At 36.4% G+C, this 51255-nt stretch carries 38 protein-coding genes, 1 tRNA gene, 1 other RNA gene and 2 pseudogenes; 13 read left to right on the top strand and 29 right to left on the bottom strand.

What is annotated here, in order from left to right; genetic code table 11:
- The 9 genes from CJF42_RS12440 to CJF42_RS12405 all read right to left on the bottom strand — a co-directional run.
- Window positions 1-205 (bottom strand): hypothetical protein (locus CJF42_RS12440; protein WP_141235548.1); only part of this gene is annotated, 205 nt, incomplete at its 3' end.
- 46 nt (window positions 206-251) lie between these two features.
- On the bottom strand, window positions 252-416 hold the full coding sequence (locus tag CJF42_RS27480; protein WP_170940596.1) for a hypothetical protein: 165 nt from the start codon (window positions 414-416) through the stop codon (window positions 252-254).
- 35 nt (window positions 417-451) lie between these two features.
- A complete protein-coding gene (locus tag CJF42_RS12435; RefSeq protein WP_095366992.1) occupies window positions 452-778 on the bottom strand; it encodes an arsenate reductase/protein-tyrosine-phosphatase family protein in 327 nt (108 codons plus the stop codon).
- A 1-nt stretch (window position 779) separates the two neighbouring features.
- The gene (locus CJF42_RS12430) at window positions 780-1283 is read right to left on the bottom strand and encodes an MbcA/ParS/Xre antitoxin family protein (protein WP_095366991.1); all 504 of its coding nucleotides are present in this window, start codon (window positions 1281-1283) and stop codon (window positions 780-782) included.
- On the bottom strand, window positions 1284-2708 hold the full coding sequence (locus tag CJF42_RS12425) for a TnsD family Tn7-like transposition protein (protein WP_095366990.1): 1425 nt from the start codon (window positions 2706-2708) through the stop codon (window positions 1284-1286).
- 4 nt (window positions 2709-2712) lie between these two features.
- Complete coding sequence (locus CJF42_RS12420) at window positions 2713-3609, bottom strand: TniQ family protein (RefSeq protein ID WP_095366989.1); 897 nt, start codon at window positions 3607-3609, stop codon at window positions 2713-2715.
- Window positions 3606-5003, bottom strand: a complete 1398-nt coding sequence (locus CJF42_RS12415) for an ATP-binding protein (protein WP_095366988.1) — start codon at window positions 5001-5003, stop codon at window positions 3606-3608. The genes CJF42_RS12420 and CJF42_RS12415 overlap by 4 nt, the downstream gene beginning before the upstream one ends.
- Window positions 5004-5005: 2 nt before the next feature.
- Window positions 5006-7255 (bottom strand): TnsB C-terminal domain-containing protein, encoded by a 2250-nt coding sequence (locus CJF42_RS12410; RefSeq protein ID WP_095366987.1) that lies wholly within the window; start codon window positions 7253-7255, stop codon window positions 5006-5008.
- Window positions 7252-8082, bottom strand: coding sequence for a TnsA endonuclease N-terminal domain-containing protein (locus tag CJF42_RS12405; protein ID WP_095366986.1), 831 nt, complete (start codon window positions 8080-8082; stop codon window positions 7252-7254). Before CJF42_RS12405 ends, CJF42_RS12410 begins: the two co-directional genes overlap by 4 nt.
- A 272-nt stretch (window positions 8083-8354) precedes the next feature.
- Between CJF42_RS12405 and CJF42_RS12400 the strand changes: the two genes are divergently transcribed.
- The 7 genes from CJF42_RS12400 (at window position 8355) to CJF42_RS12370 (ending at window position 18565) form a co-directional block, all read left to right on the top strand.
- Window positions 8355-8531, top strand: a complete 177-nt coding sequence (locus CJF42_RS12400) for a helix-turn-helix domain-containing protein (RefSeq protein ID WP_077284564.1) — start codon at window positions 8355-8357, stop codon at window positions 8529-8531.
- A complete protein-coding gene (locus CJF42_RS12395) occupies window positions 8528-9445 on the top strand; it encodes a restriction endonuclease (RefSeq protein ID WP_095366985.1) in 918 nt (305 codons plus the stop codon). Before CJF42_RS12400 ends, CJF42_RS12395 begins: the two co-directional genes overlap by 4 nt.
- A 43-nt stretch (window positions 9446-9488) precedes the next feature.
- Window positions 9489-11567, top strand: coding sequence for a type I restriction-modification system subunit M (locus tag CJF42_RS12390; RefSeq protein WP_095366984.1), 2079 nt, complete (start codon window positions 9489-9491; stop codon window positions 11565-11567).
- On the top strand, window positions 11564-12859 hold the full coding sequence (locus CJF42_RS12385; protein WP_095366983.1) for a restriction endonuclease subunit S: 1296 nt from the start codon (window positions 11564-11566) through the stop codon (window positions 12857-12859). The genes CJF42_RS12390 and CJF42_RS12385 overlap by 4 nt, the downstream gene beginning before the upstream one ends.
- A 69-nt stretch (window positions 12860-12928) precedes the next feature.
- On the top strand, window positions 12929-16144 hold the full coding sequence (locus tag CJF42_RS12380; RefSeq protein WP_095366982.1) for a type I restriction endonuclease subunit R: 3216 nt from the start codon (window positions 12929-12931) through the stop codon (window positions 16142-16144).
- Between the two features lie 11 nt (window positions 16145-16155).
- Complete coding sequence (locus CJF42_RS12375; RefSeq protein WP_095366981.1) at window positions 16156-17703, top strand: AAA family ATPase; 1548 nt, start codon at window positions 16156-16158, stop codon at window positions 17701-17703.
- A 1-nt stretch (window position 17704) separates the two neighbouring features.
- Entirely contained in the window at window positions 17705-18565 is an 861-nt protein-coding gene (locus CJF42_RS12370) for an HNH endonuclease (protein WP_095366980.1), read from the top strand.
- 539 nt (window positions 18566-19104) lie between these two features.
- Here CJF42_RS12370 and gcvP read toward each other — a convergent pair.
- The 4 genes from gcvP to CJF42_RS12350 form a co-directional block, all read right to left on the bottom strand.
- A complete protein-coding gene (gcvP, locus tag CJF42_RS12365; protein WP_095366979.1) occupies window positions 19105-21993 on the bottom strand; it encodes an aminomethyl-transferring glycine dehydrogenase in 2889 nt (962 codons plus the stop codon).
- A 242-nt stretch (window positions 21994-22235) separates the two neighbouring features.
- The gene (gene gcvH, locus CJF42_RS12360; protein WP_095366978.1) at window positions 22236-22625 is read right to left on the bottom strand and encodes a glycine cleavage system protein GcvH; all 390 of its coding nucleotides are present in this window, start codon (window positions 22623-22625) and stop codon (window positions 22236-22238) included.
- A gap of 46 nt (window positions 22626-22671) precedes the next feature.
- The gene (gene gcvT, locus CJF42_RS12355; RefSeq protein ID WP_095366977.1) at window positions 22672-23751 is read right to left on the bottom strand and encodes a glycine cleavage system aminomethyltransferase GcvT; all 1080 of its coding nucleotides are present in this window, start codon (window positions 23749-23751) and stop codon (window positions 22672-22674) included.
- 120 nt (window positions 23752-23871) lie between these two features.
- Entirely contained in the window at window positions 23872-24468 is a 597-nt protein-coding gene (locus tag CJF42_RS12350) for an aminomethyltransferase family protein (protein WP_095366976.1), read from the bottom strand.
- A gap of 130 nt (window positions 24469-24598) precedes the next feature.
- Here CJF42_RS12350 and CJF42_RS12345 point away from each other — a divergent pair, with 130 nt between their 5' ends.
- Entirely contained in the window at window positions 24599-25444 is an 846-nt protein-coding gene (locus CJF42_RS12345) for a LysR substrate-binding domain-containing protein (protein WP_095366975.1), read from the top strand.
- A 181-nt stretch (window positions 25445-25625) separates the two neighbouring features.
- Here the strand turns inward: CJF42_RS12345 and CJF42_RS12340 are convergent, their stop codons facing one another.
- From CJF42_RS12340 to CJF42_RS12320, 5 genes are all read right to left on the bottom strand, one after another.
- Complete coding sequence (locus CJF42_RS12340) at window positions 25626-26054, bottom strand: hypothetical protein (protein ID WP_095366974.1); 429 nt, start codon at window positions 26052-26054, stop codon at window positions 25626-25628.
- A gap of 143 nt (window positions 26055-26197) precedes the next feature.
- A complete protein-coding gene (locus CJF42_RS12335) occupies window positions 26198-27397 on the bottom strand; it encodes an FAD-dependent monooxygenase (RefSeq protein ID WP_095366973.1) in 1200 nt (399 codons plus the stop codon).
- Entirely contained in the window at window positions 27394-28617 is a 1224-nt protein-coding gene (ubiH, locus tag CJF42_RS12330; protein ID WP_095366994.1) for a 2-octaprenyl-6-methoxyphenyl hydroxylase, read from the bottom strand. The genes CJF42_RS12335 and ubiH overlap by 4 nt, the downstream gene beginning before the upstream one ends.
- A gap of 32 nt (window positions 28618-28649) precedes the next feature.
- Window positions 28650-29948 (bottom strand): Xaa-Pro aminopeptidase, encoded by a 1299-nt coding sequence (pepP, locus tag CJF42_RS12325; RefSeq protein WP_502694790.1) that lies wholly within the window; start codon window positions 29946-29948, stop codon window positions 28650-28652.
- 104 nt (window positions 29949-30052) lie between these two features.
- Window positions 30053-30619, bottom strand: coding sequence for a UPF0149 family protein (locus tag CJF42_RS12320; protein WP_095366971.1), 567 nt, complete (start codon window positions 30617-30619; stop codon window positions 30053-30055).
- Window positions 30620-30802: 183 nt separating this feature from the next.
- Between CJF42_RS12320 and ssrS the strand changes: the two genes are divergently transcribed.
- A non-coding RNA gene (ssrS, locus tag CJF42_RS12315) (6S RNA) lies at window positions 30803-30985 on the top strand.
- A 121-nt stretch (window positions 30986-31106) separates the two neighbouring features.
- Here ssrS and CJF42_RS12310 read toward each other — a convergent pair.
- The 6 genes from CJF42_RS12310 to CJF42_RS12280 form a co-directional block, all read right to left on the bottom strand.
- The gene (locus CJF42_RS12310) at window positions 31107-31337 is read right to left on the bottom strand and encodes a hypothetical protein (protein ID WP_170940595.1); all 231 of its coding nucleotides are present in this window, start codon (window positions 31335-31337) and stop codon (window positions 31107-31109) included.
- Window positions 31338-31824: 487 nt separating this feature from the next.
- Window positions 31825-32427 carry a pentapeptide repeat-containing protein gene (locus tag CJF42_RS12300; RefSeq protein ID WP_095366969.1) on the bottom strand — a complete coding sequence of 201 codons (603 nt, stop codon included), beginning with the start codon at window positions 32425-32427 and terminating at the stop codon, window positions 31825-31827.
- 197 nt (window positions 32428-32624) lie between these two features.
- Window positions 32625-35369: a TonB-dependent receptor domain-containing protein gene (locus CJF42_RS12295; RefSeq protein ID WP_095366968.1), complete on the bottom strand. Its 2745-nt coding sequence runs from the start codon at window positions 35367-35369 to the stop codon at window positions 32625-32627.
- A 375-nt stretch (window positions 35370-35744) separates the two neighbouring features.
- A complete protein-coding gene (locus CJF42_RS12290) occupies window positions 35745-38864 on the bottom strand; it encodes an efflux RND transporter permease subunit (RefSeq protein ID WP_095366967.1) in 3120 nt (1039 codons plus the stop codon).
- A complete protein-coding gene (locus CJF42_RS12285) occupies window positions 38861-40054 on the bottom strand; it encodes an efflux RND transporter periplasmic adaptor subunit (RefSeq protein WP_095366966.1) in 1194 nt (397 codons plus the stop codon). Before CJF42_RS12285 ends, CJF42_RS12290 begins: the two co-directional genes overlap by 4 nt.
- Window positions 40055-40057: 3 nt before the next feature.
- Window positions 40058-41455 (bottom strand): TolC family protein, encoded by a 1398-nt coding sequence (locus CJF42_RS12280; RefSeq protein ID WP_095366965.1) that lies wholly within the window; start codon window positions 41453-41455, stop codon window positions 40058-40060.
- A 930-nt stretch (window positions 41456-42385) separates the two neighbouring features.
- On the opposite strand from CJF42_RS12280, the gene rbp reads away from it, so the two are divergent.
- From rbp to CJF42_RS12260, 4 genes and pseudogenes are all read left to right on the top strand, one after another.
- On the top strand, window positions 42386-42652 hold the full coding sequence (gene rbp, locus CJF42_RS12275) for an RNA-binding regulator (protein WP_095366964.1): 267 nt from the start codon (window positions 42386-42388) through the stop codon (window positions 42650-42652).
- A gap of 311 nt (window positions 42653-42963) precedes the next feature.
- Entirely contained in the window at window positions 42964-43368 is a 405-nt protein-coding gene (locus CJF42_RS12270; RefSeq protein WP_095366963.1) for an MBL fold metallo-hydrolase, read from the top strand.
- A 42-nt stretch (window positions 43369-43410) separates the two neighbouring features.
- Window positions 43411-44034 carry an MBL fold metallo-hydrolase gene (locus CJF42_RS12265; RefSeq protein WP_212668814.1) on the top strand — a complete coding sequence of 208 codons (624 nt, stop codon included), beginning with the start codon at window positions 43411-43413 and terminating at the stop codon, window positions 44032-44034.
- A gap of 64 nt (window positions 44035-44098) precedes the next feature.
- A pseudogene (locus CJF42_RS12260) lies at window positions 44099-44376 on the top strand (transposase); the annotation flags it as partial.
- Window positions 44377-44951: 575 nt separating this feature from the next.
- Here CJF42_RS12260 and CJF42_RS28620 read toward each other — a convergent pair.
- The 5 genes and pseudogenes from CJF42_RS28620 to CJF42_RS12230 form a co-directional block, all read right to left on the bottom strand.
- Window positions 44952-45166: pseudogene (locus tag CJF42_RS28620) on the bottom strand (hypothetical protein).
- Window positions 45167-45317: 151 nt separating this feature from the next.
- Entirely contained in the window at window positions 45318-49355 is a 4038-nt protein-coding gene (locus CJF42_RS12245) for a M36 family metallopeptidase (protein WP_095366961.1), read from the bottom strand.
- Between the two features lie 219 nt (window positions 49356-49574).
- Window positions 49575-50429 (bottom strand): hypothetical protein, encoded by an 855-nt coding sequence (locus CJF42_RS12240; RefSeq protein ID WP_095366960.1) that lies wholly within the window; start codon window positions 50427-50429, stop codon window positions 49575-49577.
- A 196-nt stretch (window positions 50430-50625) separates the two neighbouring features.
- Entirely contained in the window at window positions 50626-50799 is a 174-nt protein-coding gene (locus CJF42_RS27475) for a hypothetical protein (RefSeq protein ID WP_170940594.1), read from the bottom strand.
- A 346-nt stretch (window positions 50800-51145) separates the two neighbouring features.
- Window positions 51146-51221 (bottom strand) — tRNA-Phe (locus CJF42_RS12230).
- Between the last annotated feature and the right edge of the window lie 34 nt (window positions 51222-51255).

Raw genomic sequence — 51255 nt, 5'->3', positions numbered from 1 at the left:
TCAAAGCTGAGGTTATTATGCACATCTTATAAAAAGGATCTAGCTTTTCGATTGGCGTATTATCAGAGTTACCCATGCCTTGATAATAACCAAGATGAAATGAACCATCATTTTGTGAAATTAGAAGGTTTGGAGTACTAAATTCATCGCTAGACCATTCTCTAACTTTGTTTACAACATATTCTTCTGTAATAGACTTACTCATAATCCCTCCTAAGGTGATAAATGATCGCTGTTTAGTGTGGCCATTTTTATTTATTTCCCTTTACTCTATTTATGAAAGCCTTTTTAAATTGTATTTCGAGCATAGCTTTTCTTTCCTCAGGATCTTTGTAATAAGCATTAGATTTTCTTTTCGATAAATGGCTATCGCCTGAAGCATCTTTGCTTTCAATTTCACTCTTTTCTTTACTCATTTTACCTCTCCAATTTTTTGTATTTAGTTTTGTTGTTAAAATTTACACTTTTCCAATAGGGTTAAAACGAGCTCTCGTTGAAAGTAAGAATACTCATCTGCAATATCTAAGTTCTCTATTTTCGAAATAAAAACATCACCTGTGTGTTGCTGAATACGCTTGATATGCTCCCTCTCGAATACGCAAACCTTATCAGCCCATTGAAGCATTTCCTCGGTACAGATCGTTGAACCGGCTTTCTCAACGTACTTGAGACTTAACCCTGCTGACCGGTACTCATTGCTATTATCAATGGCGCTGAACAGCTCTTCAGCAGTTTTGCTTCGCTGAATGTTAGCTGTACAAAGGAAAAGAATATTCATACTAGGAAAAGTCTCCTGTTCGCATTCGCTCAAGCAAACCTAGAACCTGTTCGATGCCTTCTTCAGTGCTTAGTACTTCAATCGGTGCTTTTCCGCTTAGGGGCGGCTTTGGCTTAGTTAACCATTCAAGTTTGACTCTCTCATCCTTTTTAAAAAAACGCTCTAATTCATCCTCAATTACAGGTGGCAAAAGCTCCATTGATAAGTAATTTTGAAAAAGCTTATTGCTAAAAGCTGTTCGGCTAAACACATCAAATTCAGCTACAGAAAGTTGAACGAATTGACCATTCCCTTTTAAGTTAAATGTCTCACCAGATTTTGTTCGAACAAGCTTATCATTCATGCAAATATCAGTTACACCAGCAGTACAAACCCTCTCACCCACTTCTAATCGTGGGCTGTCAGAACCAATCACAAAACCAGCAATAGCTTGTCCAAAAGACTCTGTTAATTCATCATCACTAAAAACGTCAAAAACAACCCACTTATTAATTACTATTGCCATTTATTTCTCCTTTCTTGAGTAACGTTGCTGCCTAGGGATAGCCTCAGGCAAACTTTCATAAAGCCATTTTTTATCATGTTTATACAGCCACATATAACTGCCTGATAAAGCGGTCTTAATTTCATTTCTAGTCTTAAATTTGTGAAGCAAATTAGTAAGGTTCTGTCGGTGTTGTTGGCGTTTATTGAAATAGCGGATCTTCTTCCTGAGCCTCACAAGCTCAGGGTATCTAGACAAAACTTTTTCAACCGCACCAACAGATAGCGTCATCGTTAATGCTATTTTTTTACAATCAGTACCAATAAACAATTTCCGCCAAATAGTTCGTTGTGTATCCTCAAAAACTTTTGAAGGTCTAGTATCTACAGGTATGCCTTTTTGTTGAGCCTTAATTTTCAATGTTGATACCGTTGTACCAATCGCTGTTGCAGCCTGCCTTAAGCTTTGACCTTCGTTTAAAAGATCAAAACCTGTACCCCATTCTATAGCGTTTTCAATATTGGTAGATGGCTCGACAGGCTTACAAACTTTATTTGAAGACTTAAAGCTACCTTTAAACGCACGCCAGGAACCGAACAAACTAAAGATAAGGAATAAATGCTTCAAAGGCTGGTGATTACAGTGCTCAAGATAAAACAAACATTCGGGGTATCGACCATGCCTGCACTCTGAACTCAATAACCTGTATGATTTAGAAGTAACCGTAAGTTGAGATAAGCGGTCACTTAATAAAGATTTTAATAACTTTTGACGTATTCTCCCGCTGGCAGTCAAAAGCCCTAATAGGTTTAACTGTTGTTCATAACAACTTCTTAATTTATTTAAACAATAGCTAAAACCACTATCATGAAACTCATCAAAAATAAGTTGTGTTAAATCACAGTCAACATCGTTACATTCAACCTGTGAACACTGCGAAGGCAGCATAACTTTTACTGACTTTCTAGGTACGCCATCTAGTTGGCAATGGTGTTCGCTACAAACAGTTGCTCCAACAAGTTGGTGGGTAATTCTCCAATAAGTGATCCCATATTTTTCAATATCTTCTGTTGCACATTGAGGGCAAAACCTTAAGCTTTGTCCCTGCATCATACGGTTTGCAACCATGCCTAACTTACTTTGTAGACTTGAGGTATTCCCATTAGCTAACCCTGACACTAAGGCTTGAAATGAGGTTTTACTAACAAAGGGCTCGTAGTAATGAACACTCGTAAGCTTATGGATTAGTTGATTAATCGATATACCTGAAACCTTTGAAAAAGCCGGCAAAAAGCTTGGAAGCTCATTACTTGGTCTAGATGCATTCATTCCCATCATTTTCAAAGTATTCGCTTTAAAAGAACCTTGAGCTGACAGCAGATGAAATCTACATAGCAAGCTAAAAACTGTTTCATCGGGCATTGGTTTTGGGAAAAGGGGATGCATAGCATTAACTCAAAACATCTAACTGTTTTGATATTTTGAGCCAGTAAGCTACAGCTAACCAATAAATAGGATTACGCACACCACTAGATTTGAAATGATTGATTAATAAGATTGAAAATACATTGGTTTTTCCTCTTAAATTTTCACGACTATAGTCTCTGAACAAGTATTGAAGTAGCTGATTTCCCATAGCTTGCTCATACTCTAAATTTAGTCGTTCACAATATAACTTCTGCTCACGTTGTTTATATTTATCTACATTAAAGTACTTTATGATTTTAGGTTTTATTTGAGCTATGCAGCTGGTATTGGTGTGGCAAAGGTCAATGACTTCTTTCAAATAACATTGCCAACCAATAAGTGATTGTGACGCTTCAGGAGCAACTCTATTCCAAGTAGTCACATTTTGAGGGAGCACCTCAAAATAAATATTTTTAACAGGCTCTTTTGCGAATAATAAAGGCTTTAAGTGCTTGAAACAGGTAAACACACTAGGGTACTGGTGTTCTGCATGCCAATAGCTTATGCCGTAACGGTCCATATCTGCTTTAATACAATGCTCACATGCATGCCAGCTAGTATCATGGCCAAAAAATTGTTGCTCATTCATGTGTTCAAATGAGTCTAAGGAAGACGGCTTACTAGAAACTATCTCTCCTACAGAAACTTGCCACAATAATGCAGTTGTGTGGTTAGGGATTAGTTTCTGTCGGTTATCAAAAATTTGGATAATATCTGCAAAGCCGCTCCCAAATACTTGATTGGCATAAAGCTTTGTTGCATCAATATTTATCTGCTTTTGGAAGCTTAAAAAATTTGCAGCACCAGAAAGCAAATAACTGCGAAGTAACCAAGAAAAAACATGCTCATTTGGCAGAGACTGTAGATTAAGAAACATCATAATGGCAGCCCTTCATAACCATCTTCATCAGTCGGTATATCAGTAGCTTCAGAGGCAATTTGTTTTTCTAGTCTTTTAAGGGTTTTCGCTTCTTTTTGGGTTAATTTGTATTCAGGCAAATAAGGTTCAATTTGCTCATGTATCGCTCTTGCTTCTTCTCCTGTAAATTTATTTTCTTCTGCAATTTTTAATAATTGCTTAATTAACTTTTGAATCTCTTTATCTAGCTCTCTTGATGTAGTCATAATGTCATCGAAAGCGTCGATTTTTCCATGGCGTAAAGCAATCAACGCACTCTTCATTATTGAAAACTTTGTGTCGTATACATGCTTTATTATTTTGAGAGTAAATGCTGAAAAACCATTTCTTAGACAGTATTTATTACACTGTTCTATCAGGAAAAATAAACAGTGAGGTATACCTTGAATCAGTGAATATATTTCATTCTTAAATTCAGCGTTCAGTTCTACAAATTTATCTGTCAGTTGATAGCCCCAAGCATAATTAATCAAAATATCCCAATCAGCACTAGTTTGTTTGTAATTACGCCACTCATGTGGAATCCCTAAACGCCTAGCGTTTGTAAATTCTTGTTCAGATAAGCGATTTGCTTTAGATGTTCCTATTTTTAATGTGGGGATTCGAGCCACTTGAGTTAATTGATCAAACAGCATGAAGATCTTTTTTCTTTCATTTGGTGCTGTAAAACAAATATTATGAATTTCATCAAAAATAATTACCCCTACCAGCAATGATGAGCATAAAGTAACAAGTTTTTTGATACATAGAGAACGTTTCAACTTTTCATATTGTTCCTCATAATTAGTGCCTAATACATTATCAATCTGTGATGCAATCATTAAACAAATCATGTGTGTATTAGCTTCAGCTGGTATATCAATTTTTATATAAACTATTTGCAGGGTCTTAGAACCTAACAACTCATGCTGGGAATGCTTATAAACAGGTTCTATTGTTGTAAGAACACTATCAATAACCGTTGTTTTTCCCATCCCCGAGTAGCCCGTAAATTTAAGGCTAGGGGCTGTCGTTCTATTACGCTTGAATGATGATGTTGCAACTTGGTTTTGCCATCTTTGAACGTCTTCATTTAATGGATTTCGGTCTGCAAGCCCTTCCTTTAAAATATTCAAAAAGTCACAATAAATATCGTAATACTCTGATGTTGGACACACCGATTTCATTATATTCGCAGCTTTTTGCTCTCGTGTTTCAACGGTCAATTCATGTAAATTATAAGGGACATCAACCAAATCATGCACAGCCTCCCAAAAGTCATCACTTGTAAGCCTAAGAGGTAAGCATTCAATAAAAGGATTACCCTGAAAATCGGTGTTATCTGAGGGTATATATTTTGCTATTTCATAAGTCATTATTAATCACCTTTCATACGTTTATTTCTTGCATCCATCTTTTCGGCAAAAAGTGACGCTGTAGATTTGTTTGAAGACTCTGTTGAGGGAACAGTCTCGTTTTCTGTAGGTGTTTTATTACTAGGCTCATGGGGTACAGTAATACCCCTTTCAGCATTTACCCTAGCGAGCTGCTCCCTAGATAGTTCTCGTTCCCGTTCGATGGCAGCTTCTCTGTTAGCATTAAGATCTTGTGTGTTAGCCGCATTAGCAGTAATTGGAGTCTTTTCGGATTTTGCATTTTGAACTATGTTATTTGCAGATAAACGAACACCACTCATCTCATCTTGGTAAACGGCCTTGAGCTTGTCATCTTCAACTTTTTGTTCTTTTTGGTATATATGAACCATTTCAGCTGAAGAGTTTTCATACATCTTATGAACATTATGTAGGTGTGCTGGTTGAAGGCCATCTTGTGTTTCTATATAAATAATGCCTAATGAATAGCGCATAAAACGACATGAATATCTAGGCAGTTTTCCGCCTTCGTGATCTTGAATACCATTCTCTAAAGTCCAATCACATGTATATTTTAATCCCTTTGAAGGCTGGCCTTTCTTTGATGCGAAATACTTACCAGGCAATAGTAAATAACCACGATGCACAGTAACTTGGCCGACCTCTAACAAGCTCAAATACAGCTCATTTTCATTAGCCGCTTTTAAAAAGCCTGGTCTATTTTGTAATCCCCATTTAAACTTATCCATAGGGATTTTTCTTACGCCATCCATCTTCATTTCTTTAGTAATAACCATATCTTCAACAACTGCGAAATTATTGTAGGTTGTGATAAAGTCATAAAGTAATTGGTATAACTCTCTGATATTTAACAGCGCATCTTTACGAAGGTTTCGTTTTAAATATTCGGCAATATGTTTCTTACCCACTCCAGGAACCATCCCGAACAAGAACTCTTCAAGTGTCTTGTGACGCCTTTCAACTCCCCCTTTTTGTTGTGAATTACCTTCCGTGTTATAAATTTGTTCAATATGCGCATCTTTACTAACTGAGCGCTCAAGATCAGATGCGAACTCTAAATTGTCCAACATGATTCGCTTGCACTTACCTTCAATAGAGTGTGGATGACGAGGCTTTATTCCTATTTCTTCAAAAAACTTATCTTTACCTCGAAAAGCTACGAATAGCACTTCACGAGCAGTATGCGCAGAAGCTTTTGCAAAAGTAAGAATGATGGCGACCCAAACCTTTGAAAACATATCGATGACTGAATAACAAGTGGGCCTTCCCATACGTTTTTGCCTTGTAGGATCAAATTCATCTGTTAACTCAATCGCTAATGGGGTTTCATCGATTTGATAAACATCACCCGGACCTGCACCAAAGTAGTCATCAATATTGCCAGTTAAGCCTTTTACATCTTTGTTGAATTCATCTGTTTTTCTTTGGGATTCAAGTAACTTGTCTTTATATTTTTTCTTCATACTAGAAACACAATTACTAAATTGTGTTTCAGATAAACGTAATTCATCGTCCCATCTCTTAAAACTTGTTATTTCACCTGTGCTCATATCTACAACAGGATCACTCTCATATTTATCTAAGTACTTTTGATATGCTTCATGGTTGGATATTGGGTGCGATGTGAAAATGTACTTACGAGTAATTGCAGCAATATTTTTGTTATCTTTATCAGTGCGCATTCGTCCTATAGTTTTATTATCCCTTTTAGGACCTGTTTTACGGGCATAAACTTTATTAATGGTTTTCCCTGTGCCAGGCTTTCTCAAAAATGCATTAGCATTACTACCTGCTTTTAAAAATCGGTAGAGGAAATCATAAATTTGCGTTCGATTTGCTTTAAGACCAACTTCTTTTGCAATCAACAAACATTGCTGTATTAGCCCTTTGCCATAGTTATTAGAACTCAAGAAGTCACCAAGGTAATCAATAATTGGCTTAATTACCTGATATTTAAGATCTCGCTTCTTAATATCCTTCTCTGATATAAACTCATCGCTTAGAGCCATGTAGTCTGGGATATCTAATCCCCCCTTAACTAGCTGCCCCTCTTCTAATTCATCATAAATAGCGTCGAGGCTAAACTTCCTCGGTTTATTAGTGGATGCCATATTCATTGCAAAAACACAATTAGCCTTGGTATCAATAAATACAATAAGGTGGGGAGTGTTGATAAGCGCTGATTCGCCAAGTCTTGGTACGAGTAATTCATTTATAAATAAACCTAAATTCATGGAGGTACTTCTAAACCTAATGACTCAGCTGAATACTCAAAACGTAAACGAATAGTAGATAGGGATGCTTTGATTTCTCGATGCCAAACACAATGTTGAAAGAGCTCAACAGCATCTTCGTAAGTAATATTTAATTGCTGAGCTGTAACTTCCATTAAATAACTTAGGCGTTCGCCATATCCATTATTTAGAACTTCTTTGAATACGTTTAACCAACGCTGTCTTAATACTTTTAGCAACGGTGATAATTTGTGTGAAGCAATGATCTGTCCTAAATTTTGCGAAAAGGTGTTCTTTATTGAATTACTTAAGATTAAAAACCACTTAACACCTTGCGACTCCCAAAATAATTTCTCTATTTTAAGTTTTGCTTCAATATTTCTCTTTTGTCTTTCTGTTGCTTTTGCAAACTGCTTTTCATCTTTAATTGAATAAACATATTGCTGACCAGTAAAGTCCTGACAGTAGAAATCACTTGTCATTACCACTTCAATATTGGAGGTATAAGGGTATGTCGGGTACTTAAGTTTTAATTCTTTTGCTACAGCCATAGCTCGGGCTAGCGGCAACAGAGGATATTGCTCTTTAATCCACACAAAACGCTTTGAAAAGCGCAGACGATAGAAGAATAAACGCTCATTTGTAGATAATAGGTTTCTATCTTGTGAATCATCACAAAAATCAGGAACACGAGCCTTAGAGCCATAAGATTTGATATCTTGAGTTTTAATGAATGAAAAATAGAGTGCGCTTTGACTATTGTCTAATTCCCATCGCTCAATCCAGCCGTCTCTTATCTTTCTCGTTATGCCTTTTCTTTTTTTCATCATCACACCAAATCAATCATATAAAAACGATGTTAGACGAACCAAAGAAAAAGATCAAATAGCTATACATATCAACAACTTACTGCATTAGAAATTAATATAAATGTCAATAAAACGAACTTTATATAAATCAACTAGCTAAATAAAAATAACGTAAAAAGTCAGGCTAAATTAATTGTCTAAAAATAATTTTGCTCAATTAATTTGATTGCCTTTCAAACTCCTCAATTTTCTCATATGATAGGATTAATCTAAGTTAGGGGGCATTGTGAATGGCTGACGATATACTCACTATTCAAGAGTTGGCGATCTATTTAAAACTCAATGAAAAAACGGCTTACCGGTTAGCTAGCGAAGGTAAACTCCCTGGCTTTAAAGTCGGCGGTAGCTGGCGCTTTAAGCGTGTAGATATTGAACAATGGATTGAAGAACAAAAGGAAAATAAATGATCCCTAACTATCAAGCATTTATGCGCCCTTTTCTTGAGATAGCTCAGGCTGCTAATGGCAAAGAAGTAAAACTTCGTGATGTTATCAATCAGCTTGCTGATAGATTTGAATTAACTGAACAAGAGCGAGAAGAAACGCTGCCAAGTGGTAAACAAAGTATTCTTGATAACAGAGTTGGATGGGCTCGAACTTATCTAACAAAAGCAGGCTTGCTAGAAGTTACTAGGCGTGCCCATTTCATTATTACGGAACGAGGGATCACTGCTCTTAAAGATAAGCAGGTCGTTATTGATAACAAATACCTGAAGCAATTTGATGAGTTTATTGCATTTAAAGACCAAAAAAATGTAACGACTAAAAATGATGTTGAAGATAATGACGAAGTTGACGACATAACTCCTGATGAAGCACTTCGCTTGGCTTATAAACAAATCAATGATTCGTTAGCCCTAGACATTCTAGAACGCACTCGCAAAGTCACTCCCGCCTTCTTTGAAGATCTCCTAATCGAACTTCTTGTAGCCATGGGATATGGTGGTACTGGCGAAGGAGCCGCACATGCACTAGGTAAAACAGGTGATAACGGCATTGATGGTGTTATAGATCAAGACCCTTTAGGCGTAGATCAGATATACATACAAGCTAAACGCTATGCCCAAGGCAACAATGTCGGTGCTGGTGATATTCGTGATTTCTTTGGTGCATTAAACCTGAAAAAAGCACAGAAAGGTATTTTCATTACAACATCTGAATTTACATCATCAGCCATCGAGACCGCACAAAACTTAGGTACTCGCATTGTACTTATAAATGGTACTGAATTAGCAAAACTCATGCTGCGATATAACATCGGTAGCAGAGACGAACAGGTATTGCACCTGAAGAAAATAGATGAAGACTTCTTTGAAATATAAGTTGAAATATACATTGATAAATAAGCTAGAGAATTAAATAAACATGAACCAACAAGAAATCAAACAATTAGAAACTGAACTTTGGGATAGTGCTAATTCTCTTCGTGCAAATTCAAAGCTTACTGCCGCAGAATATAAAGATCCTGTTCTTGGCTTAATCCTGCTGCGTTATGCGCAAAACCGTTATGATCAAGCAAAAGGTCAGATTGAAGCGAGTATTCCTGATGGTCCTCGTGGTAAACGTGCGCCTACTAAGGAAGACTTTTTAGCTGCTGGTGCGATGATGTTGCCTGAAGCATCACAGTTTGACTACTTAGCAGACCTGCCAGAGTCCGAATCATTAGATGAAGCCATTAACAATGCGATGAAGCTAATTGAAGATGCTTATCCTGATTTATTAGGCGTATTACCTAAAAACTATCAAGAGTTTGATGCAGACTTACTACGCGAGCTAATTCGTGTTTTTAATAAAGACTCAGTGAAAAAAATAAAAGGCGATATTTTCGGTCGCATTTACGAGTTCTTCCTAATGAAATTCTCAATGGACGGTGCCGGTGCGCAAGAAGGCGGAGAATTCTTCACGCCACCTTCACTAGTTCAACTTATCGTAAATATGATCAAACCCGATCACGGTATAATTCATGATCCAGCTTGTGGTTCAGGCGGTATGTTTGTACAAACAGGTCATTTTATTGAAGAACAAAACAAAGGTGTTTCTATAAACACCAAAGTTAAATGTTATGGCTCTGAGCTTAAGTCTAACAACACCCGTTTAGCAAAAATGAACTTAGCCATTCATGGTATTGAAGGTAAAGTATCTGAGACCAACAGTTTCTACTCAGACCCTCACGCCCTTGTTGGCCAATGTGATTTTGTTATGGCTAACCCGCCATTTAACGTGAAAAAAGTCGATAAGAAAAAAGATTACGTTAAAACCGATGCTCGCCTTTTTAACGATGTCGGTATACCTAAAGCTGATAACGGCAACTATTTGTGGATACAGTATTTTTATCATTACCTAAACGACCAAGGTCGTGCGGGTTTTGTAATGGCAAGCTCAGCAACTGACGCGGGCAATACCGAAAAAGCAATTCGCCAAAAACTGGTAGAAACCGGTGCGGTTGATTGTATTGTGTCGGTAGGTAACAACTTCTTCTACACCCGTTCACTACCCTGTCATGTTTGGTTTTTAGACAAAGGTAAGGCGGATAAAAACAAAGACAAGATCTTAATGATCGACGCCCGTAAAACCTTCCGAGTTGTCACCAACACCATTAATGATTATTCACCTGGGCAGTTAACTAACTTTAACGCCATTATGGAATCGTATCGAGGTGATGAAACCGCGATAACTTCTGCTCAAACCATTCATAACCATGAAGCTATTTCATTAGGTAAAGACATTGCAAATGAAATCAACCAACTACGTAAAGAGTGCAAAACGATTCTAGCAGCACCAAATGCAGAAGATTTCACTGGCGATAAGCCAAACCTTGATTTCAGTTCGATTTCAGGTGAGCTAGATGAGCACCTTAGCGTTGCTGATGACAGCGATTTTGATACTTGTGAAACATGGAACGAGCGCTTCAACCTACCCGTTGAAAAGCTATTTTCTTTAATTGAGCAATACCAAGTACAGTCTGAAAAAGCCTTGGCTAAATATAAAGAAGAAGCGAAAGCGATTAAAGAAGGCCCTTCTATTACGCCTGAAGACAAAGCGACAAAAGAGCAAGCAAATAAAAAGAACAAGCTGCTTAAAAAACAACTCGATGCGAATAGCCGCTTACTTAAATCACTAAACGCTGCATTAAACGCTCATAAAGCACTTCTTAAGCAAGAGCTTGCTGATTACAAGCAACGCATCAAAGACTGGCATTCATTAAGAGAAAACTTCCCTAACGACCAATACCAAGATATTGAAGGCCTGTGTAAAATTGTTAACCGTGATGAAGTCGAAGAAAACGATTACAGCTTAACACCAGGTCGTTATGTTGGGTACAGTGTTCAAGTGGATGACGATTTTGATTATGAAGAGAGAATGAAATCCATCAAATCAGAATTGTTAAACTTACAAAGTTCGTCAAATGAGTTAATGGATCTCATTCAAGGAACACAATTATGACTCAGTTAGTACCTATTGAATTAGGCGAGTTTTGCAAAGTTGATTCTGGATTTGCCTTTAAAAGTGAACAATTCTCTGACGACTGCAATGATGTATTTTTAGTAAAAGGAAGTAACTTAGGTCACAGACAAATAAAGTGGGATGAAGGCCCTTGGTGGAATGTCGATGATTATGAAAAATTTGAAAGATATCAGTTAAGAGAACAAGATGTCTTACTTGCAATGGATCGTCCAATTGTTGGAGGCCAATTAAAATACTCATGGATAAAAGAAGGCGATCCTAAAGCTTTACTTGTTCAGCGAGTTGCAAGGTTGAGAGCCATTAAACCTGAAGACCAAAAATTTCTGAGGTATGTAATAGCAAGCCCTGCTTTTCTTCAGTACATAGACACTATTACAACCGGTGTAAATGTTCCTCATATTAGTGGCCCAGATATAAGAAAGTATAAGTTCAACCTCCCCGAAAAAGGCGCTAGGTTGAAAATAGCTGAGATTATAGATGCCTACGACAACCTAATCGAAAACAACCTAAAACGTATCAAGTTGTTAGAAGAAATGGCGCAAATCACTTATGAAGAATGGTTTGTTCGTATGAATTTTCCCGGCCATGAAACCGTTGCTTTTGATGAAGAAACAGGCCTGCCTGAAGGTTGGAACAATACAAATTTAAGTGAAGCGATACAAATTAATCCAACGACAAAAGCAGCAACAAAAGAATTAGCCCCATATGTTCCCATGGGGTCGTTATCAACAAGCTCTATGATTATCGATGGAATAGAGTCAAGAATACCATCTGGTGGGGCTAAGTTTAAAAATGGAGATACATTAGTCGCTAGAATCACTCCATGCCTTGAAAATGGAAAAACGGGATTTGTAGATTTCTTATTAGATGAACAAGTAGCAACAGGTTCTACGGAATTTATCGTGCTTAGGGAGTCACCAGAAGTGAACCGTTACTTCATTTATTGTTTGGCACGAAGTGATTATTTTAGAGGGTTTAGTATCAATAACATGTTGGGTTCTGATGGAAGACAACGTGTTAACCACAAGGCATATGAAAAGTATCTTATCAATATACCGCCTAAAAATATTATGGAAGACTTTGAACAATTAGCATCTCCAGCGTTTAGTACGATAAAAAGCTTAGTTCGCCAAAAAAATTTACTGAGAGAAGCCAGAGATATACTTCTTCCTCGGTTAATGACTTGCATGATAGATATCGAGCAAGTTGAACTACCAGAAGCTATGCTACAACGTCTTGAACTACAAGAAGCTGAAATGGCTGAAGCATAGCCAGAAATAGAACAAACATTAAAAACACGACTTAAAACAAGAAAAGCGTATTGAATGGAGTATCAATAAATGAGTTATGAGTATTCTGAAGATGGTTTAGTAGAAGCTGCCAGTGAAGAGGTATTACTCGATCTGCAATGGCAGGTTGAAACGGCTTGGCATAACGAATCCCTATCAACCCAAAGCGACCGAAGTGATGGTTTGCTTGGCCGTGCTAATAAATCAGAAGTCATACTCATTCGCTACCTCAAAAAAGCGCTTGTTAAGTTAAACCCTAAACTACCTGATATGGCTTATCAAAATGCCATTGACCAAATCACCCAAGTTGAAGCTGATAAAAGCTTAGGTGCAATTAATAAGGCCAAACACGAGCTATTAACTAAAGGTGTGCAAGTTAGCTATCAGGACGATAAAGGAAAACTGCAAAAGAAACGCCTTAAGGTTTTCAACTTTAACGAGCCAACCAAAAACCACTTTCTCGCGGTTAGACAATTTGAAGTAGTTGGTAAGCTGTATAATCGTCGCCCTGATATTGTCGGTTTTGTTAACGGTATTCCTCTGGTGTTTTTTGAGCTTAAAGCCCACCACACAGATTTACGTAACGCTTATGAAGATAACCTAAGTGATTATAAAGATACTATTGAAGAAGTACTGCATAGTAACGCCTTTATCATTTTAAGTAATGGTATTGACTCTCGCGTAGGTACAGTCACTAGCCCTTATAAGTTCTTTTTGGAATGGAAGCGTATTGAAGAGGATGACAAAGGTGAAGTAAGCCTAGACACCATTTTACGTGGTACTTGTGAAAAGCATCGGTTACTCGATTTATTTGAGAACTTTTTGCTATTCGATGGTGAAGGCGATGATGTTGTAAAAATCATGGCTAAAAACCACCAATTTATTGGTGTAAACAAAGTGGTCAATAAAGCCAAAAACATTAATGACTTAAAAGGTAAGCTAGGCGTTTTTTGGCACACTCAAGGCTCAGGAAAGTCATATTCTATGGTGTTTATTTGCCAAAAAATATTACGCAAATTTGGCAAAAGCTACACCTTCTTAATTGTGGTTGACCGTACTGAATTAGAAAATCAGCTTTATGATACCTTTACTGGCTGTGGTGCTTTGACCGAAGAAAATATGCGAGCTAAATCGCGAGCCCATTTACGTGAATTACTCAGCGAGAATCATCGTTATGTGTTTACGCTCATTCATAAGTTCGCCATTGATAAGAAAAAAGAAACTGAATACCCGTTGATCACTGAAAGAGATAACATCATTGTTATTTCAGACGAAGCACATAGAACGCAAGGCGGTACATACGCACAAAACATGCGTTTTAAAGCCATTCCAAATGCGTCTTTCCTTGGTTGTACCGGCACACCGTTAATCGACGATGAAATTGAATTAACTAAAAAAATATTCGGTGGTTATGTATCTATCTATGACTTTAAAAAAGCGATGGATGATGGAGCAACTCTGCCACTGCGTTATTTAAATCGTGGTGAAAAGCTCGATATCGAAAACCCAGATTTAGATGAACGTATGGCTGAAATCATCAACAATGAAGATTTAGATACCGATCAAATTGCTAAGCTTAGAAGAGAGTTTGCTAGAGACTATCCAATTCTAACTTCCGATGATCGCCTTGAGAAAATAGCTAAAGATTTAGTTTGGCACTTTAATGACCGTGGTTATCAAGGTAAAGCGATGTTTGTCGCCCTTGATAAACCTACCGCTGTTCGTATGTATGAATTAGTAATGGGGTATTGGCCTGAGTATATTAAAGAGTTAAAACAGCGCATTGAAGATGCAAGCGATCAGCAAGAAGAGCTGACTATTAAAAAACATTTAGCTCGTGTTGAGGAAACCGAAGTTTGTGTTGTAGTAAGTAGTGAGCAAAACGAAGTTAAGAAATTTAAAGCGCTTGATTTAGATATCGAAACCCATCGCAAAAAAATGGTGGAGCGTGATCTTGAAACTGAGTTTAAGGATGAAGACAACCCGTTTCGCTTAGCTATAGTGTGTGCCATGTGGATCACCGGCTTTGATGCCCCCTGTGTATCAACCGTTTACTTAGATAAGCCTATCCAAGGTCATACGTTGATGCAAACCATTGCTCGTGCCAACCGAGTATATGATGATGAAAAGGAAAATGGCTTAATTGTTGATTACGGCAATGTGTATACCCAATTAGAAAAAGCCTATTCAGTTTACGGTGAAGGCGGTAAACCTACTTCACCTGGTGGTAAAGGTAATGGTGGCGAAGAAAAGCCAACCAATCCAGTTGAAAAACTAGAAGAAATGGCTGAAGAACTTAACGCAGCGATTCTTGCTGTTGCTAACTTTTTATCTGAAGTTGACTTTAATCTTGATGACCTTGTTAACGCTAAAACCGCTATGGAGCGTCTAACCTCTTTGGGCAAAGCGGCAAATGCTGTAAGCTTAAATGAAACCACGCGAACTCAATTTGAAGTGGCTGCTCGTGAGGTAATGCGTAAATACAAAGCACTTTACCCTGAAGAGATTGTTAAGCAATTTATTCCTCGTTATAACGCAGTTGAAGCTATTTATAGTCAACTTAATCAAAAAACAAAATCTGCGGATATATCATCAGTAATGCGTAAACTTCAGCAAGAAGTCAGCATGAGTGTCAGTACATTAAAGAATGAAGTTCGAGAAGATGATTATGTTGATTTAGGTAATTTGGACTTTGATCGCCTCAGAAAAGCCTTCGCCAAATCTGAACAAAAGAATGCCGTTGTTTTTGATCTTCAAGAAGCGATAGAAAAGCAGCTTGAAAGAATGGTGCGTGAGAACCCCATTCGCCTTGAATTTTATGAAAAATACAAAGAAATTATTGCCGAATATAATGCAGGTAAAGATATTCAAGCTGTTCAAAAAGCATTTGATGACTTAAATGATTTTATGAAAAATGACTTGAGTCCTGAGCAAGAAAGAGCGATGCGTGAGGGTTTAGATGAAGAAACCTTAGCAATTTACGACCTTCTTAAAAAGCCAACGTTAAAACCGGCTGACGAGAAAGAAGTTAAAAAAGTAGCAAAAGAAACCTTAGAAAAACTTAAAGCAGAAAAGCTTAAAGTTGACCGTTGGCGTGAAAGCACCCAAGTTAGTTCGCAAGTTAAAACCATGATCAAAGACAGCCTAGAGTGGTTGCCACAAGCACCTTACCCTGATGATGAGTTAGCTGATTTAAACCTTGTAGTTTATCAACATGTTTATGCGAATTATCAAGGCGCAGGTAATAGTACTTATGGATCGTTTTAGAGAATTAGAAAATGGAATTAACGTTTAAAATAATAAAACACAAAGCTTACCCTCCGCAAACAGGTAGGTTGATTGCATATTTGTGTGAAGACAACTGGGACGACTACTTTTTTAAGACGACATTTTCATTGATTGTGTTCGATGAAAATGGCAAACAACATAACCTTGGAAATGTAAAAGTTGGTATCGCAGGCTTCGAAAAGGGCTGGGTCTCTGAGCAGCTAGGTTATAACCCTTTCGGTCACTTTAATGATAATGCATTTAGTCTAGGTCAAGACGAAGAGTACTATAAAAATATTAGAAGCCTACTGAGTGAAGCACTGGGTAATCAAATATTCGAAAAGCTAAATGATATAGCATATTCACGCAAAAGCTTTGATATAGCATTTGATGAGCCTGTTTTTAAAACATCGCTATTGCGCTCAGTAAGTACTTCTGTCATTCACGGACAGTTCTCTAGAATAATTAAAGATGAAGCACCACTATCTGAATTCGATTTTTCATATAAAAAAGCTCAAACAGATAAAAGTGCCCAAATAGATATAAGTTTTAAAGTAACTCCTGGCTCCTTGCCTTCTAGCAATATACACGTATTGATTGGTCGTAACGGCGTTGGTAAGACAACTTTACTAAATAACATAGTGAAAACAGTTATTGATGATTCAGCTGCTAAAGAAGAAGTCGGCGTGATGCTCTGCAAGCAAAATTATTGGCAAGAAACTGAGCTCCCTAAAGATTACTTCAGCAGTATATCATCGGTTTCTTTCAGTGCGTTTGACCCATTTATTCCTCCCCAAAATAGACCTGATCGAAGCTTAGGAACTTGTTATTTTTACATTGGTTTAAAGAAAAATGATGATGAAGAAACTAATGAGCTAAAGCATATAGACCTCCTCCGCAGTGATTTTGTAAATAGCTTAGCTGTTTGCTTTGGATTAGAAAGCAAGAAAAAACGGTGGTTAAGAGCTATTAGGACACTTGAATCTGATGATAACTTTGCACAAATGAACCTAACTAGGCTAGGAGATTTAGAAAGAATAAGCGAAGTTAAGAAGTCTGCTTATAACTTAGTTAAATTAATGAGTTCTGGCCATACAATTGTTTTACTCACAATCACCAATCTAATTGAGACTATAGAAGAAAAAACATTAGTATTGATTGATGAACCTGAAAGCCACCTTCACCCTCCACTATTGTCTGCCTTTACGAGAGCTTTGTCGGATTTGTTAGTGGATAGAAATGCAGTGGCAATTATTGCCACACATTCTCCCGTTGTTCTGCAAGAAGTGCCTCAAACCTGTGTTTGGAAGTTGGAAAGAACAAGGAATGAGGGGGCATCGTACAGGCCTGAAAACGAAACTTTTGGAGAAAATGTTGGCGTATTAACCCGTGAAGTATTCGGCTTAGAAGTCACTAAATCTGGCTTTCATAATTTATTGATTGAATCGGTTAATGAAGGCAAAAACTTCGATGAAATAATAGAGCTTTATAAAGGACAATTAGGATTTGAGGGCCAAGCAATTCTCAGAGCACTAATAGCAAATAGAGAGGCTGGTTAATATGCGAGCCCTTACGCCCCCTCAACTTACTTTTACTGATGTATTAAATACTTGTGTTGATAGTATTAGCTGCACAACACTCACCCAGAATATTAATGCTATCAATCCACAATTAATCAATGCTGTTCAAGACTTTGTTACAAAAGCTACAACTGCTGATTTATTTCAAATTCAACCTTTTGCTGGTGTAGATGCCGATCTTGTTGTTGGCCAAGTAACAAAAAAGGAGTTAAAAGGACTTTATACACACCATATGGTCCCTGCTAAAAAACCTGCTAGGCAGTATTACGATCAAATCATGATGCAAGCTCCTCTACGAATTTGCCCTTTTTGCGGGTTTGGGCAAGTTACAACGCTAGACCATTATTTGCCTAAAGCTAAGTTTCCACTGCTATCAATCTTTCCAAAAAACCTAGTTCCTAGTTGTGCCGATTGTAATAAAGGTAAAAGTGCAGGAATAGCAATATCGAAGAATGAGCAATGCTTACACCCTTATTTTGATCAAGGCCACTTTGTAAATGAGCAATGGTTGTTTGCTGAAGTCATTAATACAACCCCTGCAACAATCAGGTTTTTTGTGCAAGCACCAAACCATTGGACAGCGGCAGATCAAGCTAGAGTGAATAGTCACTTTGATGACTTTAAGCTAGCTAAACGTTTTAGCATTCAAGCGGGAGATGAAATATCCAATTTAAGAGGTGAATTAGATATAGATTTTCAAATAAATCAGCAAACAGGTGTAGAGCAAGCTTTACTAAAAAAACATGCTGGAGCATCACTACAACATACAAACGGTTGGAAGACAGCAATGTATCAAGCATTAGCTGCGAGTAATTGGTATTGTAGCGGTGGCTTTAAATAGTTTAACTGTAGTAGTTTAACTGTAGTAGCTCATATCAGATCTTACAGTTTCGATGAATAGGTTTGGTCTTCATCTGACAGTCAGTTATGAACAATCAAGAGTTGGTTGCTATCATTTACAACGATTTGAACATTTCTACAAAGTGGACGTTTAAATAATTCACCCCTGCACAAAAGGGTTAACTTGGTTTATACATCTTCACTTTATAAATCAAAATTCCTCTCCATATGATTTATAAAACACAGACCTTTAAATCACAATTCGATATAAAGTGATTTATAACGAACAAAGGTTTAAATCATTCATACTAAAAATCAACAATAGCTATATCAAAATATTACTCTAACTAAAACGCAGACTATTTTTTTTGAAAGTTCATTGTAAATCTAAATTTAGCTGTTAATGGGAAGAGGATAAAAAATTACAGGCTTTGAGAAGTTATTGAAGAGTAAATTATTAAGCAAAAAAATAGACAAACCGAAGTTTGTCTATTTTTATATACATTGTCTGAATTTTATATATTCAGACACAAACAAAATTTAATCTTTATATGTCTCCACTGCAGGACAAGAACAAATGAGGTTACGGTCGCCGTATACGTCATCGATACGGTTAACTGTTGGCCAGAACTTGTTAGCGGCTGCTGCTGGTACTGGGAATACTGCTTCAGCGATCGTGTATGGACGATCCCAAGTATCAGTAATATCGGCAAGTGTATGTGGTGCATTGTGTAATGGGTTGTTATCTTCAGCCCACTCACCTGAACCTACTTTAGTTACTTCTTCACGAATAGAAATCATTGCTTCAATGAAGCGGTCTAATTCAACTTTAGACTCGGATTCAGTTGGCTCAATCATGAAAGTACCCGCTACTGGGAACGACATAGTTGGTGCGTGAAAACCGTAATCCATTAAACGTTTTGCCATATCTACTTCTGTTACACCTGTTTCAGCTTTGATTGGGCGTAAATCAATAATACATTCGTGAGCAACACGACCGTTGGCACCAGAATATAAAATTGGGTAATGTTGACCCAGCTTATGGGCTAGGTAGTTAGCGTTTGTGATTGCATATTTGGTTGCATCAGTTACGCCTTTTTTACCTAATAAGGCAACGTATAGGTAAGAGATACATAAAATACCTGCACTACCATAAGGTGCTGCTGAAACTGCACCGTTACCTTTAGTTTCTTCATTTACATTAATTAATGCGTGATCTGGTAAGAAAGGTGTAAGGTGAGCTTTAACACCGATTGGCCCCATACCTGGACCACCACCACCATGTGGGATAGCAAAAGTTTTATGTAAATTAAGGTGAGAAACGTCAGCACCAATATGACCTGGTGACGTTAAGCCAACTTGAGCATTCATGTTTGCGCCATCAAGGTAAACTTGACCGCCATTGTCATGAACGATATTACAGATTTCTGCAATTGTTGTTTCGTATACACCGTGTGTAGACGGGTAAGTGATCATGATACATGATAAGTTATCGGCCATTTCTGTTGCTTTAGCACGTAAATCGTCCATATCAACGTTACCTTGCTTATCACAATCAACTACGACTACTTTCATACCAACCATCTGCGCTGATGCCGGGTTAGTACCGTGTGCAGAAGATGGGATCAAACAAATGTTACGATGCGAGTCACCACGGCTTTCGTGGTATTTATGAATCGCGATAAGACCTGCGTATTCACCTTGTGCACCCGAGTTTGGCTGCATTGAAATATTGTCGTAACCTGTTAGTTCTACTAACCAGTCACCTAACTCGTCGATCATTTTTTTATAACCAACAGCTTGGTCTACTGGTGCAAACGGGTGCATGTTTGCAAATTCAGGCCAAGATACAGGAATCATTTGCGCTGTTGCATTCAATTTCATAGTACAAGAACCTAATGAAATCATTGAATGATTAAGTGCTAAATCTTTGTTTTCTAGTTTTTTGATGTAGCGTAACATTTCTGTTTCGCTATGGTATGAGTTGAATACTGGGTGAGTTAAAAAATCAGATTCACGTACTAATTCAGCTGGGATAGATGTGCTACCGTTTGCAACAATTTGTGCGTCAAGTGCTGCTACGTCTAAGCCATGATCTTCACCTAATAAAATATTAAATAAAGTATTGATATCATCACGTGTCGTTGTTTCATCTAATGAAATTGCAACTTGGCCATCTACATCTGTACGTAGGTTAGCGTTATTTACTAATGCACGAGCTACTACTTCGCCTTTGTTAGCTACAGAAAAAGTTAATGTATCGAAGAAAGTGCTATTTACTGGTGCTAAACCTTTCGCAGTAGTACCAGCAGCTAAAATATCTGCTAAACGATGAATACGGTTAGCAATTACTTTTAGGCCATCAGGACCGTGATAAACTGCGTAAAATGCAGCCATATTTGCTAATAACACCTGAGCAGTACAGATATTTGAGTTGGCTTTTTCACGACGGATATGTTGCTCTCGCGTTTGCATTGCCATACGTAATGCTGCGTTACCGCGTGTATCTTTTGATACACCAATAATACGACCTGGTAATGAACGCTTATGCTTATCACTTGTTGTAAAAAATGCTGCATGAGGACCACCGTAACCCATAGGTACACCAAAACGCTGAGTAGAACCAATAACAGCATCGGCGCCAAGTTCACCTGGTGATTTTAACATTACTAAGCTCATGATATCGGCAGCAACTGCAACAACACCTTTTTTAGCTTGTAAGTCTTTAATTAAACTAGCGATATCTGTAATTTGACCTGTCGCACCTGGGTACTGTAATAAAGCACCAAATACGTCTTGATTTACAGCATCCGCAGCTGGTGCAATTACAACGTCAAAACCGAACATATCAGCACGTTGTTTTACTAAATCGATTGTTTGCGGATATACGTCATCAGCGATAAAGAATAAGTTTGATTTTTTGTTTTTAGATACGCGCTTAGCAAGTGCCATCGCTTCTGCAGCAGCTGTACCTTCATCTAATAATGAAGCTGATGCTAAATCTAAACCAGTTAAGTCAATACACATTTGTTGGTAGTTTAATAGCGATTCTAAACGACCTTGTGCAATTTCTGGTTGGTATGGCGTGTACGCTGTGTACCAGCCTGGGTTTTCTAACACGTTACGTAAAATTACGTTAGGTGTAAGTGTACCAAAATAACCTAAACCAATATAAGTGTCGTTAACTTTGTTTAAGCTAGCAACGGCTTTTAAATCTGCTAATGCTTGAACTTCAGTTTTGCTTTCTTCTATTGCAGGAAGATCAGCTAAACGAATATCCGCAGGTACGATTTCATTGATTAATGCGTCAACAGATTCAGCACCAATGTCGTTTAACATGGCTTGTGTTTGCGCTGCGTCAGGGCCGATATGGCGGCGAATAAAGTCTTGCTTTTGCTCTAACTGCTCAAGAGAGTTGGCGTTTGACATTAGTCCAGATTCCTATGATACAAATAAAATAATTCATACTAGTTAAAAAATGTTTAAAACCAGCTAATAAATAGTCTAATTAAAAATTATAAATAGACCCTTTTAAAGTTTAAATACCAATTATATTAAGGGGTTAACACTTTTTACTGGTGTATATTAATATAATAGGTATGTATCTTTGCCGTAAAACAGCAAAAACATAAAAGCCTCTACAAATAGAGGCTTTTTAACAACGAAAGTGATTAGTCTTCATCGATTGAATTTTCGTAACCTTCAGCGTCAAGTAGGTTATCAAGCTCTGACTCATCAGATGCTTTAATACGAAATAACCAACCGTCACCGTATGAATCAGCGTTTACTTGCTCTGGTGCATCTTCAAGTTCTTCGTTGATTGCTACAACTTCACCCGTAATTGGTGCATAAATGTCAGAAGCTGCTTTTACTGACTCAGCTACTGCACAATCTTCACCAGCGTCAACTTCGTCACCAACATCTGGTAAATCAACAAATACCATGTCGCCAAGAAGTTCTTGTGCGTGCTCACTGATACCTACAGTGTAAGTACCATCACCTTCTTTACGAACCCATTCGTGAGACGTTGCATATTTTAATTCCCTAGGGATATTGCTCATTTTTATGTTCCTTAGTTCTATATTTAGGCTATTAGCCCATAATTCATTAAATTATTGATTTACCGTTACGTACAAAGCTAGGCTTAACTACTTTAACATCAACTAATTTTTTACGCATTTCTACTTGTGCAGTTTCGCCGACTGTTTTTGGTACACGTGCAAGTGCAACACTAAAACCTAACGTTGGAGAGAAAGTACCTGATGTGATCACACCTTCACCACCATCAACAACTACTTTACTACCTGCGCGTAAAACGCCTTTAGCTTCTAATACTAAACCAACAAGTTTATCGACACCTTCCGCTTTTTGTTTAACAAGTGCTTCACGGCCAATAAAGTTACGCTCTTGTGGTTCCCAAGCAATCGTCCACCCCATGTTTGCAGCAAGAGGTGATACAGTTTCATCCATATCTAAACCGTAAAGGTTCATACCGGCTTCTAAACGTAACGTATCACGTGCGCCTAAACCTGCTGGTGCAACGCCTGCGTCTAAAAGTTTCTGCCATAAATCAGCTGCGTCATCGTTATGAACAACAATTTCGTAACCTGCTTCACCTGTGTAGCCAGTTGTAGCAATAAATAATTCTCCAGCTTGAACACCAAAGAATGGTTTCATGCCCTCAACAGCGGCAACTTGATCTGCATTTAAAATTGTAGCAGTTTTTTCTTTAGCATTAGGACCTTGCACTGCAATCATGGCAAACTCTGGACGTTCTGCAACTTCAACCGAAAAGTTTTTTGAAACTTCACCAATCCATGCTAAATCTTTAACACGTGTGGCTGAGTTTACAACTAAACGATACTCAGTTTCTGAGAAAAAATAAATGATAAGGTCATCAATTACACCACCGTCATGATTAAGCATACCCGTATATAGTGCTTTACCTGGAACAGTAAGTTTAGCAACATCGTTTGCAACTAATGTGCGAAGGAATGATTGAGCATCAGCACCTTTAATATCAACAATTGTCATGTGAGAAACGTCGAACATACCTGCATCTTGACGAACAGCATGATGCTCTTCAATTTGAGAGCCATAATTGATTGGCATTTCCCAGCCGTGAAAATCAACCATTTTTGCGTTTGATTCTAAATGCTTTGCGTGTAGAACTGTTTTACTTGTCATAATATTCCTGCACTTTATTTAATATCCGGGTAATAAAAACCAAACGGACTGTGGCCTCTAAACGAGGGGAATAACATGGGCCGCGATTATACATAAGATATGCATAAGGAGCACATATATTTAACTATTTATAAAACCTAATTTTGTAAATTCTTGTTGCCAATTAGCTAATTCTGTAGGGCTGGCAAGTAATTCGTAACTATTTCGCTTATCTGCATGAATTGCTGTTACAAATACGCGTCCACTTTGTGCGCCAAAGCGTTGTTGTGAATTTGATAAACGTATTCCTGGCGTAAACTTAAACTGATCAACTAATACATCAAATGCATCATCACCGCTCACTAGCATGACTTCTAAATCTGAACGATTAATAATATCGATATCGTACATATCTTCAAACGGAGATAACCAAGCATTAAATAATGCAAGTTGTGTGGTATTCACAATAATGCGATAGGCTGATTCTGAAAAATAATACACATCAAGTTGTACTTCAAAATCTGTATTTTTAGGTCTTAAGGTACTTTGTATACCCATGCCTGGTACGGTTAATTTAGCAACATCAGAATCTAAAATATGACGTAAAAAAGGCAATGCTGCACTTCCGCCAATATCCAACACTTGTTTTTGTGGATGAAGGGTAAAGTTATTCGCATTTTTAATTTGAGTATCAGAAGCTAATACATGATTCGCAAACATCGTAGTATTAATGATCATTACAGTGCCTTTAATGATATTTTAGAATATTTAAAAATTATATTGCTGCTTAAGTGCAACAACAAATTGTAATTTTAAATATATTGATAAATAATGCTTATATTATTCGGTCGATAAATAGAAAATACTAATGAAAAATATTCCAACAGATGCTTTACGTGCATTAGTTACTGTTGTTGAAGTAGGCGGTTTTGCCAAAGCAGGCGAATTATTATGTTTATCTCAACCAGCAGTCAGTTTGCAAATTAAACGATTAGAAGAATTACTCGGAAAAAAATTATTTAAAAAACAAGGACAAAGACAAGTACTAAATCACCAAGGTGAAATTTTACTACCACTTGCTAAACAAGTTTTACAAATGAATGATTCTATTTTGCACAAATTCAGTTCTGAATTACTCACTGGTAAAGTGCGTTTAGGTATTCCAAGTGAATTTGCCGCCAGTATTTTGCCGTCAATTATTGCAGACTTTGTTTCTCTTTATCCCGATGTATCTTTGGAAATAAAATCCGAATTAAGTAAACAATTGATGCATATTAGTAATCGAGAGCAGTTTGATTTGGTATTAACCTGTAACGAACAGCTTGATCATTCTGATAACCCAATTTTTATGGAAGATGAATTAGTTTGGGTTGGTGACTTAAACGTATCATCTGACGATGTTATCTCATTAGTTGTTGCACCTGAAGGCTGTTTATATCGTAAACGTGCCATCAATGCGCTAGATAACGCAGGTATAAAGTGGCGTATTGTTTATACCAATGCTGATTTAGCCGGTTTAACCGCTGCATTAAAAGGTAATTTAGGCATTACAATATTAACAAAACAAACTGTACCATCTGAACTTAATCATCAAAGAAGTACCGCTGTTTTACCGGCATTAGGCAAGATTGGTATTAGTTTAATTAAAAGAAACCAACATGAAGATCAAGCAGTTGATAAATTAGCTGAATTTATTACACTAAGGTTGAAATAACAGATCTGCTACGCAGTTCTGTTAATGGCAACTGCGTTGCAAATAATAAGTGAAAACCAACATGCTGATCTATTTTAGGTAATCATCTAACGTCCAGCTAAAAAGTGAACCAATGCGACGGGAGGTTTTCTTCGAAAATGGCGTGAAAGCTTGATGAATCTTAATTAAGCAGTTTGTTAGCTTACTGTTGCTCACCACTTAATTGATACGCTAACGTCTTATCCTTAAGCAATTGATAAATAATACTAACTTCAATTAACTCAAACATTTTATTCATTGATACTTCATGTGTACTCAGCATAGGTTGTGCTTTTTCTTGTAACTGAGAATTCGAAACATTAAAAATGCAATCTATTACTTCATAATGTTTATATTCTTCATCATCAATTAAATATTCAAGATAGTACTGTACAGCTACCCTAAAATAATTATCAGCTTCAACCTCATAATATTCAGAATAGATTTCAACCCTGTCAACATTAATATGTTCATCCAACTTACTATCAATACAGGTAATTTTTAGGCAATCAAAAATTTCTTCAACTGTTTGAGCTTCACTATTTTTTATCCGATTATTTATGTTATTTACAATATCAATAAATAGTTCCACTTGATCTCCTACAGGAAGTTAACAATTAATAGATTCCCGATAGAAAAACTCGGGAATGACATGTTTTGGTTTCTTAGTTGCTTTAAATAACTTTAATTTGTCTTTCGCCACGTAGTGGCCACCAGTAAAGCTGTGCAGCAGATTTACTTGCCTAAAGCACTTTTACCAAATATGTGTTTTAACGGGCCTAGGTTGTCCACTATATTTAACCCAATACCCCGGATCAACTTTTTGACAGGGTTTTGCCCTTCAAACAATTCTTTTAAACCTTGCATCATGGCAATATGCAGTTGAGCATCTGATTTTCGAGTACGTTCATACTCTCGTAATACTTTATGAGGTGCAAACTGCGGTTTCTCGACCCTGCTGCTAATAGCTTCATTTTGTGATCCTTCACTTAATAAATCTATCATTAAAGCCGCATCTTTTAAGCCTAAATTCATACCTAAGCCCGCTAGAGGATGAATTGTATGTGCTGCATCACCCATTAATACAACACGATTATCTAGCCATTTTTTACTGTAGCGCATGGTTAAAGGAAATGCTGCACGTTCACTGACCACTTCGCATAAACCACATTGACCATCAAAATGTGCCATCAATATTTTATTAAACTCTTTATCGCTCAGTGCTTGCAGTTTTTTTGCTTTTTCAGGTGAGGTAGACCATACGATTGAATGGGTATTTTTTTCTGCTAAAGGTAAAAATGCTAATGGACCATCAGGTAAAAACACTTGTCTTGCTACATTATCATGTGGTAATTGCGTTTTAATGGTTGCAACAATTGCGTGGTGGTCGTAATCCCAAAAGGTAATTGGCATTTTAAAGAGCTGACGAATATTTGAGTTTGCTCCATCGCAGGCCACCAGCAGTTTAGTAATAATCGGCTGGCCACTTTCTAATGTTAGAAACACATCATTTTCAGATTGATGAATTTCAGTATAGTGGGTATTAAATATCAATGTAGCGCTGGCTTGCTCATTTAATTGAACAATAAGCGATTGTCGAATGACATCATTTTCAACAATATGACCTAAATATTCAGTATCAAAATCTGCTGCTGTAAATGAAATTTTGCCAAAAGAGTCTTGATCTCTCACATCCATTTTTTGATAACTTTGTGCACGAGTGGTTATAATACCTTGCCATACATCCAGTTTTTCAAATAACGCTTGGCTTGCAAGGCTCAAAGCACTCACTCTTAAACCAAATTCATTACCTACTTCTATATCACCTGATGCAGAATCTAATACAACAACTTCTATTCCTGCTTTAGCTAAACCCAAAGCGAGTGTTAATCCAATACAACCTGCGCCGACAATGCATACTTGGGTTTGCATCATGATAGGTATTCCTCAACTGAGCTTGATGATAACTGTGGTTTTATTTTACCCATAAGTTGTTTTGCTAATGCTTGCTTTATGTCTGAGCATAAATCCATACTAACAAGCCCAATACTGCGAGTAAGTGCCAACATATGATATGAATTTGAAAATAAACGCACTAAGCCATCGGTTAATGTTAATACCGTATCCAAATCTTTTTTACGCGCTAATTCAAAAGCATGCAGCACTTCAAAACAGCCAATATCTTTATTGTGTTTTTGGGCTTGTTCAAGTTTAGTGACCAAAGTTTGTATATCGCGTAACCCTAAATTAAAGCCCTGCCCTGCTATGGGGTGAACTAAATGGGCTGCATTACCAATTACTGCTACACGATGTTGCACAATACGCTCAGCTCTTCCTAATGCTAATGGATAACATGCTCTCATACCGACTTGTGTAAACTGACCCGCGCTAAACCCAAATGCATTTTGAAGTGCTTCTAAAAACTTATTATCTGGTAATTCAAGGTATTCTTGAATTTGCTCTGGAGATTGGCACCACACTAGTGAATATCGATTTTGGCTCATGGGTAATAAAGCCATAGGGCCAAATTGCGTGAATCGCTCAAAAGCCTGATTATTATGTCCACCAGCCACTTCAATATTCGCAATCAATGCTGATTGCTTATAGGCTTGTTTTTTAAAGTCTATATGCAACAAAGCGCGACTAACCGATTGACCGCCATCAGCCACAACAACTAATGAAGATGATAGTTGAATACCTGATTTAAGTTCGATCAATGCTAAGTCTTGAGTAAACCTGTGAGTAATAACCTGATCAGGACAAAATAATTTAATATTTTTTATATCATTAAGTTGCTGATGTAAAGCATGACCAAAAGGCTTAACCTCAGCCACATAACCTAACGCATCTAACTGATATTCCTGAGCGGTAATTTTTGCTTTGCCAAAATGCCCTTTATCCGTTACTTGAACTGTTTTAATGGCTTCACAATAGTTAAAATTTTCATTAAATAAATTAAATTTTTTAAGATATTGCGCTGATTGTTGTGCGATTGCGATACTGCGATCATCAAAACTTGGTTGATTTTTCTTTGTGGCTTCAATTGCTTCAACAACCGCAATCTTGAGTTTCGGGCATGATTTAGCTAAACATAAAGCCTGTGATGCTCCTATTAAACCGCCACCGATAATAACAATATCAAAATGATGTGTGATTTTTGATAACTCTTGCACTTCTACTCCTGCCACTAAGCCATTAAGCCTTCTATTTCATCTATTGTTTTAGGTAACGATTGCGTTAAATTTTCGTGGCCATCAGCTGTGATTAAAATATTATCTTCAATGCGAATACCTATGCCTTTAAATTGCTCTGGCGCTTTAGAGTCTGCAGCAACATAAATTCCAGGTTCTACCGTTAATACCATATCCGGTTCAAATACCCGCTCTTTTTCATCTTGTTTATATTCGCCTACATCATGCACATCTAAACCTAACCAATGCCCTAAACCATGCATATAAAAAGCTTTGTAAGCTTCATTGCTAATAAGTTCATTAAGGTCACCCTCTAGTAAACCGAGATCTATCATGCCTTGTGTTAATACTTTCGTGGCTGCAACTGATGCTTGCTTTAAGGTGGATCCAGGTTTGTAAAATGACATAGCTGCAATTTGTGCATCTAAAACAAGTTGATAAAGCTGTTTTTGTGGCGTCGTAAACTTTCCATTTACAGGGAAGGTACGTGTAATATCGGCGGCATAACCTTCAAGCTCACAACCTGAATCAATTAATACTAAATCGCCGTCGGCTAATATATCTGAATTTTCTGTGTAATGCAGAATATTAGCATTATCACCTGAACCTACAATGGTGCCATAAGCCGGGTAACGTGCACCGCTCATTGCATAATGATGATGAAGCTCTGCTTCTAATTGAAATTCAAACGCACCTGCTTTTGAATATTTCATTGCTCTAATATGCGCTTGTGTACTTATTACAGCAGCTTTACGCATTAATTCAACTTCGTTTTGCGATTTAAATAAACGCATTTCATGTACTAAATTACGCACATCTTTAATCACTGTTGGTGCTTTATAGCCTTTTTTAGGACCTCCGCGTAACGTATTTAAAAGCTGCCAAATTTTTTCATCAAATTCAGCATAGGTACCTTGACCATAATAAAGCGTAGCGTGACCGCTCACTAATGTAAGTAAATTATCTTTTAGATCAGATAATGCAAAGGTTTGGTCAAATAGAAATTCAGACTGGGCGCGTTGTGGACCTATTCTTCTGCCGCACCAAATTTCAGCTATTTTATCTTTATTACGACAAAACAAAGTAGATTGGTTTTGAGCGCTTGGTGATAATACTAAAACAGCTTCGGGTTCTAAAAAACCTGTTAAATATAAAAAGTCACTGTCTTGACGAAATGGAAACTCGGTATCTCTACTACGTGTTAACTCAACGCCTGCAGGAATAATAGCGATTGAATTGTCATCCATTTTTTTTAATAAATTATCACGACGATTTTTAAATTCAGTTATGTTCATTATTGTTCCAAAAGTCTTTGTCGATATATGAGTGCTACAAACTGACAGTTACCCAAAATAAAAAATTCACTAAGTGATCTTAATGAAGGTTTTAAGAAAATCTATTAATGTAATGTTTTACTTTGAGGTGCGGCACTTTTATTACTTTTACCTAGCTCAGAAAAACATAAAATTGTTGAGATACGTGCATATTCAATAATTTCATGTAAAGCTTGTGCGTCATCTTCAGTTTCGTCAAAGTGAGTGTCTAATTTACTGATCTCAGTAAAGTCGGTGATCACTTCTTTTACATCTGCTGATAACTTACCGTAATTTTTCTGTTTTAATCCAAAACCTAATAAGAAACCCGAAACCCAAGCTACCAACGCATTTGCTTGGTCTGATTGAGATTCGTCTTCATGGGGGAGGTATAATTCAAATGATAAGTCGTCTTTATCTAAATTTGCTGTTACTAATTTATAAAAGTCAGAAAAAAAAGTTTTTAATTCACAATTAAACTTTTGTCCTTCATTAAATATATCGCTTAAAATTTGTAAATATTCATCGCTTTGAATTTCTAAACCACACGCTAATAAACCACTAATTACACCATGAACTTCAGAGGGCATAATATGAACTTCATTTTGCTCTAATACTTGCTGAGCTTCTTGGTAATCTTCAATTTGATTCATGACGAATGTTAAACCTGATTTTTGTTCTCTGAATATTTATTAATGCTACCACTGGGCAAAGTGCAAAACCACTAAATTGCAGTAGCTTGAATAAATAAACAACCATTTGTTTATATTAGAAGCATTCAGAACAATTATTTGAAAAAAATGTAGAGGTTTTCTGCTACTCCTATATACTTAAATTGTTCCCTGTGATGTAGGCGTACAAGTTACGTCCCTGAGCCGATAAACTTTTTACCAGGAATTCAGTTTAACCTTCTATTGAGCAAGCTTGGCATGTACCGAGAAGCCTACGGAAGGCATCTGATATCCGACCTGAGCCATTGGGTTCAGGACCAATACTTGAAACCGCGTCTTGGGGAACATCTTCTTTAGTCTTTCTTTATGTTACATTCCTGTTAAAATTTCACTGATAATTTATTCCGTTATTTAGTTAAAATATTTTTTATCTTTATATAATAAAACAGTATGGAGCTTATAGTGAAACTTAAATTAAACAAAAAAAATTAAAAAACCTTTCAAATGATAATAAAGCGCTACCATTAGATATGACACCTATATACCCAAGCCACTTCAAGATGTGAGGTTCAGGACTGCTGAGCAATTCATGATCTAGGCGCATCTTTGCATTAATGGTTACTCCCTTAAAAAAAGATGGACCGGCAATATGCTCCTGCATTGCTCTAGTACCTACATCCATGCAAGCAACAACGAGCATGATTTGCTCAGAACTCCCTGTAAGGTTGGTTTATAAATACTTTATGCAGCGTTATTGATTTTGAAAAGGGAATAACCATGTTCTTCAATCAATGCCTTGCCTAAAGCATTTCTAATTCCAACTGAATCCTGCATCTTGAAGTGGTTTGGGTATAGTAGGTGCAGCTGCCGTTCGACAAACAATAACCTGCTCTGGCTGCCGTCGAACTCTCAATGCTTAATAAAACGGAATAAATGCGTAATATCAACGCATTTATTTTTATTTCAGTTACCGCTATAGTATGAATTGAATATATTAGAACAATCTCTTGCTAAAACCGACCTATCAAAAACATCTTTCTTAACTAACTAAGTTAACGCCTAAAGAACTTTATAATCCAACGGCTTAGTGCCTGTAAAATGTCTCCTTCTCTACTTTGTTTCGATTAATATTGATATCGTAATTTAATTGGATACACAATTGAATTTAATTTTTATTAGAATCTATCTTAATCGACCAAGTTAATACCTAACGAGTCTAATAATTTCACAGCTTCATATCGACTAAATGTTGCCTGTTCGACTTTATTCCTAGTGATATTAATATCGTAATTTATTGCATCTGTAAATATAGCGCCTGTTAAATTAGTGTTTGAAAAAAGACTATTATTTAAGTCAGTATCACTGAAGTTTGCTTTACTAAAATCAGCTTCACGAAAATCAACATCATGTGCTCTACAAGATTTTATTTCTATCTCTGTTTGGTTCAAATCATAAAAAGAACTTGAATTGATCATGCACTGATTAAACTTTAATGCAGAACCTAATGCCAAATCACGCCAATATGCTTTAGTCCAATCAACACCCAATAGTTTACATTCATTGAAAATAACATCTGAAAACTTACTATTGTTTACTACTACTGAATTGAGATTGCATTTATCAAAGCTACAATCGATAAATTCACAATTTCTAAATAACCCATTGCTAAAATCACATGCTATAAATTCACAAGAATCGAAGGTTTTATCAATAAATGATATGTGGTTACAGCTTTGTTCATTAAAAGTATCATTGTAAAATTCTTGCTCATTTGACGTTAAATCAGACATTTATTTTCTCTTTTATTTAAAGCAATATTTTATTGACTACTATTGTATTTAAATAAATAAAAATTACACTTATTATGCGAATCTACTAATTTATTTCAATGGCTATGAAAATAAAAAAAGCCTAACTAAAAGCTAGGCTCTGGGTGTCTATAATCCAGGGGGAGAACTAAGACTAAAAGTTGCTAAATCTTTATTAACTAGAAAGTTTGAGTGAAACCAACAGTGAATACGCGTCCACGGATATCGTAAAGCGAATTGATTGGATCTCTTGGATTTTCATTTTTTGCACGAGGTGGAGTCTTATCAGTTAAATTTAATATACCAATTGAAAGCTTACTATTCCAAGGTGTATGGTAGTTATACGATAAATTATGGCTTAAATAGCTATCTAATGTATCTACAACAATATCAGCCGTATCAGTTTCGTTACGTTCTGTATTTTCCATACCCGCTAAGTAAGTTGATGCCAGTGATACAGAATGATCATCTAAGCTCCAACCAATCTGCACAGTTACACGATTTTCAGGGCGGTAAAATGAATTTGAACGATCAAATTGACCTAATTCATCTTGACCTAATACGATTGTACCATCAGCATCTACAAAACTCGTTTTGAATTTAATCATATGAGTCCAGTTCATATCTAATGAAATATCGCCCATTTCTGTTTCGATATTACCATTAACGGTCCAATCTATGCCGGCTGTTTCACGATGTCCTTGGTTTGCTTTAGGTGCAACAATTTCATCAATATTATTACCACCACGGTATGTAATACTCACACCAGGTAATTTACTTGAAATATCAGCTCCTAGACCTTCTTTCTCCCATAGAATGATTTGTTGAATTTGGATCATTTCTGTACTCATAGTATCAACACGTTGGTCGATATCTAACGTCCAATAATCCAATGTTGTTGACCAACCTTCAGCAAACTGCCATACAAAACCTACGTTAGTATTTTCTGATTCTTCAGGCTGTAGATTCGAGTTACCACCTGAAGTACCCCAATAGTCATCAGTGTAATTACAGTCTTCAATTGAAATACCTTCTTGGTAACATTGAATGTAGTTTTTATCATCTTCAATGTGGCCACGAGATCTTAAACCATATAAGTCAGTTAATAATGGCGCCTGGAAACCTGTTCCCATTGAAGCACGTAATAACAAACTTTCTATTGGACGATAACTTGCTTTAACAGCTGGATTAAAAGTACTACCAAAATCACTGAAGTCATCATAACGAGCAGCAAAATTTAGTTCCATGCCATCAATTACAGGCACAACTAATTCAGCAAAAGCTGATTCAACAGTACGTGACCCTTCACCACCACTACCACCGTTACCACCAAGTACTAAACCTGCTTCAGCTTGCCCATCTACAAATGAATAATAAGTATCTCTAGTATGTGAAGCACCCACATATGCAGACATAGTACCTGCTGGTAACTCCATAACATCAAATGATACACCACCGTTAATACCTAACTGAGTCGTAAAACGTCGTTTATCAAAGTTTGCACGAACAGAGTCAGGTGGAGTTGCATCTGGATCTCGAGGATCCCAACCAGACCAGTTACCATCAGCATCTTCAGAACCTACAGCTGCGGTTAAAGCTGTTCGACTAGTATAATTAGTACCCCATGTGAAAGAATCATAACGTTGATAACTTGTATTTAGATCCCATGCTGCATCACCAATACTTCCTTCTAGGCCAAGCGTAAAATCAAAAGTACTATCTGAGTGCTCTGCAGTACGATCGCCTAATGTATTTAGACGGTAACCAAACCAACCACCATCATCTATAGCAGTTAAAGTAAGGTCAGTGCCATCTTCAGTTGTAATTGAACGCTCAGGTAGTGCATGATCTGTAGGGAACCAAGCAGGAACAGCAGCTGAAATGTCACGTGTTTCTGCATTCATCCATAAACCACGTGCGTATAGTTGAATGTCATCAGTTAACTCATAAGTGAAGTTAGCCATTAATGAATCACGACGTTGCTCAGGCGTTAGCTGTGCAGATTCTGTATAATCATATCCACATACTATGCTATCAGTACCGAAAGGGCCCATAATAGTGCCGGTACCGTTACCAGTGTTGTATACATCACAGTTATTTTGTGTATTTAATGCTTGGCTATCCCAGCCATTACTAGCTTGTTCAACAGTACGACCAGTACCACTAACGCCGTGCCAGTTACCTCTGTTGTTAGGATCTAATCCCTCTTCGTTTAATTGTGCTGTTGCATAATCAAAATCAGACATATAGATTGCATCTTTTTCATAATGCTCCCATGAGAAAACCATATTACCTTTTTCACCTGAAAGGCCACCAGTAAAAGTAAAGCTCTGTGAATCAGCACCACTTACACTATCTGGAAACTCACTTTTAGCAGTTAATTCAACACCTTCAAACTCTTTTTTAAGTACGATATTAATAACACCGGCTACGGCATCAGCACCATATACTGATGATGCACCATCGGTTAATACATCAATACGTTCAATTGCTGCATTTGGAATTAAGTTTAAGTTAGATGTACCACCCGTTACTGGTGATTTAGACATTCTTACACCGTCAATAAGAATTAACGTTTGACGAGAGTCAGCGCCTTTTAAAGCCATAATTGACATTGAAGCCCAACCATTATTTGAAGTACCTTCAAATGAACCAAAAGGGTTTAATGATGAATTACGTAAAACATCAGATACAGTTGAGTAACCAGTGCCTTCCATAGAAGCAGCCGAAAAAGAAACAATTGGTGATGCTGCTTCCATATCTACACGCTTAATGCGAGAACCCGTTACTGAAATACGCTCTACTTCTTCAGTAAAATTCTCTACAGCAGCTGTTGAAGTTGCAGAAAATGAAAGCATTGATCCTATGCTCAATGCAACTAATGATCTTTTATATTTATCTAAACCAAACCCTGAACGATTCATGTTAACTCTCTTGTTTTATTTATTGCACTTTCTCGTTTAAAGCCAGTGCAGTTATTTTCTGAGTGTATTTATACAACAATATATTGTATATTATCTACAAAAATTAACATCAAGTTACAACTTCTACATTTTTAAAAGAAGAAAAAGACAAAAAAACACATCTAATCACCTGAAAATAAACATAAAACATACAAACAATAAACATTGTATATTTTATATAACCTAAGTGCATAAAATATAACCATTAGAAATAAACGGTAATTCAAAGCTTGTGACGTAGATATCATGGTGTATAGGGATATTTCTATTAATTAAAATAAGTTATAAAAAAACCAGTCTATCAAGATAATAGACTGGTATTATTGAGAATTGTTATTAAGAGGTTGTTAACTCTGCTTCTGTTTCAAATGCACTTTTTACTTTTTCTACCAACATATAATTAACAGGTATTAAGATCAAAGTAATAAAAGTGGCAAATAAAATACCAAAACCCAATGATACAGCCATTGGTATTAAAAACTGTGCTTGTGTCGATTCTTCAAAGAGTAAAGGCATCAGGCCTATAAAAGTTGTTAAGCTTGTTAACATAACAGGTCTAAACCTTGCGGCTCCAGCCGTTAAAACGGCTTCCATTAATTTATCAGCTCGATCTTCCATTTGATCACGCTTTTTATTAATGAAGTCAACTAACACTAAGGAATCATTTACCACGACGCCTACAAGTGCCAGCATACCTAATAAACTCATTATGGTTAATTCCATACCCATGATCCAATGCCCCATTACAGCGCCTATCATACCAAATGGGATTACACTCATTACAATTAAAGGCTGTAAATACGATTTAAAAGGGATAGCCAATAAACCATAGATAATGAAAAATACAAATAATAAAGCCCAGCCAAGTGAACTAAATGATGCTCTTTGCTCTTTTGCTTCACCTTCTAATGAATGATTTACACTAGGGTACTGTACAATTAACTCATCAAGATACGTTTTTAAATCGGCTTGTAATATCGTCATATTAGTATTTATTTTATCAATATCAGCTGTGACATTTACCGTTCTATATCTGTCGATACGATTAATAGAAGCGGGACTTTGACCGGGTATTAAAGTTGCAATATGTGATAAAGGCACATTACCGCCTTCAGCTGTTGTAATTAAAATATTTTCAAGACTTGATACCGATGCCCGTTCATTTAAAGGTAAACGCACCATCACACGCACATCATCACGACCTCTTTGAATACGTTGTACTTCAGCACCAAAAAATGCACTTCTTACTTGGCGAGAAACTTCTACTCGCGTAAAGCCAAGCGCGCGACCTTGATCTGTTAGCTCAATTTGCAACTCTTCTTTACCATCAGATAAGCTATCCGCAATTTCAAAAACCGTAGGATGAGTTGCTAAACGTGCTTTTACTTTTTCAGCAACTTCCTTAAGCGTTTCTAATGATGTTGCAGTAAGCTGCACATCAATTGGATCGGAAGAACGTCCTATTTCAGCTCTAAAAGTTAAGCTTTCGGCACCAGGCACAGTGCCAATGAGTTGACGCCATTCTCTTACTAATTCTTTAGAAGTGATAGTTGACTCTCTTTGCTCAGGCGGTACAATCTCAAAACGCACACCACCAAAGTTGGAAACTCCTCCTCGACCACCTGTTGTAGCTAATATATTTAAAATGATGCTTTGGTTGGTTTCAGGATCTCGATATTTTTCTCGTAAAACATCGGCTTTATTAGCCATTTTAATCACAAATTTATTGGTAACTTCAAAAGGTGTACCCGTTGGTAATGTTAAATTAACTCTCACGGTTTCACTTGGGATCCGGGGAAAAAAGATAAACTTAGTCCAACCACTGGTAATTAAGGTCACAATAATAATAAACACGCCAACAAATAAACTTAATGTAGTTAGCTTATATTTTAAGGTTGTTATCAATAAAGGTTGATAATACTTTAAGATCAATCCTTCAAAACCATCTGCAAATTGGTGCTGGAAATGTTCAAACCTGCTTGGCTCTGACTTTTCATGGCGCAATTTAATATTTTTTAAATGAGATGGCAGTACAAATTTTGATTCAATCAATGAAAAAATTAATACAGGTATTACAACAATTGGAATCTGTGCAAATAAGGCACCTCTTGCACCTTCAATGAATGCTAAAGGTAAAAAAGCAGCTACTGTTGTTAAAATACCAAATGTAACTGGTGTTGCAACTTCTTGCGTACCTTTTATAGCGGCGTATTCACCAGATTCTGCATTTTCTAGATGAGTATAAATGTTCTCGCCTGTTACTATGGCATCATCTACCACGATACCTAGTACTAAAATAAAACCAAATAAACTCATTATATTTAAGGTGATACCAAAAAAGGGCATGGCAATAAATGCCCCCATAAATGAAACAGGAATACCTACACAGACCCAAATTGCAATTGCTGGACGTAAAAATAAAGTCAAAAGAATTAATACTAAAAAACCACCTTGCAATGCACTGGTTGTTAAAGTTGAAATACGGTTTTTAACAATTTGGGAATCATCATCCCAATAACTTAATTCATATCCTATAGGTAAATTTTCTTGGCGAACATCAATATAGCTTTTTACTTTTTGTGCAACATCAATTGCACTTTGCTTGCCAATTCGATAAACATCAATAAATGCAGCTTGGTTACCGTTAAAACGGGTTCTTACTGGTGTTTCTTCAAAGTCATCTCTGATAGTTGCAATATCACTTAAAGTTAAAATTGAGCCATCAATATGAGTTTTTATCGCTATTTTGGCATATTCATCTTTACGATAAGCTTGGCCTTTTGATCGAATCAGTACATCGCCACCGTGAGTTTTAATATTACCCGCTGAAATATTAGCGCTGGAGTTAGAAATAGTAGTAGATACCTGACTAATACTTAAACCATATTGATTTAACGTATCTTGAGAGATCTCAATCGCAACTTCATAATCTCTCACACCACTTAGCTCTAATTGTGTAATACCAGGTATACGTAATAAATCATCACGTATTTTCTCAGCAAATTCTCTTATTTCTTTTTCACCATATTGTCCTGAAACCGTAACTGACAACACTTCATGTTTTCTCTGTGCTAAGGCTACAACAGGTTTTTCTGCATCTACTGGAAATGTATTAATTGCATCCACACGCCTTTTGATATCAGCCAACATTTCACGAGGATCATAGCCAGATTCGACTTCTATTGTTACAGAAGCTAACCCTTCTGAAGAACGACTTGAGATTTTTTCTATGCCTTCAAGATCTTGTACTGCTTCTTCAATACGAATGGCAACTCCTTGCTCTACATCTTCTGGAGTTGAACCGCGAAGCGATACTTTGATACTTATTTTATCGGTCTCAATAGATGGGAATACTTCTAATGGAATTTGCGTTAATAAGCTAAACAAACCTGAAAATATAATTGTAATCATTAGCAAGTTTGCTGCTACATGATTTCGGGCAAACCAAGCTATCATGATTCACCTCTTTTCTTTTTTTGTATTAGTTTTGTTCCTGTGACTTTAACTCGAGTACCTGAACTAACTTGGCCTAAAGGTGTGATCACTAAATTATCTTTAAAGTTTAAGCCTGTTGCTATAATCGCATCTGTGCTATTTTGCCAGCTAACGGTGATATCTTTACGTTTAAGTACATCTTGCTCAACAACATAAACATAACTACCTTGATAAATAGCGCTATTAGGAATAACAATCGCGTTTTCAACGTGTTTGCCTTTTATATTGGCTGTTAAATATTGGCCTATTTTAATCGAAGGCTTTTGATTATGGCTTATATCAAAGGGTTTTTTTATATGTGCTACGACATAAAGTTGTTGGGAATCAGTATCAATGGCGCTTTCAGTTCTAACGACTGTACCTTGCCATTTTTGTACGCCAATAAGCTCTGAAGTAAGTGATACTGATGTATCAGCTATTTTGTGATTGTTATTGCGAAACGCTTCAGGAAATACCATAAAACCTAAATCTTTATTTTTAATTGGCAAACGAATTTCTAAAACATCTGTAGCGTATATGTCTGCGAGTTGAGTATTAACTGAAACGACTTGCCCTAAGTCCACGTATTTTTTTAATATTCGTCCAGAATATGGTGCTACAATTTGACTTCTTTCTAATGCTAAGTCTGTTTTCTCTAATTGTGCTTGGGCAGATAATACTTGTGCTTTTGCAGCTTCAAGTTGTGGCTCTCTCAAAACTAAAGCCGAAGGCTTATTACCGTTAGCTAATCTTTTCCAATTAACTAAAGCTTGCTCTACTCTTGCCTGCTCTTCTAATAAACCTTGCTTGGCAAACATTAAACTTGCTTGCGCTATTTTTTGCTCTGCCAAATAATCTCGATCATCTAACGTAATTAAAGTATCACCTTTTTCAAAAAATCCACCTTCTCTGAACTGATCGCGTACTTGATTGATTTGCCCAGATACCTGAGAAACTAAAACACTTTGAATTTGTGGCTTAACGATGCCAAAACTTTCAATCATCACAGGATAAGATTGTGGTTTTAATCTTTTTATTTCAACTGTCATTAGAGGGGCTTGTGATACTTTTTCTCTTTGACTTTTTGGCGGATTATTTTTAATAAAATACACCGAAATAGCTGTCACCGTTAAAATAACGATAGGAATAAGTATTTTTTTTATTTTTTTCATAAATTATTTCGCCTCTTTATTTTGTTCTGATGCTGAAAAATCACCACCTAAGGCAATATGTAGTTCAATTCGATTTCTAATTAATTGGCTTTTTATTTGTATCAATGTACTTTGAGCATCAAAAGAACGGCTTTGTGCATCAAGTACTGTAGTGTAATCAACTAAACCATTGTGATAATTTTCAAACGATAACCTCTGCGCCGCGATTGCATTTTCTTGGGCTGCTAACATCATTTGATATCTTTGTTTTAAGCTACTTTCTAGTGTTACAGCATTCTCAACATCCAAAAATGCGTTATGCAAAGTTTCTAAATAACCTTGTTCACTTTGTTTAAGTAACAAACGGGATTTTTCTTCGTTAGCTTCTAATTTTCCGGCATTAAAAATTGGCATAGTTAAATTACCTAATAATGACCAACCTAGCGCAGAAATTGAAACAACATCTGATAGTTCGGAAGCACTATTACCTACAGAAGCCATTAAGCTAATTGATGGGAATCTTTGTTTATGAGCGTATGCTAAAGATGCATCTTTAGCTAAAAGTTGATACCAAGATGCAACCAATTTAGGTTTTCGAGCAATAAGCCCTGAAGGTAAACCTTTTGGAATATCTGAACTTAATAAAGGCAAGCTAGCTTCAATACTCAGTGCGCCTTGTGGGTAATTTCCTAAAAGTAATTCTAGTGTACGGATCGCTTCTATTTTTGTTGCTTTTTGTTCTGCTGCACGTGATAGCTCACTATTAAGTTCATTACGTGATAGATAAACATCTAGGGCACTGTTTAAACCTTGCTGATATCCTGATTCGATAATATCTAGATTTTGTTTAGTGTTATCTGCTCGCTGTTGGTATAAGTTTGTTAATTGCTTGGCTTCAATGACTTTAAACCAGGCAATCACAACATCAGCAACTAATTGCTGTTTTCCTTGTTCAAAATTAGCTTGATCTGATAAATAACTCAAATTAGCTTGCTTATCAAAATCAGATAGCTTTCCCCATAGATCAATTTCGTACTTAATATTGAGGTCAACAGAAACGTTATTAATATAAGAGTTAGGAGAAATATTCTTGCGTCGATTACTTGATAAAGCTAAATCTAAAGATGGCCATAATGTGTTACCAGAAATAATTAATTCCTGTTTTTTCATTTGCAGTGAATAAGCTTGCTGCTTTAAAGTAAAGTTATTATTTAATGCCGTTTGAACTAATGATTGTATTTGATCATTGCTGATTTGCATTAACCAACCATTTTTAACATCTTCCAACTGAACATGATTTTCCCAGTTTTTAGGTACGTGTACCTTAAGTAAGGACTCTTCAAGTTTATAGGTTGCCGTATTACACGCACTTAATAAAATACAACTTAATAATACACTTAATACTTTAAGGCGTTGTCTCATATACTAAAACCTATTTAATTTTTAAAACACTTTATTGTAAACCTAGTCAATAAAATGTCTAAAGCAACTTTACATAAGCTTACATTGATACGGTTAAAACGATTAATGTGCAACAATTAACACAGGTACTATGGGCTGTCATTTTCCATAGGAGGCAAGCACAGTAAGCAAGTTGTTCCAATACACCGTGAATGACCTAGACGTAAAGGTGAAGCGGGTATTTGGCATTGAGACCAAAACATGTAGCCAATGCGATGAGGGCAGTTAAGCTCATTGCGCGTATTGAAAATTTTGTAGTGATTAAGAAAATACTCGTTCACCTCCACAAGGATGATCAATCATGCAATGCCCACACTGCCAATGCTCCCTTTCATTATTAAACACGAGGTCATATTGGCCAGTATTTCGCACAATGTAGTGACATTTAGATAGCGAATAAATTATCACACAACTTACAATAAAATTATGAATTTTCATGGTATTCGTTAGTCACTGAACAGATGCTGTTATCAAATTTAACTAACCCATCGAATAAAAAATAACATTGAAATCGACCTCTATCTACCATGCGAAGGGATTTAGTTTGGTCGCTCAAAACTTTAGAATTTAATTACCCATAAATCTCACTCAATGGCACTGCCATCACCACCATAGGCATTAACGCATGGCTAACCCTGCTGGGTTTTTAGGATGAAATGACAAGATACGCGTAAAAAACAACCGCATATAAAGCTGTTTTTGTTGTTCTTTATTTACTTTCTGCTAACAACGATTGTACTAAAAATAGATATATCGCCTATCTGCTAACAATTTATCTCAGCGTATGGGATGCCCTGAAGAATATTGTTTTGATTTATAAGAAGAATAAGAGTATTTTTCAAAATCAAAAACTACTTAAAATAATTCAGCAATAATTAAAAAGGAAATATTATGCAAATTTATGTAGGAAATATGTCATACCAAACAACTGAAGAAACAATAAAGTCATTATTTGAACAATATGGAAAAGTACAAAAAGTAACTTTAATTAAAGATAGAGAAACTCAAAGACCAAAAGGTTTCGGATTTATAAGTATGTCTGATGATAATGCCGGAACTAAAGCAATAGAGGAATTGAATCAACAAGAATTCGAAGGTAGAGCTTTAAAGATAAATGAAGCTAAGCCAAGAGAGGAAAGACCAAGAAGAGATTACTAATTGCTCTTATGAAGTCCAACGGTATGAAAGTTACTATAAAAACGGCCTTGAATCGATTTATGATTGAATTCGAAGACCGTTTGAAAGATGTTATTTTAACCTGGCAGTTACACAAAATGTGTTACAGGGTCGTTTTGGCCAAAAGGTCGTTTATTCCAGTTATACTCAATAACACATACTGCCAATAGAAAGTTTTTGCTGTTGTTGCATACTGTCAGTTATACCTGCTTATTTGTCCTAATTCGCATTATTATTTTATTCTAGTCTTTCTATAATGCAATAGTGTATTAAATTAAACGAAGGAAATAACCATGATCAAGCGTCGACTATTTACCATTATTCTATTTTTCACATTTTATTTTAGCTCACCCGCCAGCTTAGCAGAAAACAAAGTGTCTGTTATACATAACGGCTATGTCAGTCCGATTAAAGGTTTCGAATTTTTGCCCGGAGCGCGAGATGATGGAAGGCGAAAAATAGCCAGCACAGTGACACTGGTAGAAGGAGAAAATACCTTACTTATTGCTGATCCTGGAATGGCTGCAAAAGGTGTTTGGCCCACATTGTTGAAAGAGTTGGCCACGAGAGGCTATAGCCCTGAGCAAGTCACACATGTACTCATCAGTCATCATCACCCTGATCACAATACACAATTAGGTTTATTTCCTAACGCGGTGATTGTTGATCACTGGGCCACATATCAGCATGATCTGTAGAAAGATCATCCAGACAATTATGAAATAGCTCCAGGAATTACCGTGATTCGTACTCCAGGTCATACTAGCGAAGATGCGAGTCTATTGGTGGAAACAGCTGAAGGAACTTATGGTTTGACTCACCTTTGGTGGGCTCCTGATTACTATCCAGCTCAAGATCCGTTAGCACAAGATGCAACTAAATTAACGCAGTCTCGCCAAAAGTTAGCCGCGTCAGTGGACTGGGTTATTCCCGGTCATGGTGCTTTATTTTCACATACTAGAGACAATAAACCGCCATTATCTTCACAAGACAAAGCCCGAGTTGAACAGGCTGTTTGGGCAGCCAGTAAGCGCTGGAAAGAAGGCTTCAATGACGGTAAAGCAAAGCAATGTGCCGAGGCCTATGAAAAAAATGCTGAAATGATCGCCACACCTTTTGGTCGTTACATAGGAACAGCTGCCATTCAATCTTTTTGGCAAAATTTAATCGATCAGGGATTTTCTGATGTCAAATATATTGAACCAGAAATTGAAGTCATTTCAGCTAAGGCTGCGATCATTAAATCAAAATGGTCGATGAACAAAGCGCAGGGAATTATTACTAAAGAACTGTGGGTTATTCAAGAGGACGGTACCGCCAAATTACGCATTGATCTTTTCGAAGCCATAGCCGACAAAAACTAAGCATTATTAATGCACCCCTCTGCAACACCATGTTGTATCAGGGGTCTTTAGAGTCGATGAAGACGCTCATTGTGAGCACTTTTTATGACAAATGGTGACCCTAATAGTGTTAAGAAAGAGCAAGTTATTTTGGTAAATATGATGATAGAAAATGTAAAAACTCTATTGTTGGAACTTATCATACCATTAAGCACAAACACTTACCGCGGTATTTGGCGGAGTTTAGTTATCGTTTTAATCGGCACTTTGAGTTAGAAGATATGCTGCCACGATTTTTATATGTTGCTTTACAACCCGCCTATAACGAATAAAATTTTGAGTATAGCTGAGCTTTATGTGTAATCAGGTAAAGATATATCCTTTGGCTATTTTGATGGGTCCAAACGACACTAACAATTCATATTTCCCTGCAATCTTATCGGCATTATCCCTAACAATGAAAAAGGTAAACTGAATTTTTTGCAAATCGAGCATGGTTTTCTCAGGAGTCCTGAAACTCGTATCTTGAAGTAGCTTGGGTATAATATCATTGCCGTTAATAAAGTGGTCAATCAGCGGGAGTTCAAAGCGCTTTAGGCAAGGCATTGGTTACAGACAATGGTATTCTCTTATCAAAACCAATAACGCAGTATAAAGAGCTTTAGAGAATTTACACTGTTGTTATGTCAATTCTAAAGGGAATAACCATGAATTCACTGACATGCATAGAATTGTAAAATATCATAAGCTCTGGATGGTCACTTAATTATCTGAATTAATGGTATAAATCAAACTCGGTAGCAATCAAGTCGATCGCCATCTATTACGCATGTACCAGAGTCAAGTACTACAAAAATAAGTAAACTTAGCCACAGTGATGACACTGGTAGTCTAATTTTAATGAAGGATACAATAGAAGTTAGAGGGAACTAGATAGATCATATTTTAAGTATAGGGGCTATTGATCTTTCGAGATTACTTTTGCAGCGAATTGTTGGGCATTTATACAAGGCAGAAGCTTTGTCATGTGGTGTTCCACATAAAAAGGCGATAACGCAGTAAAAATGCCCAACAAACGCTGTCCGAAGGATTCGGCTAAAAGCATTTTATTCTTTGTTGAGTCGTATTTACTTAGAATGACTAGGCTACACACTACTCGCCGCGACTAAAATGCTTTTATCTCGAACAAAATTTAACCCAGAAAGATCAACAGAACAGCCCCTAATATATAGAAAAATAAGTAACAGTTATCGAGAGTCGTCACGCTCTTTAACTGTTACTTATTAACTTTTAAATTACGCTAATTAAATATGTTTTCTTTGGCGAAATAAACGCGCCCCCAACCCTATTAATAATAAATAAGCAGAGAAGGCACCACCACTACTTTTTTTCTTTTTAGTTACAGTAACAACTGCTTTACTCGTAACCGTCTCTTTACCATCACTAACAGTGACTTTAAAATTAACAGTGCCTGCACTTGATGATTCAGGAATAGTAACTTTAAGATTAGCAGTTTCAGCATCTGACAAAATTACTTTACCGCCACTTGTTTGCTCCCATTTATACGTTAATTTATCATTTTCTTTATCATTACCTTTAGCTGTAAGCGTTAAATTACTACCCGCCTTAGTAGTTATGGCAAGTGAATTATTAGCAAATGTACCACCTGTAGACACAAGCGTTACAGTGGGAGCTGTATTATCGGTACATATTTTAGCATTAGCTATAATGGCTTTATCAATGACTTTAGTAGTCAAACCTTTAAACTCAATGTTATCTAATTCCCAAAAATCGTTTGCTTCGCCTTCAACATCTGCGGAGAAATATCTAAAACGAACTTGCACTTTTTTACCCGCATAATCGCGACCAAGATTAATAGCCACTTTACGTAATGGTAGCTTCCGGTTAACCATTTCTTCATCTGTTATATTAAGACCAGAAAAAGCAGCTTGCCCATCAACTTTAGTACCTGCATCAGCGTTTACTTTTGCAGCGTAACCTTTACCAAGTTCAGTACCGTCTAAGTCATAGCGTGTTATTTTAGCTTCATCAATTGCAGCCCACTGTTCACCAATTTCACGCACTTCAATTAATCCGCCTGCGAAGCCTTCTCTGGTAACATATACATGGTCAAAATTAACTTCAAAATCAGTATCATCACCGACTGTAAGCTCTGCACTTTCTAATGATTCATCTTTGGTACCCGCATATGGCCAAATTTTAGCAGTGTTAGACTTTGAACTCGCTGAAAAGGAGCCAAACCATATATCTTCATGTAAATTGTCATTTTCTAACTCACGGGTATTGGTCCAGTTTAAAAATCTTTTATCTGCTTCATTGTCAATACTTTTTTCAAACGCTTCTACATTACCAAAACCGATATCATGGTTAGTGCTAAAGCTAAAGTCTACTTTATTTTCAGGTTTAGCTGTCGATGCAAGGGAAAGGGTTACTTTACTATTAAAGTCAGCATCTTCATTAAGCTTAACCTTAACTTTTATTTGCTGCTGAGCAAAAGGTGCTAATTCACCATGTGTTATATTATTACCATTAACAAAGGTGACTTTATCATTAGACTCAATGACTAATTCACCGCTATTAAGTGTTTCAATACCACTGTTATAAACGCTAATATCTAATTCTGCTACTTCTGTTGGATCCCAAATATTATCAGTATCACAAGCTTTTATCATGTTAGCTATTTTTAAATCTTTAGCTTGAATTATAGATGTTGTTTCAAAGCTTTCTTTCAACCCTTCTTTTAAATCTGGCGAACTTACCGCTGGAGAAGTTGCCAATGTACCCATACCACGTTTGGCAAAAGCTTGAGCTATAATTTTTGCATCTTTAATGTCATTGGCAACAGCACTGGCAATAATGGCATCTCGCGCTAACAGATACGTAGCATCAGATGGTGTTAATTTTAAACCAGATACCAAATATTGACGCATTCTTTCCTTTGCTTGAGTTAATGTTAACCGATCTGAGTCACGAGCAAGCCCCATAAATGCTTCAAACAGTACTGTAGCCCAAATCTCACCTTGGCTATGAGGACCTACATCTGTTACTTCGGTAGCTTCGCCAGCAATAGGGTGTGTTTCAGGTAAGGTTTCACCTAATCTAAAATGGCGATAGCTTAACGCATTCTTACTTATATCAGTTGAATAAGGAACACGACGAATACCAAAATAATAGGCTTGATTATCGCTATCTACTGAGCTGCCATCAGTCCAACCACCTTGGGTATATATTCCATTATAATTGTCTCCGCCTGGCTTTGATAAATCCTCTTCGCGCACTTGGTGCATAATAGCAATAAAATCGCCAAATCCTTCACCCATTCCACCGCCATAAACGTTATTACCCGGACCTTGACCATTACCAGCTAAACGTCCATGAATATAATGTCCCCATTCATGCATAATGACAAGATTACTTAAGGTTGAATCTCGAAACATTTGGCTTTTTAAAGCTAAGTGAGCAGTAATGTTACCTGTTTTAATGGCATCAATAAAAATTTGGCTTTCATCGTTATTATCAACATCAATTACACCATAAGGTAATTGTTTCTCAAAAGTTATAGGTAGTGTTGCATTATTCACTATCATCACAACTGCTGGTGATATTTCACTCAAAGCCTTATAAAATTGTTCTTCATCACATGCTTCTGTGTGATTAATTACTAATACTTTATCAGTAAAATCAGCACCGTTAGTAAATGGTTGACAAATATCTTTTGCATCATTATCTGGCATCAAAACAGCAACACTCGTAAGCGTATCAAAATCTTTTAGGCCTAAACGGTTAGGATAAATGCTTAGCTGGTAGTCTTTAGTCGGTGTAAAATCAAAAGTTATTTTAGGGCTTCCTTGAAATAGGAACTGCTGCATTACAGGAGACTGACCATCTGGTGGAGTAGACATATTTGCATTATTTATTCCTGAAAAATCCTGTCCTTCAGCTAAAATTGGATCTCCCTCATTACCACCACGACCGTAATTGTCTAATTGTGCATTACCAGATGCTTCATCAAAACCAGCATTGTAAAAAACATCATGCAAATAATTTATAGTATAAAACAGATTTGTCACTGCCGCTTGTTTTTGTATGTTATTAGCATTGGCATCTTTTGTTGCATCAAATATATAGTTAAACTCACCATTACCATTAAGTTTAGCGCGTAAATCATCTGAATTCTCTGTAAAACCATCAGGCGCTGAAGTATCAATATATGCATCTACGTTATTACCTTTAGACTCTGTTGCTCCTGCTGGTAGCCAAGGATCTTCGGTATTAATACCAGCATGACTCATTGCTAACATATTTTGTGTACCAAGTGCAGCTTGAAAGCCATCAGGTATACCTGTTGGGTGTGGACTACCATTATTACCATCTGGGCCATCTTGTGGTGCTTTTGTTGCCCTGTCAGCATAAACTAGATAACTAAAGTTTGTGTTTTTTCCGTGAAAAGCTGAATGACTATAGTTTTTTCGTTGTAATATTTTTCCATTTGTTGCTGAAATAACATAACCAAAGTGACGAGTTTCTCCATTAATTCTTGAGGTTCCGGGTTTATTGACACGCAGACTAATTTTATAAGCACTTAATACGCGATCTTTTTGCGGATAATACACTTTTTCAACTGTAGCTGCGGAACTCATTTTCCAGCCATTCTTTGTTTTATTTAGTGTCACTTTGTGGGTATCAAGATCAACAAATACATCGTTCAATGATACTTTTTCTTCTATAAGATCAGATAATGCGATAGCAACCGCTTTATTTTTGTGATAACTAAAATTTTGTTCATCAGCTACAGCGCGAGTTTGTGGTGCAACATTTGCCCCGACTGAAATAAGTTTATGGTTTTTATCCATTAACAAATTAACTGCACCACCTAAAACAGGAATATCATTTACGTATTGATCATATCTGACGATAATGGCCTTATCTTTAGCAACTTGCGAGGCAGTGCGAAATTTCAACCCACGTTCGCCATGGTTATTCAGGCCCAACAATCTTTTATATTGATTAATATAATGTCGACCAGCACTTCGATGCATTTTTTCTGAGGTTTGAGTAGTTGAATTTCTTACCTTATAATTTTTTATAGTTGAATTAGCCCAAAAAAATTGTGGTGTACCAAGTACTGGTGCCACATAAACATTCTTAGAATTATTAATGCGAGCTGAACGAGTTAATTCACTATGAGGTGAAAACATAATACTGCGATTTTTTTCTTGTTTCGCGGCTTGATGTTGAAGCAAGTCATATTGTTCTGTTTGGGCAAATGTATTTATGCTAAAACTGGTTATTATGGCAAGCGTTAATATTTTTATTGGCATTATTTTTTTCCTTCAGTTAAAAAGCACTTTGAAGGAAATATACTAACTAGTACATAAAAATGAGTCTATTGAAGTAAATTGTCAGTTTGTATCCGCTTGTATCAAACTGTAAAAAATTGAATAATCAGGCGAATTATATTATTCTCAAACCTGAAACTAAGATAATTAACTCTTTTATTGTAGCAGAAAGCTGATCTTGAGTTCGAGCTAATTAAGTACTTAATTTGTTCGACGTAATAATGATTTCATCAGATTTTTTTTATGCAACATATTACCATTTTTGGCTGAGATGATATAGCTAACATGCCGAATTTTACCACTTTCTTTGGCAACTCTTAAAGTCAATTGATAAGCACTTTCAATGCCTTTATTCCTAGGAAAATAAACTTTATTAACTTGTACGGATGAACTCAATTGCCAAAGATCCAAGGGGTTGATTAGGTGATATTTATTTAATACTTCATTAACTTCAAATTGGTTTTCATCAATCGATTTTCCAGTTAAATCTTGCCAAGCTACAGATAACGCTTTTTTTTCAGAAATATTAAATCTGCTATATTGGGCTGTATTTGAAGATAAATCTGCTAACGAAGCACTTATTGATATTAATTTATAATCTTTATCCATCAATAAAGTGATGGCCGCCCCCACTATGGGTACATCATTAAAATATTGATGATAGTTCAATATGTTATTGACTGTACTTGAGTTGTTTATAGTATCATTCACCGCACTGATTTTTAATGCTTGCCTTACATTGCTACCAAGCATTAATTTATTTTTATATTGATTTAGGTAAAAACCTCCCGCTTTATACTGTTTTTCGTGGCGACTAAGTAAAAATTGATGTGCTTTAAATATCGGTTTATTTTGATCCGCACCAAAAAAGAAAGTTAATAATTTATTATCTGTTTCACTCGTCACCATTACTTTACTTTGATCACTTGGTGGATATTCGTGATGAGTATTTCTGGAGAGTTCACCTGAATTATCACTTCTGTTGCCAACTATTTCAGGGCTGGTACATGCAGTAATTAACATACACCCTAGTAATGCTAATAATTTAGAAAACATATCTATTGCGTCCTAATATCTATTTATTCCATGTATTTTAAATTTAAAACAAAAAAACAAAAAATTTCAGAAAAAACTCTTAAAGGAAGGGTTTTTCGAAATAGCGATTGTAACAACATATTACACTTTTAACTTCTTTAATTTTATTATTGAGTTTATAAATAAATTTAGCGGTTTCATTATGAAACCTATTTAGCTACTTTGATAGTCTATACCCAAGCCACTTCAAGATGTGAGGTTCAGGACTGCTGATCAATTCATGATCTAGGTGCATCTTTGCATTAATGGTTACTCCCTTAAAAAAAGATGGACCGGCAATATGCTCCTGCATTGCTCTAGTACCTACATCCATGCAGGCAACAACGAGCATGATTTGCTCAGAAGTCCCTGTAAGGTTGGTTTATAAATACTTTATACAGCGTTATTGATTTTGAAAAGGGAATAACCATGTTCTTCAATCAATGCCTTGCCTAAAGCATTTCTAATTCCAACTGAATCCTGCATCTTGAAGTGGTTTGGGTATATCATCTAATTTTATAATCTTTACCAAGAACATTCTCAATTAAAGGATTTGACATAGAAAGGTGTGATTCCAGCAAGTCAAGAATACAGGTATAAATGAAGCTTTCTTTCTAATATAAACGCTTGTAAAGTACAATTATGAAACGAAAAAACCCAAGCATAGCTTGGGTTTTTTCGTAATAAATTTTAATAAATGGTGCCTCGACGCGGAATCGAACCACGGACACGAGGATTTTCAATCCTCTGCTCTACCGACTGAGCTATCGAGGCACATAAACTGTGCTAATTAAAGGTAAAATAGTAC

Source organism: Pseudoalteromonas sp. NBT06-2, from assembly GCF_002276045.1.
In the GTDB taxonomy this organism is placed as follows: domain Bacteria; phylum Pseudomonadota; class Gammaproteobacteria; order Enterobacterales; family Alteromonadaceae; genus Pseudoalteromonas.
This window is presented reverse-complemented; position numbering and strand designations above follow the sequence as displayed.

Excerpts from the sequence above, each read along its gene's own strand:
- CJF42_RS27480 (WP_170940596.1), bottom strand. The coding sequence starts at position 416 with ATGAGTAAAGAAAAGAGTGAAATTGAAAGCAAAGATGCTTCAGGCGAT.
- CJF42_RS12435 (WP_095366992.1), bottom strand. The coding sequence starts at position 778 with ATGAATATTCTTTTCCTTTGTACAGCTAACATTCAGCGAAGCAAAACT.
- CJF42_RS12430 (WP_095366991.1), bottom strand. The coding sequence starts at position 1,283 with ATGGCAATAGTAATTAATAAGTGGGTTGTTTTTGACGTTTTTAGTGAT.
- CJF42_RS12425 (WP_095366990.1), bottom strand. The coding sequence starts at position 2,708 with ATGCATCCCCTTTTCCCAAAACCAATGCCCGATGAAACAGTTTTTAGC.
- CJF42_RS12420 (WP_095366989.1), bottom strand. The coding sequence starts at position 3,609 with ATGATGTTTCTTAATCTACAGTCTCTGCCAAATGAGCATGTTTTTTCT.
- CJF42_RS12415 (WP_095366988.1), bottom strand. The coding sequence starts at position 5,003 with ATGACTTATGAAATAGCAAAATATATACCCTCAGATAACACCGATTTT.
- CJF42_RS12410 (WP_095366987.1), bottom strand. The coding sequence starts at position 7,255 with ATGAATTTAGGTTTATTTATAAATGAATTACTCGTACCAAGACTTGGC.
- CJF42_RS12405 (WP_095366986.1), bottom strand. The coding sequence starts at position 8,082 with ATGAAAAAAAGAAAAGGCATAACGAGAAAGATAAGAGACGGCTGGATT.
- CJF42_RS12400 (WP_077284564.1), top strand. The coding sequence starts at position 8,355 with ATGGCTGACGATATACTCACTATTCAAGAGTTGGCGATCTATTTAAAA.
- CJF42_RS12395 (WP_095366985.1), top strand. The coding sequence starts at position 8,528 with ATGATCCCTAACTATCAAGCATTTATGCGCCCTTTTCTTGAGATAGCT.
- CJF42_RS12390 (WP_095366984.1), top strand. The coding sequence starts at position 9,489 with ATGAACCAACAAGAAATCAAACAATTAGAAACTGAACTTTGGGATAGT.
- CJF42_RS12385 (WP_095366983.1), top strand. The coding sequence starts at position 11,564 with ATGACTCAGTTAGTACCTATTGAATTAGGCGAGTTTTGCAAAGTTGAT.
- CJF42_RS12380 (WP_095366982.1), top strand. The coding sequence starts at position 12,929 with ATGAGTTATGAGTATTCTGAAGATGGTTTAGTAGAAGCTGCCAGTGAA.
- CJF42_RS12375 (WP_095366981.1), top strand. The coding sequence starts at position 16,156 with ATGGAATTAACGTTTAAAATAATAAAACACAAAGCTTACCCTCCGCAA.
- CJF42_RS12370 (WP_095366980.1), top strand. The coding sequence starts at position 17,705 with ATGCGAGCCCTTACGCCCCCTCAACTTACTTTTACTGATGTATTAAAT.
- gcvP (WP_095366979.1), bottom strand. The coding sequence starts at position 21,993 with ATGTCAAACGCCAACTCTCTTGAGCAGTTAGAGCAAAAGCAAGACTTT.
- gcvH (WP_095366978.1), bottom strand. The coding sequence starts at position 22,625 with ATGAGCAATATCCCTAGGGAATTAAAATATGCAACGTCTCACGAATGG.
- gcvT (WP_095366977.1), bottom strand. The coding sequence starts at position 23,751 with ATGACAAGTAAAACAGTTCTACACGCAAAGCATTTAGAATCAAACGCA.
- CJF42_RS12350 (WP_095366976.1), bottom strand. The coding sequence starts at position 24,468 with ATGATCATTAATACTACGATGTTTGCGAATCATGTATTAGCTTCTGAT.
- CJF42_RS12345 (WP_095366975.1), top strand. The coding sequence starts at position 24,599 with ATGAAAAATATTCCAACAGATGCTTTACGTGCATTAGTTACTGTTGTT.
- CJF42_RS12335 (WP_095366973.1), bottom strand. The coding sequence starts at position 27,397 with ATGATGCAAACCCAAGTATGCATTGTCGGCGCAGGTTGTATTGGATTA.
- pepP (WP_502694790.1), bottom strand. The coding sequence starts at position 29,948 with ATGAACATAACTGAATTTAAAAATCGTCGTGATAATTTATTAAAAAAA.
- CJF42_RS12320 (WP_095366971.1), bottom strand. The coding sequence starts at position 30,619 with ATGAATCAAATTGAAGATTACCAAGAAGCTCAGCAAGTATTAGAGCAA.
- CJF42_RS12310 (WP_170940595.1), bottom strand. The coding sequence starts at position 31,337 with ATGCTCGTTGTTGCTTGCATGGATGTAGGTACTAGAGCAATGCAGGAG.
- CJF42_RS12300 (WP_095366969.1), bottom strand. The coding sequence starts at position 32,427 with ATGTCTGATTTAACGTCAAATGAGCAAGAATTTTACAATGATACTTTT.
- CJF42_RS12295 (WP_095366968.1), bottom strand. The coding sequence starts at position 35,369 with ATGAATCGTTCAGGGTTTGGTTTAGATAAATATAAAAGATCATTAGTT.
- CJF42_RS12290 (WP_095366967.1), bottom strand. The coding sequence starts at position 38,864 with ATGATAGCTTGGTTTGCCCGAAATCATGTAGCAGCAAACTTGCTAATG.
- CJF42_RS12285 (WP_095366966.1), bottom strand. The coding sequence starts at position 40,054 with ATGAAAAAAATAAAAAAAATACTTATTCCTATCGTTATTTTAACGGTG.
- CJF42_RS12280 (WP_095366965.1), bottom strand. The coding sequence starts at position 41,455 with ATGAGACAACGCCTTAAAGTATTAAGTGTATTATTAAGTTGTATTTTA.
- rbp (WP_095366964.1), top strand. The coding sequence starts at position 42,386 with ATGCAAATTTATGTAGGAAATATGTCATACCAAACAACTGAAGAAACA.
- CJF42_RS12270 (WP_095366963.1), top strand. The coding sequence starts at position 42,964 with ATGATCAAGCGTCGACTATTTACCATTATTCTATTTTTCACATTTTAT.
- CJF42_RS12245 (WP_095366961.1), bottom strand. The coding sequence starts at position 49,355 with ATGCCAATAAAAATATTAACGCTTGCCATAATAACCAGTTTTAGCATA.
- CJF42_RS12240 (WP_095366960.1), bottom strand. The coding sequence starts at position 50,429 with ATGTTTTCTAAATTATTAGCATTACTAGGGTGTATGTTAATTACTGCA.
- CJF42_RS27475 (WP_170940594.1), bottom strand. The coding sequence starts at position 50,799 with ATGCTCGTTGTTGCCTGCATGGATGTAGGTACTAGAGCAATGCAGGAG.